Origin of the sequence: Butyrivibrio sp. VCB2001, from assembly GCF_000423965.1 — a bacterium.
Classification (GTDB): domain Bacteria; phylum Bacillota; class Clostridia; order Lachnospirales; family Lachnospiraceae; genus Butyrivibrio.
Genome location: NZ_KE384119.1, coordinates 1 through 57,671 on the forward strand (window position 1 = coordinate 1; position 57,671 = coordinate 57,671).

General features: G+C 43.5%; 47 protein-coding genes (1 of these 47 running past the window's edge). 7 read left to right on the forward strand and 40 right to left on the reverse strand.

Translation table 11 applies throughout. From position 1 onward, the window contains the following. On the forward strand, positions 1-294 hold a 294-nt coding region (locus tag G589_RS20620; RefSeq protein ID WP_035776598.1), incomplete at its 5' end, for an IS3 family transposase. 244 nt (positions 295-538) lie between these two features. Here G589_RS20620 and G589_RS0117590 read toward each other — a convergent pair. The 15 genes from G589_RS0117590 to G589_RS22045 all read right to left on the reverse strand — a co-directional run bounded on the left by G589_RS0117590 (position 539) and on the right by G589_RS22045 (position 19,552). Further along, the gene (locus tag G589_RS0117590; protein WP_026523019.1) at positions 539-2,641 is read right to left on the reverse strand and encodes a glycosyltransferase family 2 protein; all 2,103 of its coding nucleotides are present in this window, start codon (positions 2,639-2,641) and stop codon (positions 539-541) included. Then, positions 2,631-2,879, reverse strand: a complete 249-nt coding sequence (locus tag G589_RS0117595) for a hypothetical protein (RefSeq protein ID WP_026523020.1) — start codon at positions 2,877-2,879, stop codon at positions 2,631-2,633. Before G589_RS0117595 ends, G589_RS0117590 begins: the two co-directional genes overlap by 11 nt. Positions 2,880-2,891: 12 nt before the next feature. Further along, positions 2,892-3,068, reverse strand: a complete 177-nt coding sequence (locus G589_RS0117600) for a hypothetical protein (protein ID WP_155832583.1) — start codon at positions 3,066-3,068, stop codon at positions 2,892-2,894. A 182-nt stretch (positions 3,069-3,250) separates the two neighbouring features. Continuing rightward, complete coding sequence (locus G589_RS0117605; RefSeq protein WP_026523022.1) at positions 3,251-5,374, reverse strand: glycosyltransferase family 2 protein; 2,124 nt, start codon at positions 5,372-5,374, stop codon at positions 3,251-3,253. Between the two features lie 6 nt (positions 5,375-5,380). Continuing rightward, positions 5,381-7,552 (reverse strand): class I SAM-dependent methyltransferase, encoded by a 2,172-nt coding sequence (locus G589_RS21760; RefSeq protein WP_081669112.1) that lies wholly within the window; start codon positions 7,550-7,552, stop codon positions 5,381-5,383. Between the two features lie 5 nt (positions 7,553-7,557). Continuing rightward, positions 7,558-8,913 carry an ABC transporter ATP-binding protein gene (locus tag G589_RS0117615; RefSeq protein ID WP_026523023.1) on the reverse strand — a complete coding sequence of 452 codons (1,356 nt, stop codon included), beginning with the start codon at positions 8,911-8,913 and terminating at the stop codon, positions 7,558-7,560. Positions 8,914-8,926: 13 nt separating this feature from the next. Next, a complete protein-coding gene (locus tag G589_RS0117620) occupies positions 8,927-9,928 on the reverse strand; it encodes an ABC transporter permease (RefSeq protein WP_051192566.1) in 1,002 nt (333 codons plus the stop codon). Then, entirely contained in the window at positions 9,925-10,470 is a 546-nt protein-coding gene (rfbC, locus tag G589_RS0117625; RefSeq protein WP_022768176.1) for a dTDP-4-dehydrorhamnose 3,5-epimerase, read from the reverse strand. The genes G589_RS0117620 and rfbC overlap by 4 nt, the downstream gene beginning before the upstream one ends. A gap of 26 nt (positions 10,471-10,496) precedes the next feature. Then, positions 10,497-11,000: a hypothetical protein gene (locus G589_RS0117630; RefSeq protein WP_026523025.1), complete on the reverse strand. Its 504-nt coding sequence runs from the start codon at positions 10,998-11,000 to the stop codon at positions 10,497-10,499. Positions 11,001-11,034: 34 nt separating this feature from the next. Further along, complete coding sequence (rfbA, locus tag G589_RS0117635) at positions 11,035-11,904, reverse strand: glucose-1-phosphate thymidylyltransferase RfbA (protein ID WP_026523026.1); 870 nt, start codon at positions 11,902-11,904, stop codon at positions 11,035-11,037. 12 nt (positions 11,905-11,916) lie between these two features. Continuing rightward, a complete protein-coding gene (gene rfbB, locus G589_RS0117640; RefSeq protein ID WP_026523027.1) occupies positions 11,917-13,002 on the reverse strand; it encodes a dTDP-glucose 4,6-dehydratase in 1,086 nt (361 codons plus the stop codon). A 34-nt stretch (positions 13,003-13,036) separates the two neighbouring features. After that, complete coding sequence (locus G589_RS0117645) at positions 13,037-14,518, reverse strand: hypothetical protein (RefSeq protein WP_026523028.1); 1,482 nt, start codon at positions 14,516-14,518, stop codon at positions 13,037-13,039. 11 nt (positions 14,519-14,529) lie between these two features. Beyond that, complete coding sequence (locus G589_RS21515) at positions 14,530-18,426, reverse strand: GH25 family lysozyme (RefSeq protein ID WP_051192568.1); 3,897 nt, start codon at positions 18,424-18,426, stop codon at positions 14,530-14,532. Positions 18,427-18,796: 370 nt separating this feature from the next. Next, the gene (locus tag G589_RS0117665; protein WP_026523029.1) at positions 18,797-19,210 is read right to left on the reverse strand and encodes a helix-turn-helix domain-containing protein; all 414 of its coding nucleotides are present in this window, start codon (positions 19,208-19,210) and stop codon (positions 18,797-18,799) included. 198 nt (positions 19,211-19,408) lie between these two features. Beyond that, on the reverse strand, positions 19,409-19,552 hold the full coding sequence (locus G589_RS22045) for a hypothetical protein (RefSeq protein ID WP_155832584.1): 144 nt from the start codon (positions 19,550-19,552) through the stop codon (positions 19,409-19,411). 143 nt (positions 19,553-19,695) lie between these two features. Between G589_RS22045 and G589_RS21520 the strand changes: the two genes are divergently transcribed. Together G589_RS21520 and G589_RS0117680 are read left to right on the forward strand one after the other, a co-directional pair. Then, positions 19,696-20,235, forward strand: coding sequence for a nucleotidyltransferase domain-containing protein (locus G589_RS21520; RefSeq protein WP_051192572.1), 540 nt, complete (start codon positions 19,696-19,698; stop codon positions 20,233-20,235). Then, the gene (locus G589_RS0117680; RefSeq protein WP_026523032.1) at positions 20,220-20,627 is read left to right on the forward strand and encodes a HEPN domain-containing protein; all 408 of its coding nucleotides are present in this window, start codon (positions 20,220-20,222) and stop codon (positions 20,625-20,627) included. Before G589_RS21520 ends, G589_RS0117680 begins: the two co-directional genes overlap by 16 nt. A 231-nt stretch (positions 20,628-20,858) precedes the next feature. On the opposite strand, the gene G589_RS0117685 is transcribed toward G589_RS0117680, so the two are convergent. The 9 genes from G589_RS0117685 to G589_RS0117725 form a co-directional block, all read right to left on the reverse strand. Continuing rightward, the gene (locus G589_RS0117685; RefSeq protein WP_035776600.1) at positions 20,859-22,670 is read right to left on the reverse strand and encodes an AAA family ATPase; all 1,812 of its coding nucleotides are present in this window, start codon (positions 22,668-22,670) and stop codon (positions 20,859-20,861) included. Positions 22,671-22,777: 107 nt separating this feature from the next. Then, positions 22,778-23,854 (reverse strand): hypothetical protein, encoded by a 1,077-nt coding sequence (locus G589_RS0117690; RefSeq protein WP_026523034.1) that lies wholly within the window; start codon positions 23,852-23,854, stop codon positions 22,778-22,780. Positions 23,855-23,874: 20 nt separating this feature from the next. Next, complete coding sequence (locus G589_RS0117695; protein WP_026523035.1) at positions 23,875-25,275, reverse strand: MBOAT family O-acyltransferase; 1,401 nt, start codon at positions 25,273-25,275, stop codon at positions 23,875-23,877. Positions 25,276-25,510: 235 nt separating this feature from the next. Then, positions 25,511-27,160, reverse strand: coding sequence for a ribonuclease J (locus tag G589_RS0117700; protein ID WP_026523036.1), 1,650 nt, complete (start codon positions 27,158-27,160; stop codon positions 25,511-25,513). After that, positions 27,157-27,495, reverse strand: a complete 339-nt coding sequence (locus G589_RS0117705; RefSeq protein ID WP_026523037.1) for a multidrug ABC transporter — start codon at positions 27,493-27,495, stop codon at positions 27,157-27,159. The genes G589_RS0117700 and G589_RS0117705 overlap by 4 nt, the downstream gene beginning before the upstream one ends. Further along, the gene (locus G589_RS0117710) at positions 27,488-27,859 is read right to left on the reverse strand and encodes a transporter (RefSeq protein ID WP_026523038.1); all 372 of its coding nucleotides are present in this window, start codon (positions 27,857-27,859) and stop codon (positions 27,488-27,490) included. The genes G589_RS0117705 and G589_RS0117710 overlap by 8 nt, the downstream gene beginning before the upstream one ends. Continuing rightward, positions 27,846-28,814, reverse strand: a complete 969-nt coding sequence (locus G589_RS0117715) for an SGNH/GDSL hydrolase family protein (RefSeq protein WP_026523039.1) — start codon at positions 28,812-28,814, stop codon at positions 27,846-27,848. Before G589_RS0117715 ends, G589_RS0117710 begins: the two co-directional genes overlap by 14 nt. An 18-nt stretch (positions 28,815-28,832) precedes the next feature. After that, positions 28,833-29,936, reverse strand: coding sequence for a hypothetical protein (locus G589_RS0117720; RefSeq protein ID WP_051192574.1), 1,104 nt, complete (start codon positions 29,934-29,936; stop codon positions 28,833-28,835). A gap of 28 nt (positions 29,937-29,964) precedes the next feature. Continuing rightward, positions 29,965-31,203 carry an MBOAT family O-acyltransferase gene (locus G589_RS0117725; protein ID WP_196811906.1) on the reverse strand — a complete coding sequence of 413 codons (1,239 nt, stop codon included), beginning with the start codon at positions 31,201-31,203 and terminating at the stop codon, positions 29,965-29,967. A gap of 857 nt (positions 31,204-32,060) precedes the next feature. Between G589_RS0117725 and G589_RS0117730 the strand changes: the two genes are divergently transcribed. Both G589_RS0117730 and G589_RS0117735 read left to right on the forward strand, forming a co-directional pair. Continuing rightward, complete coding sequence (locus G589_RS0117730; RefSeq protein ID WP_026523042.1) at positions 32,061-33,377, forward strand: sugar phosphate nucleotidyltransferase; 1,317 nt, start codon at positions 32,061-32,063, stop codon at positions 33,375-33,377. Between the two features lie 14 nt (positions 33,378-33,391). After that, positions 33,392-34,384: a type I phosphomannose isomerase catalytic subunit gene (locus G589_RS0117735; protein WP_026523043.1), complete on the forward strand. Its 993-nt coding sequence runs from the start codon at positions 33,392-33,394 to the stop codon at positions 34,382-34,384. Here G589_RS0117735 and G589_RS0117740 read toward each other — a convergent pair. The 4 genes from G589_RS0117740 to G589_RS0117755 all read right to left on the reverse strand — a co-directional run bounded on the left by G589_RS0117740 (position 34,381) and on the right by G589_RS0117755 (position 38,599). Beyond that, on the reverse strand, positions 34,381-35,160 hold the full coding sequence (locus G589_RS0117740; RefSeq protein ID WP_026523044.1) for a hypothetical protein: 780 nt from the start codon (positions 35,158-35,160) through the stop codon (positions 34,381-34,383). The two genes, G589_RS0117735 and G589_RS0117740, sit on opposite strands and share 4 nt — an antisense overlap. A 14-nt stretch (positions 35,161-35,174) precedes the next feature. Then, positions 35,175-36,311 (reverse strand): DUF6077 domain-containing protein, encoded by a 1,137-nt coding sequence (locus G589_RS0117745; protein WP_026523045.1) that lies wholly within the window; start codon positions 36,309-36,311, stop codon positions 35,175-35,177. A 13-nt stretch (positions 36,312-36,324) separates the two neighbouring features. After that, entirely contained in the window at positions 36,325-36,945 is a 621-nt protein-coding gene (gene udk / locus G589_RS0117750) for a uridine kinase (RefSeq protein WP_026523046.1), read from the reverse strand. 67 nt (positions 36,946-37,012) lie between these two features. After that, a complete protein-coding gene (locus G589_RS0117755) occupies positions 37,013-38,599 on the reverse strand; it encodes an NAD(P)/FAD-dependent oxidoreductase (RefSeq protein WP_026523047.1) in 1,587 nt (528 codons plus the stop codon). Between the two features lie 234 nt (positions 38,600-38,833). Here G589_RS0117755 and G589_RS0117760 point away from each other — a divergent pair, with 234 nt between their 5' ends. Then, on the forward strand, positions 38,834-40,075 hold the full coding sequence (locus G589_RS0117760; RefSeq protein ID WP_026523048.1) for an SGNH/GDSL hydrolase family protein: 1,242 nt from the start codon (positions 38,834-38,836) through the stop codon (positions 40,073-40,075). Next, positions 40,065-41,648, forward strand: a complete 1,584-nt coding sequence (locus tag G589_RS0117765) for an ArnT family glycosyltransferase (protein WP_196811907.1) — start codon at positions 40,065-40,067, stop codon at positions 41,646-41,648. The genes G589_RS0117760 and G589_RS0117765 overlap by 11 nt, the downstream gene beginning before the upstream one ends. A 28-nt stretch (positions 41,649-41,676) precedes the next feature. Here G589_RS0117765 and G589_RS0117770 read toward each other — a convergent pair whose 3' ends face one another. The 12 genes from G589_RS0117770 to G589_RS22310 all read right to left on the reverse strand — a co-directional run. Next, positions 41,677-42,984: an ATP-binding protein gene (locus tag G589_RS0117770; RefSeq protein WP_026523050.1), complete on the reverse strand. Its 1,308-nt coding sequence runs from the start codon at positions 42,982-42,984 to the stop codon at positions 41,677-41,679. Between the two features lie 169 nt (positions 42,985-43,153). Further along, positions 43,154-44,107 carry a glycosyltransferase family 2 protein gene (locus tag G589_RS0117780; protein WP_035776607.1) on the reverse strand — a complete coding sequence of 318 codons (954 nt, stop codon included), beginning with the start codon at positions 44,105-44,107 and terminating at the stop codon, positions 43,154-43,156. A 14-nt stretch (positions 44,108-44,121) separates the two neighbouring features. Continuing rightward, positions 44,122-45,141 (reverse strand): radical SAM/SPASM domain-containing protein, encoded by a 1,020-nt coding sequence (locus tag G589_RS0117785; RefSeq protein ID WP_026523052.1) that lies wholly within the window; start codon positions 45,139-45,141, stop codon positions 44,122-44,124. A gap of 26 nt (positions 45,142-45,167) precedes the next feature. After that, on the reverse strand, positions 45,168-46,829 hold the full coding sequence (locus G589_RS0117790; RefSeq protein ID WP_026523053.1) for a hypothetical protein: 1,662 nt from the start codon (positions 46,827-46,829) through the stop codon (positions 45,168-45,170). Then, entirely contained in the window at positions 46,798-48,324 is a 1,527-nt protein-coding gene (locus tag G589_RS0117795; protein ID WP_026523054.1) for a glycosyltransferase family 39 protein, read from the reverse strand. The genes G589_RS0117790 and G589_RS0117795 overlap by 32 nt, the downstream gene beginning before the upstream one ends. 30 nt (positions 48,325-48,354) lie before the next feature. Then, the gene (locus G589_RS0117800) at positions 48,355-49,893 is read right to left on the reverse strand and encodes a DUF6056 family protein (protein ID WP_026523055.1); all 1,539 of its coding nucleotides are present in this window, start codon (positions 49,891-49,893) and stop codon (positions 48,355-48,357) included. Positions 49,894-49,902: 9 nt separating this feature from the next. Beyond that, on the reverse strand, positions 49,903-50,973 hold the full coding sequence (locus G589_RS0117805; RefSeq protein WP_026523056.1) for a GDP-mannose 4,6-dehydratase: 1,071 nt from the start codon (positions 50,971-50,973) through the stop codon (positions 49,903-49,905). Positions 50,974-51,019: 46 nt separating this feature from the next. Further along, positions 51,020-51,928, reverse strand: coding sequence for a hypothetical protein (locus G589_RS20640; protein WP_196811908.1), 909 nt, complete (start codon positions 51,926-51,928; stop codon positions 51,020-51,022). Positions 51,929-52,149: 221 nt separating this feature from the next. Then, entirely contained in the window at positions 52,150-53,427 is a 1,278-nt protein-coding gene (locus tag G589_RS0117815) for an MBOAT family O-acyltransferase (protein ID WP_196811909.1), read from the reverse strand. Between the two features lie 185 nt (positions 53,428-53,612). Continuing rightward, positions 53,613-55,124: a glucosyltransferase domain-containing protein gene (locus G589_RS0117820; RefSeq protein WP_026523058.1), complete on the reverse strand. Its 1,512-nt coding sequence runs from the start codon at positions 55,122-55,124 to the stop codon at positions 53,613-53,615. A 1-nt stretch (position 55,125) separates the two neighbouring features. Beyond that, the gene (locus G589_RS0117825) at positions 55,126-56,553 is read right to left on the reverse strand and encodes a sugar transferase (protein ID WP_026523059.1); all 1,428 of its coding nucleotides are present in this window, start codon (positions 56,551-56,553) and stop codon (positions 55,126-55,128) included. Between the two features lie 7 nt (positions 56,554-56,560). Beyond that, positions 56,561-57,671: the 3' portion of a WecB/TagA/CpsF family glycosyltransferase gene (locus G589_RS22310; RefSeq protein ID WP_242826480.1), read on the reverse strand. The gene runs 323 nt beyond the window's last position; 1,111 of the gene's 1,434 nt are visible here — the last part of the coding sequence; its start codon lies beyond the right edge, outside the window; it ends in the stop codon at positions 56,561-56,563.

The window sequence follows — 57,671 nt, forward strand, 5'->3', positions numbered from 1 at the left end:
AGAGAACTTATCAAAAACTCACTTCTCAGGCAATCCATGTCCAGAAGAGGAAATTGCTGGGATAATGCTCCACAAGAGAGCTTCTTCGGACATATGAAGGATGAACTTGACCCTTATATAAAGGCCTGGGAGGCATTTGATGATGTCCAGTACAGAATAAATGACTGGATCAATTATTATAATAACGATAGGTATCAGGTGCAGTTGCAAGGAATGGCACCAAATGAATACTATCACTATAAAGTAACCAATCAACTACCATCAGCATTGACAATGAAATACAGCCCAAAATAATTGCGTGTGTCCTTGACATGGGGTTCACTTTAGTGTGATCTCCTACCACTACTACTGTCCGGGAAGGAAATTTGGATCAGGACAGTAATAATTCAGGCTGATTTCATAGATACAAAAATAGATACAAAAAACCCGGATACCAGGGATGCGAATCGCTTTCGCTAATCCCTGAAATCCGGGTTTTTTATCTGTTATATTCGTCCTACCTGAATTGCAATAATTATTTCTATAGCATAACTAGGTTTTACTGTGTTCTCAAACTTGAATACCCCTCAACATTCAGCGAGAAGTCGCTGCGGTCAAGTGAGAAGTTCGGGTTGTAGTAAGGATCGCCCTTGTCGAGAACTTCTTTCCACTTGGTGCGGAAGTGCTCGGACTCGCCTTCGTAGCGAGCGGCGTTCTTGCCCTCGAGGTCAAGGCCACGGGACAATGACTCGTAGTGGTAGAGCTCTGCGAAAGGTGTGAATACGTTGAGGTATCCGGCCTGGCGGAGCTTCAGGCAAAAGTCCACATCGTTGAGGCTCACAGCAAAGCCCTCGTCAAAACCTCCAACTTCGTCGTACTTCTTGCGGCTCACCATGAGGCATGCACCGGTTACGGCGCTGACGTCCTGGGCGTAGCACAGGCGGCCCATGTAACCCAGGTTCATGCCGGCCTGACCGTAGTGGGAGTGCCCAGCGGTCCTGTGGGCGCCGAGCTTAAGTACAACGCCGGCGTGCTGGATCTTGCGATCCGGGAAGTAGAGCTTGGCTCCGACGGCGCCCACGTCCTCACGCTGGGCGTACATCAGAAGCTCTTCCATCCAGTTGACGGTGATAACCTGTGTATCATTGTTTAAAAGAACTATGTACTCACCGGTAGAATTCTTAACACCATAGTTAACAACCGCTGAGTAGTTAAATCCGCTATCCTTGCCATCGCCACCGGCCATAGCTTTGTAAACTGTGTAGTCAACAACCTTGACGATGTCTTTAAGGCCACCGTTTGCCAGTTCCTCATAGTAGCCGCGGATCTCGCTGCCCTTGGAGTTATTCTCAACAACGATTATCTCGTAATTATCGTAAACGGACTTCTCATAGATAGAATCTATGCACCTCTTAAGATCTTCCTTGTGCTCGCAGTTGGGAATTACGATGGAAATCTTAGGTGTTCCCTGAACCTCATAGGTGATCTTGAAGATTGTCTCAAAAGCCCTTGTGCTTGTTATCTTGAAGTGGTCATAGCCATGTCTGCGCAGGTGATCTGCCACAGCGCCCTTGGCTGCGTCAATCGCATAAGGCTTGGCATTAATGTCTGATGCAACGCTGCCGGCGTGACTCCTCCAGTAGTAGAGAAGCTTTGGCACATGCACGATGTGCTCCGCTCTGTCAGTAAGACGCAGGATCATATCGTGGTCCTGGCTTCCATCAAACTTAGGCCTGAAGAGCTCTGTTCCATCAAGCAGTGTTCTCTTGAATACACTGAAATGGCAGATATAGTTGTTAGCCCTGAGGTTATCGATAGCGTAGTCAGGCTTGAAATGCATGGTTATCATCTTGTTGATGTCATCGCCCTTGAAGGTGGTCTCATCACAGTAGATGTAGTCTGCATTCTCCTCGTTAATTGCCTTCACATACCAGTACAGAACCTCCGGATGAAGGATATCATCGTGGTCGAAAAGACCTATATACTCTCCTTCTGCCAGTTCCAGGCAGTGGTTTGTGTTTCCGGAGATGCCTTCATTTTTCTCAAGCTTCTGATATTTGATACGGCAGAAGTTTGCAGCATCAGAATCCGCCCCAGGCGTATTCCATCTAGCATCTGTCCTTGTTGCACGCGGGTCTTTCTGGTATTCTCTAACGATTGCCTCAACCGTTCCGATATGCTCAGCATCTGATCCGTCAGCAAGGCACAGCTGCCAGTTCCCATAGGTCTGTGCCAGCACAGACTCGATCATGTCACGAAGGAACTTCTCAGGCGTATTGTAAAGAGGAACAAGAATTGATATAAGAGGCATCTTCTCAAATACAGCACTCTCCTGCTCTTTCCTTGTCTCCTCGCTCGGGAAACTCTCTGTTCCATAATGAGTCATTGCCTTCTTCTCGATCTGTTTGTACTTGATCTTGGCAATGACTCCGCGAAGTGATCCCTGGTTCCTGATCCTATCCCTCTGTCTGATCACCCAGTGCATTGCATTACGTGCCGGAGTAGAAGCCTTCCAAATCGGATTGTTCTTGATACGATTCAGCTTAAACTCGAGCTCCTGGTTCTTATCCTCAAGCTCAGCTATACGTCCCGCCAGGTCTGCAGTCTTCAGCTTCTCCTTCTCGTATGCAGCTTTATAATCAAAGTTCTTGTTATCTTCCATCAGTACTTCTCCAACTTCTATTTCTTTCAGCTTGTACTACTGTATTTTGCAAGTTTCTTATTTCATACAGTACGGCCCGATCAACAGCCTCTAGCTGCTCGACTGTATTCATCAAATTTTTCTCCCAATACAGTAGAGTCTCATCAACAATCTCTAGCTGCTCGACTGTATTCATCAAGTTTTTCTCCCAATACAGTAGAGTCTCATCAACAGCCTCTATCTGCTCGACTGTATTCATCAAGTTTTTCCCTCAATACAGTAGAGTCTCATCAACAACCTCTATCTGCTCGACTGTATTCATCAAGTTTTTTCCTCGATACAGTAGAGTCTCAGCAACAACCTCTATCTGCTCAACTGTATTCATCAAGTTTTTCCCTCGATACAGTAGAGTCTCAGCGACAGTCTCTATCTGCTCAACTGTATTCATCAAGTTTTTCTCTCGATACAGTAGAACCTCATCAACAGCCCCTGCATTCGCGACTGTATGTATCAAGTTTTTCCCTTGATACAGTAAGCCCTCATCAATAGCAGAAATAATAACAGCAAGCTCTGCCAGAACCTCAGCGCAAACCGCGCATATCTTCCTCGCAAGCGAAGTGCCAACGCAATTTACTTCCTTGCATCCTTTATCTTAATCACATTCGGCACCCAGTTGATGAGCTTAAGCCGACTGGTCTTATCAATGGCCAACATTCCGATCTGATAATATCCCGGAGGCAGCGTATTCTTGTCGATCCTGAGCTTGTATCCTGTCAGGTCCACATTCACCTGGTCACTGAGTCTCACACGGATGTCAGGTCTGTACCAAACATAAGGCACAAAGCTATATACCTTGGGACCTGTAGGTCCGACCGAACCGTCGGGGCTCTTCTGGATCTGCCGAAGCACAAGCTTCTTCTCGAAGCATGCATTATCTGAGCCGATGACAAAGCTGTAGCCCTTGAGGAAATATCCCTCATCATGGCCCTTGGCAGTTACGCCGTAGAGCCAGTTGTCCATGGTGCCGTTGTACTCGCAGCCAACGCGCAGGCACTGGTCCTCTCTTGCGCCGCGGATGCCCTTCTCATGGATGGTTGCAGTCGCGTATGGCAGTTCCTCAACAGGAGTGTAATCCTCGCGAGGAATGATTGCAGAAATAGTCTCATCCTCAGTCAGGTGAGGGCTGTAGAAAGGATCCCAGTTGTAGAGATGCGAATGCCTTGTCATAAGGACATCGCCCTCCACCGCCAGCCTCTCCATCTTCTTGGGATCGAGGTTATCAAGGCCCCTTGTAAGGGACTCGTGGTGATAGAGATAAATATGATTGCAGCAGACATTGTAGTAGCCCTTCTCGTGTATCGAATAGCACAGATCAACATCGTTGAAAGCTACAGCAAGGTCCTCCGGGAATCCGCCTGCATCAAGGAACTTTTTGCGACTTACCAAAAGACATGCAGCCGTAGCGCCTATCATGTTGTGAATTCCTCTGTTATATCCGAAGTAATGACTCTTGTTGTCGTGCATCTTCTGGAGCTTGTGCACCGGACCACGCCTTACATTAGCGATTCCGGCGTGCTGGATCAGATCCGTATCCGGATAAATGAGCTTGGCTCCTACTGCACCGACATGCCTCAGCTGCGCCTGGGACAGCATCTCGCGAAGCCACCCTTCCTTGGCACACTCAATGTCGTCATTCATGAAAAGCAGATATTCTCCGGTGGAGTTCTTAACCCCCTGATTGCACATAACGGAGAAGTTGAAATCCTGGAGTTTGTAGATATAGTTGATCTTCACAAGGCCGTTCTTACGTGGAGCCCTGGAAGCATAAACGCCGTACTTAACCCTGTTTGCTGCATTTGAGCCATTATCAATAATGACAATATCGTACTTGATGTTGTCATCACCTGTGGTCTCGATTATTGAATTAAGGCACTGCTGCAGCACCTCGGGGTGATCTTTGGATGGAATGATGATACTTACAGTTGCAGGCGCAAGGAGCATGTGCCTTGATGAGTGGAAGCTCCTTCCGTAGAACACGTCCTGCTCGGGGCTTCTGTGGAACAGTATCTGCTTGATATGTCCAATCGGAAACTCCAGGCCGGTTCTCTTGGCGAAGGCGTGCTCATGTATCGCCAGCATGCAGAATAGTACGTCTGCAGACAAAAGAGATGCCTCCAGCCCCGCCTGTTCTACACTGCCGCGCTTGTTTGCCGTTCCGCCCAGCATTTTAACTGCGTTGTCGTATTCCTTTGCAGATGCATGCATGGCCTTAGCTCTGCATGCAAAAAAACTGCCTATGTAAAAAGCATTAAGATATGAATCGGGAGACCAGTCAGGCTTGAAGTACGGATGAATGTATTTTCCGTTTGCGGAAGCCTCATCCTCATCTCCGTAAACTACGTTGTGTTCGGGGTGCGCGATAAAGTACTGTCTGACAACCTCAGCAGCTTTCTTGATGAGCTTGCCTTTGGGACTAACAAAGAGGTAGACCACGTTGTCATCGCCCTCGTTGTCCTGAACTTCCCATACTTTACCGTAGGGGATAACCTTGACTGTAGGGTCCGGGAGCTTGTGGGGTACCATCTCCCCGCTCTCACTCTGTTCATACATGACAGGTGCAGTGGCCATGACCACAGGCTCTTTTTCCCGGGCGTGCTGCCACTTGTCATAAGCTGAAGACTTGCCGGCTAATACCTTGTTGTATTTAGTTGTGCTCTTCTTCACAAGCCCTGACTTTACCAGACCTTTAAGCATATCCCCTTAATCCCACTCCTCGTCTTTATACATGCGCTCTTCGCGCTTTTCTATGATCTTCTTGCCGATCTTCTTGATCAGATTCTTACCACCCTTTTTAGGCTGAGGTGCCGGCTCTTCCTCGTGAAGAGAATCGGCGATGGCATCCGCTGCATTTCTTGGAATCAGCGTTGTAAGGAGCGTCAGCTCCAAATGATTCCTGGCCTGCATATTCAGTTTCTGACTCATAAGCCCAAACTCAATATTCGGGTCCTCAGAATTAAAGACAAATGTATCATCGGAAATCCACTGACCATTTACCGGATGAATGTCAATGTCGCATCCGGGATCAGAAATTGCCTTGCCATTCCAAAGCGCATCCTTGATGGTAACAATGCATGGTGCAAATGCAGGATCCACGCGGACAGTTCTGCAATCATCGGAAATGCGAAGGTCCAGAGTGATGATGTTGTTGTCATCATAGACCTCCTCCGGGAAGAAGGAATCATCCTCGGAGTAGCCATTTCCCTCATCGAGATAGACCTGAACGCAGTCATCCGGTCTTGCAGCCTCAGCGCCGCCACGCAGCTCTTTTGGCACGATAGTCTTTCTGCCAAGAGCCTTCCAAAGCTCAACCATGGACTTGCGATTGCCTGTCACATACTTCTGGAACTGATACTCCTCCTCCAAAAGCTCTTTTGCCTCATCCTCGGTGATATCAAGCTTCTTGTAAAGTGGCTTAAGATCGAACTTCTCGCGCTTGCGATCCTCTAATCTGTAGCAGTAGAGCGCCCTCCAGACCTGTTCCTTGGCCGGAATGCACTTACCGTAGGTCCATTCATAATCTATTATAGTCCAGATCGGGCCGTTGACCATAATGTTGGAAAAGATAAGGTCGTAGTCCGAAACGGGATAGTCCTCTTTGTAGCTGATCCTCTTGATGTACTCGCCAACCAGCGCGAAGAACCCGTCGGGGTCGTCCCTGTCAACGCACTCATCCAGGAGCGATGCCAGTGGCACTCCGTTGACAAAAGAGAAAACGGCGCAGCCAAGCTTCTCATCAATCGAGCAGTCGTTGATCTCAAGATCGCCTCCCTGGAACCTCTGGCGGAGCCCTAAGTACGCGTCACGAATGCCGAAAACATGCTCTTTGGCAGCCTCGGTCAGCGGGAACTTGCGGATGACTCTGCGTCCTGTTTTATCAATCGCGATGTCGGTCCTGATCTTGAACTCATCCACGCGGTCATTACTGTACTTGCTGTAGATGGTATCAAACCCGGGTCCGAGTATTACTTCAAAAGAGTTCGCGAACTCCTGATACATGTCCTCACGCACAAGGTCTTCGTAAGCTCTTTTCTCATTAAAGAGCACAAGCCTGTCCTGGTCGTAGTTGCGGACGTTGTCCTGCAGATCCCCGAACTTGGGGGTGTAGGAATCCGAGTGCAAAAGAGACATGAACTTGTAGTCAGGATATGGATAATAGAAATGGTACTCATTCATTCCGCATTTCTTGAAGATGTTGATAAGTCCGTTTCTACTAAATGTTCTTGCAACTGAGTCGGGTGAGTAGCCTTCAATGCCTGTAAAGTAGCTGCCCAGGTGGTCTTCCTTGCAGCCGGCAAAGTACTTAAGTCCCAGCCTGTTCTCGATGGCGATGACGATTCTGCCGCCACGTTTTAAGTGTCTCTTGAGCATGCGAAGGAACTTCTCGTAGGGGCTGTCAGTGCCGATGTAGCCCTGGCCGTACTCGAAGACGCCGATGAGGAAGATGTAGTCAAAGTCCTTGGGAAGGTCGGGCTCGATGTCCCTGAAATTACCCACGTGGATGGTGACATTGTCGCAGTCAGCGTTACGGGTTGCGTTGATCTCTGACCTTCTGCGGGAAAGATCGCAGGCCACAACCTCTTTTGCCTTGGAAGCGAGCATGCCTGTGATGGCGCCACAACCTGAGCCGACTTCCAGGACCTTGGCGCGCTTGTCCATGGGGATCCACTCGACGATGTTTGCACGCTGGTCGGAGAGGTGGTACATGATGGGCCAGTTGTTGCGCTCCTCGATGACCTTCTGGTACTCTTCTTTTTTGTATTTTTTGACAATCTCAAGAAGGTCGTTCTCGATAGCTCCATCGCTGTAGAGATCAACCCCTGAGTAATGTTTGAAATTAAGGCTTACGCCGCCTATTTTAATAACTTCTTGCATTTTGTTTATTCCTTAGCGTCCTGTACAACGCATTTTGATTCCATGTCATAGTAACCAACTGTGTTCTTGTCGGAGACAACAGTGATGTTCAGGGCATCGTAGAGGCGATGGTAGACTGTGAAGTCGTTCTGCTCAAAGCCTGTAACTCCGAAGCTGATCAGGTACTCGCCGCCCTGAAGGGTCATTTTCTGGGTAAAAGAAATTTCTTTTACATCTCCTGCTTCTACCGGGTCAAGGAATGCCTTTTCCACCATGGAGTTGGTTCCTGTGATCTCGATGCCCATGATGTTCTTGAAGGTGAAGGCAAAGATGGGCGCTGCCACTGCCTGCTTAAAGCGGACCTTCATGTGAACTGTGAACTCGCTTCCTTTGATGATGGAATTGGTGCGCGTTCCGCGGTCGTCGGTTACGTAGTATTCTTCTATGCTTGCTGCGCCGTCGCCGTACTCGAGGGTGTCGGGGTTGGCAGCGGGATTGGATGTCTGGGTATCGGCAGATTCAGCTTTTGTCTTCTTGTCTGACTTGATCTTCTTATCAGAATCATCAGAAGCCTTGGCTGCTGCCTCGCGGATCTGCTCATCATCCAGGAGATTCTCCGTATCGCCTGCACTTGGCAGCGGATACTGTCCAACGAGGACCTGCTTGTAAATATCAATCATCTTCTTGGGAGTTCCCTCGCCCAGGAGCACGCCCTGATTAAGGAGCACTGCTCTGTCGCAGTACTTGCTGATGCTGGAGAGGTCGTGGGATACGAAGAGGATGGTCTTGCCCTGCTTCTTGAACTCCTCGAACTTGTGATAACACTTGGCCTGGAAGAACACGTCTCCTACAGAGAGGGCCTCATCGACAATGAGGATCTCCGGGTCAATATTGATAGCTACCGCAAAAGCCAGGCGGACAAACATACCGCTGGAGTAGGTCTTGACCGGCTGATAAACATAGTCGCCGATGTCCGCAAACTCAAGGATCGCGTCAAGGCGCTTGGTGATCTCTTCCTCCGAGAAGCCGATCATCATGCCGTTCAAATATATGTTATCGATTCCGTTGTATTCCATGTTAAAGCCGGCGCCCAGCTCAAGGAGAGCCGAGATATGACCATCAACGTTCACCTCACCGGATGATGGCGAAAGAACTCCTGTAATGATCTTGAGGATGGTACTCTTTCCCGAGCCATTGGTTCCGATGATGCCGACAGTCTCACCCTTCTTGACCGTGAGGTTCACGTTATTGAGGGCCAGGTGCTCCTTGTACCTGTTCTTCTTAACCAGCCCCAGTGAGTCTTTCAGACGGTCAATCGGCTTGTCATATAGTTTGTAAATTTTCGTGAGGTTCTTGACCTCAATCGCTATGTCTTTTTCCATGTATGAATCCTTATCACAGAACGTCTGCGAAGTGAGTCTTACTGCGTTTAAATATCAGTGCTCCGAGGCAGAATGAAGCTACCACAAAGAGCCAGAAATACGTCGATGAATAGAAGTGCTCAAAGAACCATGTGTCTCCGTAGATCGAGTTCCTGAATCCCTCGACAATATAAGTCATAGGATTGAGCTTGACCAGCCACTTGTACTTATCAGGCACGATCTCGATGTTCCAGAGAATAGGTGTTGCCCACTGGAACAGCTGCAGGCCGATGGAAATGATCTGCAAAAGATCTCTGAAGAACACCACGATAGCGCAGGTTGCGTAGCTGATTGAGAGCACCAGAATAAACTCGCAGCCGACATAGTAGATCAGCTGAAGCCAGTAAACATTCGGATAATAGCCGTAAATGCAGGCGATGACCATCATAACTCCGATGAAGAAGATATGGATGAACATTGCTGCGATGATCTTGATGATGGGCAGGATACTAATTTTGAAGAGTACCTTTTTAACAAGATAGTTGTACTCTAAAAGAGACGTTGTTCCGTTGGTCAGAGCCTCGGAGAAATAGAACCAGGGCACAAGACCTGCTGTAAGGAACAGAACGTAAGGGACTTCCACGCCCCCGGAAACCGCCTGGGCCTTAGCTGTAAAGACAACGTCGAACACAATATAATACATACAAACAGTGACCACCGGCTGAGCCAGTGCCCACACTATACCCATGTAGGATCCTGCGTATCTCTTCTTGAAATCGTTGATGGCAAGGCGCTTAATTAGGTTCCTGGAATTCCAGAGCTCAACGGGAAGGACCGTGAGCCTGTCATACCATACAAAGACCAGAATGCTGCCGACAGCGATGAGGATACATCCGCACACTTTTTTAAGTAGCGCAGTCTGCGGATCCTCGAGTGGGTTGTTATGAAAGATAAGTATCAGCGCCAAAGCAAGCGCTAATGTGTAGAAAACCGCCAAAGCTATAGCCTTTGCCGGTTTCTTTTTTGCAGAAATCAAAGTTCCTTAATTCCTCCCCACTTAGTATCCCTCTCGGAAAGATTAAGCTTCATGTCATCAGTGATAGGCCACTCAACGCCAACGTCGGGGTCATCCCACTTTATTCCGCCCTCTCCTTCCGGGTGATAGAAATCTGAGCATTTATATGCGAACTCTGCGTAATCTGAGAGTACCAAAAATCCATGAGCAAATCCCTTAGGGATAAAGAACTGCTTCTTGTTCTCAGCTGTGAGCTTAACTCCGAACCACTTTCCATAGGTCTTTGAACCCTTGCGCAGATCCACTGCCACGTCAAAAACCTCACCGTTTATGCAGCGAACAAGCTTGTCCTGTGGATGCTCTGTCTGGAAATGAAGGCCGCGAAGTACGCCCTTTGTGCTGGCTGACTGGTTGTCCTGAACGAACTCGCAATCGATGCCTGCCTCTACGAAATCATTCTTGTTGTAGGTCTCCATAAAGTATCCTCTGTTATCGCCGAATACCTTAGGTGTGATGACCTTAAGTCCTTCAATTTCGCATGTTTCAACTGTTATCTTACCCATTGCTCTAAAAATCTCCTAAATATATTTTATGGTTGTCCAACCGGAGTTCCGGTTATTGTCTGATCTGCCGGGATGTACTGTCCGTAGCCGCCGTTTGGCGCATCAGGAAGGCTCGTAAGGTATCCCGATGAATCCGCAGCGCCCTCCAGGCTTGGGTTTGTAAGCTCACCCACCACTGCCATTCCTGAGCCGGGTCTGTCCTCTTCTTCGGCAAAAGAGCTCTCGGCGCTCCCCTCATCAGTGCTGGCATCTGATTTCTTGATCACCACTACTGATGGGATCTTCTCGGTCTCATCAAAGAAATCATCATCAAGAAGAAAAGCGTTTAAGCTGTCACCGATCTGGTCGCCGTAGATGACCTCTTCCTCAGTGGCTTCTTCTGTAGCAGCTTCGGTGGCTGTCTGCGTCTTTTGCCCCCAGCCGAACAGGCTGTTGATCTTGTCTGTGTTAGTGGCGTATACGATCACCAGCACCAGAATGAAGGCGCTTAGGATGGTAAGTATCGCCATTCTGAAAACTCTTGTATCCATAACGCTCCCCCAAAAACATTACGCTCTCGCGCTATTACAGCCCATTGGCAACTTCCACTAAGTATTTGCCGTAGTCTGTCTTCATAAGAGGCTCAGCAAGTGCCAAGAGCTGGCTCTTATCAATGAATCCGCGTTTGTAAGCAATCTCCTCGATGCAGGAAATGTAAAGTCCCTGCCTCTTCTGGAAAGCACATACAAAGTCTGACGCATCAAGAAGTGAGTCGTGGTTGCCTGTATCAAGCCATGCAAAGCCGCGTCCCATGGTCTCAACGCGGAGCTCACCTCTTCTTAGGTACTCGTTGTTGATGCTTGTTATCTCTATCTCGCCTCTTGCTGAAGGCTTAACATTCTCGGCGATCTCTACAACCTTGTTGTCGTAGAAGTAAAGTCCGGGAACTGCGTAGTTACTCTTAGGATTCTCAGGTTTCTCCTCGATGCTGATGGCCTTTCCGTTCTCGTCGAACTCAACAACGCCGTAAGCTCTTGGATCTCTTACATAGTAACCAAAGATGGTTGCGCCCTTTTCCCTTGATGCAACCTCTCTAAGAAGTTTAGAGAAACTCTGACCGTAAAAGATATTGTCGCCCAGTACCAGTGCCACAGAGTCTTTTCCTATAAACTCAGCGCCGATGATGAAGGCATCCGCAAGTCCTCTGGGCTTTTCCTGAACTGCGTAGGAGAACTTCATGCCAAGCTGGCTTCCGTCACCAAAGAGCTCCTCAAATGCAGGAAGATCACGTGGTGTCGAGATTATAAGTACTTCTCTGATGCCGGCCAGCATCAGAGTTGAAAGCGGATAATAAATCATGGGCTTGTCATAAACAGGCATCATCTGCTTGCTCATAGCCCTTGTCAAAGGATAAAGACGTGTTCCACTACCACCTGCTAAGATAATTCCCTTCATGAAATAATCTCCTTATCTGTTTGAATACATCTTCTCGTAGTATTTCTCATAGTCACCGGATGTAACGTGCTCCATCCACTCAGAGTTCTCGAAATACCACTTGATAGTCTTCTTGATACCCTCTGCGAACATGGTCTCTGGCTCCCAGCCGATCTCTGCCTTGATCTTGTCAGGTGCGATGGCGTAGCGGCGATCGTGACCCTTTCTGTCTGTTACGTATTTGATGAGGTCGTAAGAAAGATGTGCCTTACGAGGATCTGAGTCATCAAGCTCCTCTCTTAAGGTATCGATGATTGTCTTAACGATCTCGATGTTCTGCTTCTCATTGTGTCCGCCTACGTTGTAGGTCTCGAAGAGTCTGCCCTTTTCCTGAACCATGTCGATGGCCTTGGCGTGATCTTCTACATATAACCAGTCGCGGACGTTCTTACCGTCGCCGTAAACCGGAAGGTCTTTTCCCGCAAGAGCGTTGTTGATGATGAGGGGAATGAGCTTCTCAGGGAACTGGTAAGGTCCGTAGTTGTTGGAGCAGTTGGTTATGTTGGCAGGGAACTTGTAAGTGTCCATGTATGCCTTAACCAGCATGTCTGAGCTGGCTTTACTTGCTGAATATGGGCTGTGAGGTGAGTATGGTGTTGTCTCATAGAAGTATGCGTTTGGATCGTCATCCAGTGAGCCATAAACCTCATCAGTTGAAACGTGGAGGAACTTCTTGCCCTCTTTAAAAGAGCCATCGGGAAGCTCCCAGGCCTTCTTGGCAGCGTTAAGCATTGTTGCTGTTCCAAGAACATTGGTCTGAACAAAGACCTCAGGGTTGACGATTGATCTGTCAACGTGGCTCTCAGCTGCGAAGTGAACAACTCTGTCGATGTCGTTCTCCTCGAAGATCTTGTTGATAGCATCGCGGTCGCAGATATCAGCCCTTACGAATGTATAGTTGTCGCGTCCCTCAACGTCGCGCAGGTTCTCAAGGTTTCCTGCATAAGTAAGCACATCCACGTTGATGATGCGGATCTCGTTGTCGTATTTCTTGAACATGTAATGAATGTAGTTGGAGCCGATGAATCCGGCGCCTCCGGTAACTAAGTAGGTTCTCATATCTTTTCCTTTCCTAGAAAAAAGCATAATTTAACTAAATAAGTATACCACATGCAAGAGCCAAGTAGAAGAGTCCCATTCCGTAACACATATAACGGGGCTGCGGGAATATCATAGAGCCCGTAACCACGCAGTTTATAGCTATTCCAGCAAGAACGATGAACATCATTCGAGCTGCAAGGGCCCTCTGAGAGGTCTTTTTCCTGAGGAAAAGAGCTATAAATGAAGCCAGGTAGATCACATAAATAACGAGCGATGCCTTTACCAGCACGGCCGGTGATATGTTGGCGTTGGAAATCACGAATGCCTTCAGGATATTGGCAGTCAAAACATAGACAGCTCCGCGGTCTTGTCCCTTAACGATGTTTGAAAGCGCATGTCCCAGGAGCTTTCCAAAAAGCAGATTTTCAATCTCATTCTCTTTTATCTGCGCATGAGTCCTGTCAAGCTCCGGATAGTGCTCAGCGACGTATTCATCACAGATCGGGAGCACCACATCAAAACCGATCACATCATAGGCATCGGCGTAGTGCGACGCCATTGCCACCCAGTCCGAGTTGAAAACAGTGGAATTCTCTGCCAGCTCATAGCCGGGTGCGTAATCAATAGTGAGCTGCTGAGCGCGGCACTCATCGTAAATCCTTGTATAAAGAGCTTCCATCTCCGGATACTTCTCGGCATCAACATCGGCAAAAAGCTGCGAATCCTCAGGCAACGCCGTGTAGATGAGTGTATCCAAACCGCCTTTGCTGTTACCGATATGGGAAGTAAAGACACCTCGCATAGCCAGATTATACCCGCGATCTGCAAGAGTTATTACCACGAAAGCCACCACCACAGCTATCACTGTGAGAGAGAAGTTTCTAAGGGAGCGATGTCTTTTAACAAAAAGGTGAAGTATAAATGACGCAAAGCCCCAGGTTATCAGGACTATGAGCATCTGCTTTCTGATGCTGCAGATTATTATGCTCAGGCAAAAGAGCTTTAGGATGGATTTTCGCTCGTACCCATCGAAGCTCTTTATAAGCTCAACCGTGAAGATGACGTAGAGAGGCATCGCAAGGGCTTCGGTCATGAGACTTTCAGAATACATAGAGCCGCGACCCGCGATAAATCTGTTGATTCCGGCAACGCCTGCCTGTCCGAGCATGGCAATCGCAGAGAGGAGCCGGGATTTCTTTTCCCCGAGAGCACTTGTTTCATTCAGGATAAAGAATCCGAGGTGGCAGGAAGATGCTACCCACAAGAGGCTCTGAAGGATGACTGCCAGAGTCAGATAAGCCGGGAGTCCATAGGGCTGCGCCTCTATATGCAGGACTTCGAAAAGCCGGCGCAAGCCCAGCAGAAACAGCGGATATACCGGTTCCCTTGAAAAGTCCATGTCAACATAGCTTGGCGTATCAACACACCAAACCGGCCCGTCAAATAAAGCTATCCCTACGAAATAAATTGTCAATAACGCAAAGGACAGAAGCTTAAAAGCTTCTGTTCCTCTGTTTGATTTATTCTTGAACATCGATCCTCCGATCAGTTGTAAAGAATGTTCATGTCAACATTTCCTGAAATACCGCAAACTGAACCCTTTGATGTGTACTGCCACATGTCGTAGCGAGTTGCTGTGTAGCTTACATTTGCTGCGTACTGAGCAAGCCAGATCTTGTAATTGGTCAGTGATGCAGTATTGATGTTCTTGGTAAACCAGGTCTTGTTGGAGTAAACACCTGCCCTGTAGCCTGCGCTCTGGATGGTTCCGCAGAAAGCCTTGATGTTGGCTGTACGCTGGCTTGCGCTGATGGTATCTCCACGACCGTTACTTCCCTCAACGTCGATGTAGATAGGGAAGCTGAGGCTGTAACCCTTGCAGAGGTTGATGCACATGGAGGCTTCCTCTACAGCTTCAACTTCGTTGACTGCCTGTGAGAAGAAGTAAACACCAACTCTGAGTCCTGCTGCCTGAGCGCCCTTGATGTTTGCTCTGAACTTGGGATCCTCGATGAGCGCACCTGCTGATGATCCTCTGTATCCACAGCGGATGATAACAAAGTTAACACCGTTGTTCTTAACCTTATTCCAGTCGATGTTTCCGTTCCACTTGCTGACGTCGATTCCGAGAGTTCCTGATGATGAGGAAAGCACTCCGTCGCCGCCAAAGGTGTACTTGGCGCCCTTGATGACCTGCTCGCCGGTTACATAGTTACCGTTCTTGTCGTAGTAGTAGGTCTTGCCATCGATGGTCCACCAGCCCTGCTTAACGTCAGGACCGGACTTCTCTTTTCTGAGATAGAAGGTTGAACCCTTGTAATAATCGTCGTAAGTAGCCTCAACATAATCGCCGTTGGCGTTCTTTACGTAAACAACGTTACCGTTCTTGTCCTTAAGGACTGTAGTCTTGCTGATGACGGTTACTTCTACAGTTCCGTCCTTGTAGCCTTCACACTTAACTGTGATTGTTGTGCTGCCTGCTCCGACACCGGTAATTGTTCCGTCGCTTCCGACTGATGCAATATCAGACTTGGCAGATGAGTAGGTCACCTTCTTGTTTGAATCCTTAGGAGCAAGCTTAAAGGTTCTGCCCTGAACGAGAGTAACCTTGGTCGCATTCATATCGACAGCATTTTCACTGTTCTTAGTCACTGTAACTTCTATTGTCGCATCCTTGTAACCTGATGCTGACATTGTGATGGTTGCCTTACCTTCCGCAGCACCCTTTACTGTTCCGTCCTTAGCAACTGTTGCAATCTTTTCATCAGAACTCTTGAATGTAACAGCATTTGCGTCGATTCCGGAAACTGTGAGCTTGCCTGTTGCACCGATCGCGATGCTGAAAGGTGATGGGCTTGATGAGAAGGTGATGAGCTTTTCATCAGCCTTGGCTACTGTTACTTCTGCCTTGGCCTCCTTGTAGCCTTCGGCTGTAACAGTGATTGTAGCCTTACCTTCTGCCTTGGCCTCGATTGTTCCGTCGCTGCCAACAGCTGCAATGTTATCTGCGCTTGACTTAAATGTCACTGATGAAGGACCTGTGGCTGTGAGCTTTGTCTTTTCCCCGACCTTCATGCTTATATTTGTACTGCTGAGTGTCATGTCCTTGAGCACAACTTCAGCCTTCTTAACCGATACTGTTACCTTGCCATCGTTGTAGCCATCAGCCTTAACAGTGATGGTTGCGCTTCCTTCGCCCTTGGCAGTTACTGTACCGTCGTTTGACACTTCAGCTACCGCACTGTCACTTGATGTGCAGGTAAAAGAGCTTGGTCCGGAAACAGAGACATTGGCTGTCTGTCCAACTTCAAGGCTTGAACTTGAAATTGAAACTGTCATATCCTTAGGTGTTTCAACAGGAGGTTCAGTTGATGCGCCATCTCCTGAAGACGCGCCACTACCTGAATCCTGATTTCCACCATCGCCGGAGTTGCCATTTCCACCATCATCAGGATTGGTGTCGTCTCCTGTTCTCTCAGCACCTGCAACAGCCGGATCACCTTCTGTTCTTCCCTTAGAAGCCGAAAGTCTTCTGATGGTTCCTGTAGGGATCATGGAGCTTGTGCTGGGATCAGCGATTGTATCTTTATTTATCTGCTCGTAATTATATTTTCCACTTCCTGAACTTGAGCTGCCCTGGTTTGAATCAACCCACTCAACTGTGTCTGTAAGAGCTGACTCTACAACTTCCTGGACTGCCGTATCCTCTTTTGCCGCATTGACCTGCGACTCTTTCTTGATCTCGTTGCTGACATCGACAACCTTGGTCTCGACCTTGTCCTTGACTGTCAGGGTCTGAGTTCCGAGTTCAAGAGCATAATTGCTGAATTCAGAAGGCAGTGCATTAGGTGTGATCTTGTACTTGCCGGCTGTCAGGTTGTTCTTGTAGATGATTCCATCCTTGTCGTGATCATCGTAGGTTATCTTGGTTCCATCCGGAGTAACAACAGTTATTTCAAATGGCACATTAGCCACAAGCTTGTTGGTCTCTGAATTAATGAACTTGACCTTCATGTCGCTCTTGATGGAGGTGAGAGTCATCTTGATGGTAACTCCCTGTGCATCGTCTGCGACTTCTTCCTCTTCTTCCTCTTCCTCCTCCATGATGATGCCTGCAGTCATGGCCCTTGCACGCTCTGCATCAGCTACTGCAAGAAGTCCTGTTGAACCGATGACATCATTGAACTGCATGTCAGCTCCGATTTCCGCAAAGGAATTGATCTCAGCAGTTCTTCCAAGGGCATCTCTGTAGAATGACATGGTTATAAGACCGCCAACCACAAGCAGAATAGCAACTATTGCCGCTGCGCGCTCTGCAAAAGAAGTGTTCTTCACAAACTCAATTATCTTGGCTCCGGCACCTGCTCCGCCGCGTCTTCTGCGATCTTTGTCTTTTTTGTCGTATCTATCGTGCTTATCACGGCCTGATCTCTTGTCCGCTCTTGATGCACGAGAAGATCTTCCGCTGTCACGACCGCCTCTTGCGCCATGTGCTACTGCAGCTGCTGCGTAGTAATCATCCTCGTCATCGCGGTAGTCTTCATCGTAGCGATCGTAATCTTCTTCGTATCTGTCGTACTCTTCAGCGTCGCGGTAATAGCGTTCGTCATCGTAGCGATCGTCTACTTCGTCCTCATAGCGATCATCTTCTTCGTCTTCGTATCGGCCTTCTTCATCATCTTCGTATCGGCCTTCTTCGTCGTCTTCGTATCGGCCTTCTTCGTCGTCTTCGTCCTCGTAACGAGATTCTACCTGGTCGCCGTAGGCTTCCTCGAACTCTGCGTCGTAGTCTTCATCTTCGTCTTCGTAGTCGGCTTCCTGCTCAACTTCGTCTGTTTCTACTTCATCGCGGTAGTCAGTGTCAGCTTCTACTTCGTCAACTTCGTCTGCTTCTACTTCGTCGCGGTAGTCGGCGTCGTCTTCTGTACCATCAACTTCATCTACTTCATCGCGGTAATCGACGCCCTCTTCTGCATCATCTGCATAGCGAGCATCTTCGTACTTGTCTTCTGCTTCGTAGGATTCCTCTTCCATGTAATCTTCATCGGAGAAGTTATCCTCTGATTCTGCTCTTGACGGGAAAGGAACAACGTTGCGATTAGTATCTACATCGAAGTCATCATCTTCCCTTAATTCCTGATCAAAGTCACCATGCTTCTCTCTGCTGTAAGCTCTCTCCTCAGGATAATCATCTTCAGGATAGTCCTCCTCAGGATAATCCTCTTCAGGATATTCGTCCCCAGCATCTCGATAGTCTTCATCGTCACGGTAGTCTTCATCATCGTCACGGTAATCTTCGTCGCCGTAATCATCCTCGAACTCTTCGTCGTATTCTTCGTCTTCGTAGAAGTCCTCTTCGAACTCCTCGTCGTATTCACGCACGTCGCGTCTGCTGCGTGGTTTCTTGCCCACCTTATTAAATAACTTAAGACTTCTTTTCATACTTTCCTCAAATCCTCCAACAACATATTGTATTTATTGGTTAAAAAACACAATACTTATGACGATTTTACCATTTATTAACCTATCTAACAACCGTGCGTGCAAAAAGCCCACTGTTTATCGGCTCTTCCAAACATCTTTCCCGCTCTGAAAAGCCCTCAATGACTCCATCTTCTTGTGATACAGATCCTGTAGTATCGGAATCCTGCCGTGGCGCTCAGCAGTATCCTGGTAAAAGACATCGAAACTCAAATCTGCTTTATCGACATCAACAACACTTCTGTCCTGCACATACTGAAGGAGCCTTGATTCTCTTTCAACAAATGAGCATGTAGTAACCTTGTCGATTCGCCTCTTGGTCCCATATCAATTACCCTTTCTTGATCCACAAAGCGTCATATTTTCTATCATGGTAAAGATCCCTGTCAAACTGGTTCTGCGCTTGATAAAAAGCCTCAAACAACTCCTCCACATAAACCTTCAGGTTCTCATGCTTAACTCCTTCAAAAGACTCCCTGACAGCAATTCTATTCCCCTTCTGATCCTCAACAGCTCGTCCAACTCTGTCAATGAAGTAGCATTTCCCATCATCACAATCAATTCTCAGAAAGTCCTTATTCCTTCCCGGCAGCTGCCTTGCTATCAGCTCCACCACATAATCCGCCGGCTTGGCATCTCCATGTTCCCACTTCCTAAGCGTACTGAGAGGGATGTTGAAATTCTCAGCAAACTCCCTCTGACTCATACCACTATTTACTCTAAGCTCTCTAACCGACGCACTCATCTATATTTCATCTCCTCAAAACAAGGTGACCAATTTGGCTACTCTTAATTTTACTGTAGCCAATTTGGTCACTGTAGTCAATTTTTATTTTAACCCGGGCCAATATCACATCACATCGCAGTTTTATATGTACGTTGGTTGGAAACTGTATTCCGACCACCCCACAACTCTCTTCCATACAAAAAATAGTTGGAAATTTCAAAAAGAGTTTTTTAGCTTCCTGCTAAAGCTTGCCAAAAGCCACATCACAAAGCCCCTTGTAGCCCATAGTTGTGATGCAGCCACCGCGTTAGGCATGAAGTTTTCAAAAATTCCCTCAGGAAAAAGTTTTGTAATTTCCAACCAAATCCTCTTATACAAATTTTTGTGATGCTTTTCAAAAATCGATTCCAACCAACACCACCATATACTGCCCCTTGTGATGCAGTTTTTGACATTTACACGCCCACGTGTTAATGTCAAATATAGAAAAGGAGATTTCATTCATGAAAGATTACTACACTGTCAGTGAATATGCACAACTAACCGGCAAGGACCCCGGCAATATCAGGAGAATGCTAATATATGGCAAACTGCTCGGAGATAAATTAGGAAATCAATGGATCATTCCAAAAGATGCCAAATATCCGGATGATAAGCGTGTAACAACCGGCGACTACAGAAACTGGCGCCAGAAACAATCTGTTTATCACGCCAATCCTAAGCTCATGAAATCTCTTGCTAAGATGAGCAGAGAACTCCACGGCGTTTATGGCAATTCCATGTGCAAAGTGATTCTATATGGTTCTTATGCCCGTGGCGAGCAGGAACAAGATTCTGACGTAGATATTGCTCTTCTGTTAGACAAGGACTCAGAAGAAATGCATGACCGAATGCTTGATATTGTTGTTGATTATGAACTGGCACTATCTGTTACTTTGTCTGTGGTAACCATAGAAATGAAACAATATCAGGAATGGAGAGCCTCTCTCCCTTTCTACAAGAATTTAGATAAGGACGGAATCATCCTATGGAAGACAGAATGAAGGAATTGGCCAAATATAGATTCGAAACCAGCCTGGAAGACTTAATTGATGCAAAACTAATGCTCAATAACGGAAGATATAAAAATGCTCTAAATCGTGGATATTACTCCATCTTTCATGCAATTAAGGCTATCTGCGCACTTGATGGTTTTGACAGCAGTAGGCATAGTGGAGTAATCTCTCACTTTAATCAAAACTATGTCAAAACAGAAATATTTCCTAAAGAATTATCAAAAATAATCCGTAGCGCTTCCGAGAACAGAGAGAAAGCGGACTACCTTGATTTCTTCATCGCTTCCAAAGAAGAAGCCGAAAAACAAATTGAGCGTGCAGAGCGCTTTTCATCTGCCATCAAAAAATATCTCACTGACAGAAATATCATAGAACAGTAACATATTTCTTTGGTCTTTGCATCGCAACACTTCAATATATCCTTCATAGTTGGAAACGTTATTCCGACCACCCACAACTCTCTTCCATACAAAAAATAGTTGGAAATTTCAAAAAGGGGTTTGGCGCCATCCTATAATACTTACAAAAAGCCACCCTGCCATATCCCGGCAGAGCAGCTCTATTATCGCAACATCCATGTCATCTCACAACATCTAAATCGCAAAACCCAATCACATTCTCCCAGCGCCCAACTCCATCAAATACTCCTCAACATTCTTATAAATCACGCCATCCCTCGATGCACTTTCCCCGCGATACAGAACAGTTTTATTAACAATTGTCCCATATTTGAATTCCACCCGATCACACATCTCATCATTTATAAGATGCCTGTACTGATGGGGATCCACCTGATCAGAATGCTTGATTTCATAAAGCTCACATTCATACTTCCTGTCATCTGCGATCACCATGTCGATCTCGCCGGCCGGAAACTCAAGCTTAAAAGCCCGCTTGCTACCCGGCAGAGCTTTCATAGTCTCTAGCAGTACGATATCCTCCAGCATCCTTCCACGTACATCTTCTAGTATCATATCGCAGATTCTGCCTCTTTCCCTGGCAGGGTAATTCTTAAACAAATCATCCTTCATCAGCGAAAACACCAGCGCCTGAGCCTGACAGTATCTCATTCCCGGCTGAGTGAACAGAACCCTATCCCTGGGCTCATCTGTCTCAATCGCCTCACTATCACATTCGACTATCAGGTCCAGCATTCCAAGATATTCCCTAATCTCCTCAACATGCGCTTGAGTAATCTTAACAACACGCACGTCCTTGTTCCTGATCTCAAGGATGTCCTTAAGCCTTTTCAGGATCATCTCTTCATTCACATGATCCAAAACGCTCTCACTTCCATTCAGCGCAGCCCTCTTCCTCTCCATCTGCTTGGCCGATCCAAAATCATGTGACTTGAAATCCCTCTCCAGCACAGACACAAGGAAGCTGTGATTCATATCTTCAATAATACGATTGATCGCGCCCGTCAGCTCTCCGGCTTCATACAAGCTTATGAGATGCCTGAAATGTCCGCCCTCCCGGTAGCATGCAAGACTATGCTGTATATTTCTGGCTATCGCGGTATCGATATATCTTCTTGCCGACTCATCATCCCTGAAAGACACCCCTTCGTCCATCAGCTCCAAGTCATCATAATCAGTCTCGCCGACTCTGAATGTGCCTCCATATCTGATATATTCATCTATATCATTCTTCCCCAGGAGCCTTGCATACTCTCTGAAAGGAATAAATGTTGTGTGTATGGTAAAAGACCTGTCGTACAACTCATCATCCGTCGAAAGCATAAGCCCCAACGAATCCGTTCCGGACAGCACAACCTTCATCCCCATCATGGCATATACATCTGACAAAAGAGATGCAGAATCAATGAAGTCTTTCATAAGAGTAACTTCATCAACAAACACGTACTTTATACCATCTTCCTTAAGCCTTCTCAGATCTCTGTTCAGCATAGACATATCATCGCTTGAAAGAGCCTTGATATATGCCGTTTCATCAACAGGAAGCTGGGATATTGCCTGCAAAAGAAGTGTCGTCTTCCCTGTCCTTCTAAGCCCATAGATAAGACATACCTTCCCTGAACTGTTCCCATTTAAATAGCGTTCCAGAAGTCCAAAACATTCTCTCTTGCCGAATTTCTGCACGCTGCCATACATATCCGATAGCGCACTCCCGGTTATAACCCTCATGTCATATTGAGGTTTCTCACTTCCTGAAGCATGTAAGACGGCTTCGGTATATCTGCCCAGTCTTAAGTATTTCTCAAGTTCCAAACGCCTCTCTATCTGAGCCTTAACTGCTTCCTCCTCATCCATCTTAACGTAGACACTTTTCTTAATACCGTCTTCACTCCATTGACGATACATCCTTCGCTTTCCACGAATTGTTTTATATGTGATCCTTCCCTTTGGAAGTGATTCGATTTCATCGATGACACTCTGAAGCGATGTCTCAATATATGCCATAACATCTTCCTCCATCTGATTTCATCGTAACACAAAAGCAGCCCCAAAGCAACCCCACGTAGGGTTGCTTTGGGGCTGCCTCAGAGTTGCCAGGCAATCACCAAATCTTATCTCCACTCGAATCCATTCGCCTCAACCACTGTCCTCAACTCCTCGGCATTCGTATCCCATGAAGCATAGTACGGATCTCCGCGATGGTCCGCAATCACATCTGCGCCGTATATATACCTGAGATGCGCGCCAAGATAATGCGCGAACTTCGTGGCGCCATAGTAGTTCAAATGCGAAGAATCATATGTATCCGTCCCACTCTCAAAATCAATTCCGATATCCCAGTTATGAAGCACCGTGTAATCAAAGAACACATGACTGTTGCCTGCATCATTGAGCTGCTGCACATACTGCGCAAGCCAATTGTATCTGAGGTCCTCAGCCTGGATCTTATCCGTAACAAGTTCAGCATTCACATGATACGGCACAACAGTCAGATAAAGCTCAATTCCGCTTGCCGTGGTGAAGTCCACAATCTTCTGCAAGTACTCAACAGACTTATCAGAAGGCGCCAGAACAGTATCCTCATTAATCCTAGGTACAGATGTCGGAGTCATATCAAAATAAGGCGTAAATCCCTTGAAGTTCTCATAATCATACTTCAGATCCTCGAAATCCTCAGCATCCAGCGCATCATACCTGTCATGATATCCGGCAAATCCCGGGAAATACTTGTCCCAAATTTCCTCCCTACCGTCGAAACTCACCCACATCATCTTCATCTTGTTCAGGCCAAACCTGAATCCATTAAGCGAATCCGCCAGATGAGTATATGTGTATTTATGATCTTCCTGAAACGCCGCCGGGGTAAAGAAATCCAGCACCACAACCTTAGGCTTTTGATTCTTGCAAAACTCCTTCAGGTAATAGTACGAAATCCACAACGGTTGCTCCGCCGAAGAAAAATCAAAAGCCGAAATCCCATACTCCTCCCAGAGCTTGGCGGTATTAATACCATAGTGCACATGACTCGACCCCAGCATCAGAACATCCACTGAATTCTTGGGCTGCTCGTACATGGCAATACCCTGCTTCACGCCGTGATCCGTCCTGTCCTTGAGCACGTAATCCGCACCACACAGCGCCACTCCCAGCACAACTATAGAGAGAATTGTCGCTATAACTTTTTTCATAAAAGACCTTTTCCCTCCCCTTAAAAGCTCATATACATGAAGCTTCTGATTGCTTCACCCGAGCCATATTTACCAAATAACAGAACCACAAAAGCAATAACCACCAGGAACACCGACCTCGCCACATCGCCCCAATCCGAAGCGATAACTTCCGGCAGTACACTCTTTCTCATCCATGCATGCATATCCATAACCACCAGCAGCACTACAGAGAAAAGAGCTATCCACCACTCCATAGTTGAAATCCCCAGCATCATCTTGTCTGTGACCACCATTCCTGCCAACGGCGAAAGCCCATTAATACCCGGAATCATGCCTCCGATAAACCTAAACGCCTCAACAATCCCGTTTGCTCTGAAGAATATCCAGGCAAAAGACACGAGACAGAATGTACTTAACTGGCCTGAAATCCCATGTACCGCAAACCTGAGCCTTTTCTTCTTGCACAACCCTGCGCAGATATTGAACAATCCATGAAGCAGTCCCCATACCAAAAATGAAAGCCCGGCTCCGTGCCACAATCCGCATACAATGAAAACCACCAGGGTATTGATCATCTTCCTGTGCTCACCCTTGCGATTTCCGCCCAGCGGAATATAGATATAATCCTTGAGGAAATTACTGAGAGATATATGCCACCTGCGCCAGAACTCAGTTGTAGACTGCGCCAGATAAGGCGTCCTGAAGTTCTGTGTCAACTCAATTCCAAACAGCCCCGAAATGCCTATCATGCTGTTGGTATATCCCGCAAAGTCGCAATAAATCTGAATTGTATAAAGAACTGATGCCAGCATCATAGTAAGGAATCCGCATGATGCCATATCAGCATAAACAGAATCCACCACAACACCGAGTCTGTCAGCAATAACCAGCTTCATGAACAAGCCCCAGATCAGGTAAGACATACAGCGAATGAACCTATCAAGATCAAACCTCTTAGCCTCGCAGCTAACCTGAATCTGCTCAAAGAAAGCTCCCGCTCTCTCGATAGGACCGCTCATCCACTTAGGGAACCACATCATGTAAAGGGCAAACTTAAAGGGATTTCTCTCTGGCTCAGCAAGCCTTCCCATATACAAATCCGCGATATAACTAATAGCCTGGAAAGTATAAAAAGAAAGTCCAATCGGCATAGCTGCAAACTGAACATACTTCCACCCAAATAGAATCAGTGCCAGCACAGCAATACTAACTCCAGCCAGCACTTTCTTACTTCCAGCCAAACGTCCAAGCGCCAGCCCCACAGCCCACGTCAGCGCAGTAATAACCGCCAGCACCACAAGCCCGGCAGCTCCGCCTTCGCTATACACGAACAGCACGCTCCCTGCCAGCAGCACATACGGCCTTATCTTCCCCGGCACCACTTTAAACAGCGCCAACAAAATCACTATAAATCCAACAGTAGAAACATTAAGTAACATTAATCCCCAGGCTCCCCAGCCAAAACAAAGTAAGCAAAACAAATAAAGCAAATAAAAAAGCAGGATATGAAACAAAGACACCCTAAGATGCCTGTTTTCATATCCTGCTACAATCTCACATTTCTTTTCATTATCTGTATCGCTCCGGCTCACAAATCCCTCCGGACGCAGCACTGATAATAAAAGCTTTAACAAAATCTGCTGTGCTTTGTAACAAATTCAATTTACCAAAGAATTATAACATTACCTCTGTAAGAAGGGCAACCACAATCGGGTCCTTGCCGGTTTCATCTGATATCAGCGCCCTGATTGCCTCGCTGATGCCCCTCTCGGCCCGCTCGTCCCGAACTCCCTGATTAACAAACCTTGAGAGCTCCGATAGCGCCACATCCTGAATGCGCCGCTTAAGCTCCGGATTGTTCCTAAGCCCGACGAATCCTTTGCTTGACACATTAACTCCGGAAGCATATCTTCCGCTCTTTTTGTCTATGCAGATCTCAACAACCACAATCCCCGACTCAGAGAGCTTCTGCCTCTCTTCAAGTATCTTATGCGCAACGCTGCTCTTCTCATAACCATCGATCAGAACTTCTTCAAGAGCAATCCTGCCTGTAACCTTGCAGCTGTCAGCCGTAAGCTCAATAACATCACCGTTTCTCACCAGCAAGACATTGCCCGACGAAATCCCAATTCCGCAAGCCACCTTCTTGGCTTCACGCCTGTACCTGTACTCGCCGTGAGCCGGAATCACAAACTTTGGCTGCAGCAGAGAATACAAGAGCTTAAGTTCCCCTGCACAGGCATGCCCCGTCGCATGAATATCGCCAAACTCCACGATAGCCCCATGTTCCTCAAGCATATTCAAAGTCCTGTTAAACTCCGCTTCATCCCCCTGAATAGCCACTGAGCTGAAGAGTACTACATCGTCTTTCTTTATCCTGATTTCCGGATGCTCCCCGGCAGCAATCCTTGAGATAGCCTGCACCGACTCGCCATGATTACCCGTGATCAGATACACAATCTCCTCGTCGCTGTACTTTCCCACATCCTCAGCATCAATCAGCACGTCCTCCGGGATATCCATATATCCCAGTTTCCTTGCCGCGGAAAAGACCCTTAGCATTACCTCACCTTCCATGGCAACCTTTTTGTTGTACTTTTTGCCAAGGTTTAATATCTGTTGAATCCTCTCCATGTTCGATGCAAAAGTAGTGATGATCAGGCGATTCTTATTGTAAATATTAAAGAACCAATCCAGCTGCTGATATACATCCATCTCCGACTTGGACATACCCTTTATCATGGCGTTGGTACTGTCTGAGAAAACTGCCAATACCTCTTTTGCCCCAAGAGCTGAAAGCCTCTGCATATCAGCCTTCTCGCCGATGATGGGTGACATGTCGAACTTGAAGTCTCCGGTGCTTACAATCACCCCTTCAGGCGTATAGAAGGCCAGCATCACCGAATCCGGTATGCTGTGGTTAGTCTTGATAAACTCCACCTTAAAGTCGCCGACAACAATAGTCTTCCCGGCCTGAATAGCCCTGGTCTTAACGCCCTTTATTCCGAAGTCCGAGAGCTTTTCTTCCACCAGCGTTATGGTCAGAGGTGTTCCGTAAATAGGCACAGGAAGTTCCCTGATAATATAAGGGATTGCTCCGATATGGTCCTCGTGACCGTGCGTCAGGACAATCCCTTTAAATTTCGCCGAATTCTCTTTTAAATAAGACACATCCGGAATGGTACCGGAGATTCCCGGCATGTTCGTTGGTGGAAAAGACATTCCGCAGTCCACAGCAACAATAGAATCCCCACACTCTATGAGCGTCATGTTCATTCCGATTTTGTCAAAGCCCCCGAGGGGAATGATCTTAACAGTACTCATAAGTTAAATACTATAATTCCTCCGATAATAAGGCACATTCCGATGATCTTGCTTGTGGTGATCTTCTCACCGAAAACGAGCCTTGATAAAAACATTACAAGGATATATGCAACAGGCTCCAGGATGACCGTGCCCATGTATCCCAGATGCTTGTAGCAGAAAATACCGATTATCATGGAGAGCACTAGCAGTCCGTATCCGCCGATTACCAGGACGTTAAGATACTCCCTGATTCGACTTGGATATTCCTTCTGCGCGCTCTTTTTCAAAAGAACCTGTGACACCGATGCAAGGAGTTCCACAAAGATCATTACAAGAAAGAAAATGTTAAACATCTTTGCCCTCCCCCATATTCATCACAACAACGCCGGCCATAACTATCAGGACTCCGATGATTTTCTTAGGAGTAATCCCCTGGCTGAAGATCAGGAAGTTCCAGACCATTGACCACAGAAGGGTCATGGCCTTATTAGCATACGCTACCGACAATTGAAATCTCTTTATAATCTGCTGCCACAGAATCGCATAGACACCAAGGATGAAGAAATCCAGGCCAAAGAACAGTATGTATCCAAGGCTGAGGAAATCATGCTTTGATGCCATGTTTCCGGCAACGGTTGAGAGTGAATAAACCATTACCGAGAACTGCAGCATTACTATATCAAGTTTTTTGATCTTGCTTTTATTATTCTGCTCCATAGATTACCTTTGCAAAATGCTCTGCCATATGCTTGTTGCATGCAGCATTTACGTGAATGTTATCAAGAAGCCACTCCGAACTGTTGTCCTCGTGGATGGTTCCGTAATAATTGTCGACAAAAGACACTCCGGTTGCCCCTGACACGTCGATCATGAACTGAAGATATGTTGTGAGCCTTCCGTTTCCGAAGTCGTACATATCACCGTTAACCAGCGAGCCGGTATTGTCATAGGCATAGCACATCGGGAAGGACATGCACACGATCCTGATGAAGGGGTATGCTTCCTGGATCGCCTTGATTCCTGCATTGAGTGCGCCACTGTAAGTCAGCGGGTCAGAATCATTATCCGGATTCATTCCGATTCGAAGATTGATGTAATCCTGAGCATCGTAGAAAATAACCAGTGTATCCACAGTGTTCATATCAAGAGCTTTAAGCACATCTGTGTGTTTGTAGTAGTTTGAATCCTCAAATTTCGTCGCTGCGGAATCCATCTGTGAATAGTCCCCTGCTGCCATGGCCTTGGACACGTTGTAGAAGCTAAAGGCATCAAGCGGATACTCATCGCTGTAGCTTGCATTCTTGAGTGCAACGGTAGAAGCCGGGAATCCGGCATTGATACAAGTTGCACCGAGCTTACTTGCAATCTGCTCACAAACACCCTCTTCATTGCTGTAGTAAGTCAGGATATCATTTCCCAGGAAAAGAATCGTCTCCTGCCCATCGTCCTCGTGCATAGCCTTCTTGTCCTCAGGCAGCAGGAATATCTGGTCCATGACTTCAACTGAGAAGTCTCCCTCAACTACTCCCTCTGTCTCGGCTGTTCCCTGATTCCAGATCCAGAGCTTAACCACCGAGAATACAATAACTGCAAGGATTACTCCGAGAAGTGCGATAAACGCCCACTTGGGAATTCCCTGATTTTCTTTATTCTGATCTTCTGTCTTATTCATCTTGTTCCGTCCTTTTATTTACCAATCTTGTGAAAAGAGCTCTTCATAATCGAAACTCTCTACGATGCCCCTCATCTTCTGAAGTTCCTGAGTCATTTGCTCAGACGATGTAATCTGACGAGTGCCATCACTAAAACATTCTACCATATATCTGTTGATCTCGGGTTTGTAATGCGAATAATCCGCATAGTTGTTGAGATCTGTCACCTCATCCATGGTTTGGAAGTAGAAGAGATGAACGTTGTCATACTCAAGAAGTCTGTCAGCCACGTACTGATACTGAGCAAAAGCTGCCTCATAGAATCCTTCCTGTTTTAAGTTGTGCCAATACAGAATGCTGTATGGTGGGAAAAAGAAATAGAACTGTGTTTCAGGGTGCTCCTCAACAAAGGGCAGAATATTCTTCTCCAGATTTGCCTGCGTAGCCGGCAAAACGTCATCCTCTGTATAGATCACATCTGACTTCTCCGGCTCTTCATAGGTATGCATAACCCACTGAATATTGTAATAATCCGGTGTCCACCAGCTTGCATAAATCTCTGACAGATCAGAACCTTTACCCTGAATAACAGGCCTGAAGATATATTGGAACAGCACGTCCTTGTTTAGGACATATTTCACATCATTGAAGATATTATCATCATAAAGATGCTCCGGTAATGGATACTTTGTTTCCTCAGTATCAGCTGTCATTGTCGGAATATCCATTGCAAAGAACACCGCTCCCATAGGTCGTGTCTGCCTTGCATAACTTTTCTCATCAAACACAATCGACAGGATATTGTAGTCATCCTTAGGATAAGCGCCACTGTAGCTGAGCTTCACAGTATCATATCCAAGCAATTCTTTGAAATCATCCGTATCAAAGTTAACCGTCATAGACGAGCCAATGATGCAGCCGTTATAATCCATGTTCGTTGCCATTCCGGGATTCTGAGACAGCTGGTTGTCAACGACATACGGAAATCCCTCATCTGGTGTGTGGTAATGAAAGAAAGGATCCACATATATGACCAATGCAGCAATCAACACCAAAGCCAACACCACGACAGCAATCAAAGTCCAGAAGAGCTTAGCATAGCTACTCTTATTTAGTTTTTTCTGATCAACACTATTATTCATAATCTACCAATCAACAAGCATGATATATTCAGAAATTCATATACAGGAATGTGCTGACTCCCGCGAGACTTATAATACTCCACACAAGAAGTATTGCAGTCGCTATAGTGGTCTTCACTCCAACCTTACAATTCTTAGCAATTGTAATCGCATTCTTTGAAAAGAAAATAATGGCCACTGCCACAATCAGGAACAGCCACATACAGCTCTCCCAGGCAAATGGCAATTTCATTATCGGTGTAACCTTAATCACATACCATATCTCATCAAGCTGGAAGCATGCAGATAGCTGCGTTGCAATTCTTTTGTGTCCGCCAACAAACATCCTTCCAATAAGTTCCAGCGCCTCTCTTATACTGCTTGCCCTGAAGAACACCCACGCCAGCGTCACATAAACAAATGTTAAAAGAGTCTTCACAACTCGCACAGCTGCAGAAAGCTTATCTTCTTTCTTGCCACGCACCATTCTCGTGATCACATACAGCACTCCATGCATAGCACCCCAAACAATGAAGTTCCAGCCATTCCCATGCCATAGTCCGCTGACAAGGAAAACTATCATGAGGTTAACATACATCCTTGCCATACCCTTACGATTTCCACCAAGAGGAATATAAACATACTTGGTAAAAAACTTCGTCAGAGTAATATGCCATCTCTTCCAGAAATCGAGGATATTCACAGCTTTGTACGGCGAATCAAAATTCTGAGGAAGTTCAAATCCAATCATCATGCACACAGCAGATGCCATGTCACAATATCCGCTGAAATCAAAATACAACTGGAACGAATAGAACACAGCTACCAGTATAGCCTCTAAGCTTCCAAGTCCTGCTACAGCATCAAAACCAAAATTCACAGCCTGGCCAAATGTATCAGCAAGAATTACCTTCTTGAATAGTCCCATAGAAAAGAGGAACAGAGCTCTGAGTAGCAACTCATAGTCTATAGCCGGGTCTGTATCAATGGCCCCCTCAAGCTCCTTGCTGAACTCACCATACCCCATAAGTGGTCCCTGAAGAATCTTAGGGAAAAACAATATGTAAGCCAGATAATCAAGTAGACTAAACTCCTCAATCTCTCCCCTGTACATATCAACAATGTATGAGATCTGATTGAAAGTATAGAAACTGACTGCTACCGGGAAGAACACTCCAGAGAACTTGAAGAAAAGCAAAGAAACGACATTAGCCAAAACAGCAAAAGCAAGAATCAACTTACTTCTTGCAGCAACTGTGCTAGCTTTTCCATAAGCATCAGATTTCACATCTTTGCACAGACTCCCCTTCGCTATAAACCTTGCCAGCACTCCATTCAAAAAAACACTTACTGCCAGTACCAACAGGTTCCTAATTCCGAAAGGAGCATAGAAAATCAAGGACGCCACAATTATGATCCATTTGCACACGTCCCTATTAGCCGCCTTTCTTGCTACAAGAAATAAAATCACAAATAGCGGCAAAAATATCAAAATAAAAGCATAAGAATTAAATAACATCTAACATCCAATCCCCAACTAATATCACTCACATTAGTTTAAGCTATCTGGAGTTTTCGTGCAAATTCTTGTGAGTCAACGGGGACGTTTCAGTTTGACTCATTTTGAGTCACTGGGGACGTTTCAGTTTGACTCATTTTTGCATCACAAAACCCTTTACAATGGGCTGTTGGTAGGAGTCTGTTTTTGAAAAGCATCACAAAAATTTGTATATAAAAAAATAGTTGGAAATTACAAAAGTTTTTTCATGGCCAAGAATTTAAAATTTCATGTCTAACACTTTGGCTACATCACAGCTACCGGCTCCACGGTACGTTGTGATGTAGTTTGCGTCAGGTATTTCCGGATGAGTCCCATGTAACGCCAAAACCCTTTTCGAAATTTCCAACTATTTTTTATATGGACGAGAGTTGTGGGGTGGTCGATATCACGTTTCCAACCATCGTAGAATATATGGTATCTTGTGATGCAGAATCATGGGGATAGAGTCAAGGGGACGGTTCTATTGACTTCAGGCATATTCTACAGAGTCAAGTGGACGTTTCCAATACAACCCTTCTATTTGTAGAAATAAGCAATTATAGGTATAATAGCTTTGTATTTTCGAAACATAAGGAGAAATCAGAATGAACATAATCTTACTTTCAGGCGGATCAGGAAAAAGACTTTGGCCCTTATCCAACGACATCCGCTCCAAACAGTTTATCAAAATATTTAAGAAGACAAATGAAGATGGCACAGTCGAATATGAGTCAATGGTTCAGAGAATCTTCGGCCAGATAAAGGCTGTAGATCCTGATGCAACTGTAACCATCGCAACCAGTAAGTCCCAGGTATCATCAATCCACAATCAGCTTGGCTACGATGTAGGCATAAGCGTTGAGCCATGCAGACGTGATACATTCGCTGCTATAGCTCTTGCTACAGCATACCTTCATGACGTGCAGAAAGTTCCTGAAACAGAAGCAGTTGTAGTATGCCCTGTAGACCCTTACGTTGATGAGGGATACTTCAAGTGCCTCGAAGATATGTGCAAGGCTGCACAGGAAGGTGACAAGAACCTTGTCCTCATGGGAATCGAGCCTACATATCCATCAGCCAAGTACGGTTACATAATTCCAAATGAAACAGGCTTTGACTTCACCGAGAAACCCGACGAGAAGACAGCTGCTGAATACATTAGCCGTAACGCTCTCTGGAACGGTGGTGTATTTGCCTACAAGCTCTCCTATGTTCTTGAAAAGAGCCGTGCGCTTCTTGGAACTTCAGACTATGAAACACTCTTTAGTTCCTACGATACACTCAGGAAGATAAGCTTTGACTACGCTGTTGTAGAAGCTGAGAAATCCATCGAAGTCCTCAAATACTCAGGCACCTGGAAGGACCTCGGAACCTGGAACACCCTCACCGAAGCAATGTCAGAGAACACAATCGGTGACGTTCGTATGGATACCACTTCAAGCAACGTTCACGCCATCAATGAGCTCGACGTTCCAATTCTTATTATGGGCGGACACGACCTTATAGTATCAGCTTCCGCCGAGGGAATCCTTGTATCTGACAAAGACCAGAGTTCCTACATCAAGCCATTCGTAGACGATATCGATCAGCAGATCATGTTCGCCGAGAAATCCTGGGGTAACTACAGAGTTCTCGACGTAGAAAACGAAAGCCTTACAGTAAAGGTTACTCTTAACCCTGGCCATAAGATGAACTACCACAGCCATGAACACCGCGATGAAGTATGGACTGTTATAAGTGGAGATGGTCGTACCATAGTTGATGGCATGGAGCAGAGCATCCGCCCCGGCGATGTCATAACCATGGCTGCCGGCTGCAAGCACACAGTAATCGCAGGCGATAAAGGTCTTCAGCTTATCGAGGTGCAATTGGGCGAAGCCATAAACGCCAACGATAAAAAGAAGTATGAGATGCCCTATTGAAAGGACAAAGAAACATGACCACTAACGTTCCCTTTCTCCTAAGGCCCAGCAGCAAGGACTACCTGTGGGGAGGAAGCAGACTAAACGACGATTTCAATTTAAATCTGGACTCAGATCCTCTTGCCGAGGCCTGGGTCTGTTCAACGCACCCTGACGGCCCCTCATACACCACTTCCGGAAAAGAGCTTACAGAAGTGCTTAAGGTTCATCCGGAATACCTTGGCACACATTCTCTAAGCCTTACAGATGGCAAAGGTGAACTTCCTATCCTGATAAAGTTTATTGATGCCAAAAATGATCTGTCCGTTCAGGTTCATCCCGATGACGAGTACGCCAAGATCAATGAAAACGGATCTCGCGGTAAGACTGAAGTCTGGTACGTCCTTGATGCAAAAAAAGATTCCAACATCATCTACGGATTTGGCAGAGACGTGGACAAAGAAACCGTCCGCAAAAGCCTTGAAACAAACAAGATTACAAAGCTCCTTAGCAGAGTCCCTGTTCATAAGAACGACATCTACTTGATCAATCCCGGCACAGTTCATGCCATCGGATCAGGATGTCTCATCGCCGAGATACAAGAGAGCAGTAACGTCACCTACAGACTTTACGATTACGATAGAACAGATAAAAACGGAAACAAAAGAGAACTCCATATAGACAAGGCTCTGGATGTCGCAACTTTAAAGTCCTCCGCAACACCCCGTCAGCCCATGAGAGTCATTAAGTATCGCTCCGGTTATGCCACAGAGCTTTTATCAAGATGCAAATATTTCATTGTTGAGAGAATGCTTCTGAATACAGAAAACAGAATTCTTGCAGAATATAAGACCGATTCCAACAGCTTCCACAGCCTTCTTATCACGGACGGATGCGGAAGTATCGGATGGGAAGGATGTGCAGGTGGCAGTCTTAACTTTTTTAAGGGCGACTGCATCTTCATCCCTGCAGATTCCGTGCCCCTGACCCTTCACGGCAGGGCACAGATACTGGATGTAAGCTGTTAAGAGCTCACTTCTGGATCTTCATAAATATAATAATTATCTATTGTCTCAATGAGTTTCAGACCAAGCGTTGTCAGATTTTTATTGATCTTCCTGTCCTTGGCAAGAACAATATATCTGCAGCTGGTCTGCCTTGTGGCATCAAGCAGCTCTTCTGCATCGATCACCTCAGGCTTCTCCATAACCTCATAAACAGGGTTGTAATAATCCCACTGGGTAACTACCATCTCACGTCCATAAGGCATCAGTATATCCGTGTCATATTGACGAACGAAGTGCACAAGTTCAGACGGAAATGCTGCTCTCACTCTGTCCTCACCATCTGCAGGAGCTATCACATCACAAATATCAATAACATGCTGCGGAATATGATACAGGTTCTGTGCCACAGACATGTACTGATTCAAATAAACAAGATGCCCCGACAACACTACCACTACCAGCGCTACAACCAGAGCAATTCGCTGCTTCATCTTGCTTCCGAAACTAAACACCAGCTTGCAGACAGCATAGCCGATAACCACATACATAGGTACCAGCCAGAGCACGCGGTAATAGGTATCACTCTCATCAAAGGCAGCCACATAAGCTATCTTTGTCACAGGGAAAAGAAATCCTGCCAGAATCACAAGTGGCAGAATCCCCAAAAGTATTTTCTTTTTCCAGTCCTTCTCGGTAACGATGATATAGATTGCAGAAGCCACAAGAAGAATTGCCAGCAGCGGATTGCCAAAATAGAGCTTAAGCGCAACCCAGCATTCCATAAAAATACCGTACATACTTAAATCCTCGATCAGAAAGAGAAATAAACTCCAAGGTAAATAATATTAGGAATGATGCAGAGGAACGCTCCCAGTATCACAGTCCATCTCTTAGTCACAACAAGAAGAATCAATGTCAAAAGAGCTATCAGACCGCTTCCAAAAATTACTCCCAAGGAACTGCACACACCGGATAACATGTTAACCAGTCCCAGCATTATCCAAGCAGGCCTGAAACTCGTTCTCTCTTCCATCTTCGAATTCTCAAACATCCACAGGAACAGCCAGATGATCATTGGAAACACCAGGTTCGAAACCAGTGCCTTGCCTTGCCATGTTCTCATGAGAAAGAACGTTGCCGGCGCATAAATCGATACATTTCCGAACATCAACAGAAGCGAAACAACGATCATAAACACAGGTATTATCTGTTGCCTGCTCCTGAACAGGATCCTTCCGATCTCCACATAAACAAGATAAACAAGAGGAATGAAGAACAGCGGAATAATACTGTGAGAAACAATGGTTGCGTGAATACCACTAAGCTTAGCGACAAAAGCGATCCACATGGTTATAACAGCCAATGCATGCCTTATATCCAGTGAAGTCGACATTCCTGTATATGGCAGGATTGTGTTCATTACATCCGCCTGTTGCGCCAATAAAGATTCAACAACATAATAAGCATCATCACCATCGAAGCTCGCCATCACAATGCTCATTATCATCTGAAAAGCCATGATAGCAATAAAGATTCCCCAGTAAACTCTACTCTCAAGCGTGTAGTCAACCTTGTAGGACTTAGGGTCTGTCCTCGGATTTAGAAAATCCCTGATATCCGCATGGGCTTCCCCCGGGAAAAGAGCAAGGAACTTCCCCTCTTCCTCTCTGAGTATCCTGATACTTCTCGCCATACCAAATGCAGCCAAAAGACATGCAGCTATAATAAAGGTCCTTCTACAGTAGGTAAAAGAACTATAAACAACCCTGGTCATACTTGCTATGGCAATAACCTCAAATACAGCCATGTAGATCAGATATCCAAGAAGAAAAGTTATACCCACAGTCCTTCTAAACTCAGGCAATATGAAGTTAAAAAGTAGCCCTATACAAAAGGGCACCACCAGCAGCCACAGGATCAGCTGCAAAGCAGAAATAACAACTCCCACAAAAATCCCCCTATCAGTCAGCCATCATAAGCTTTAAATGTTCACGGAGAATGTTGATACCGGTCAGGTTCTCACCACCACGAGGAATGATGATGTCAGCATATTTCTTGCTGGGCTCAACAAACTGCTCATGCATGGGCTTAACAGTCTCTCTGTACTGACTAAGAATTGACTCTATACTTCTTGCACGCTCGACCATGTCACGTCTTATTCTTCTCATCAGTCTCTCGTCAGCATCGGTATCAACGAACACCTTGATATCCATAAGATCACGAAGCTCTTTGCTCTCAAGGATCAAGATACCCTCAACGATAATAACCTTCTTGGGCACCACATGAACCGTAGCATCAGATCTGTTATGAATTGTATAGTCATAAACAGGCATATCGATTTCCTGATTATTCTTAAGTTTCTTAACATCCTCGATCATAAGGTCTGTATCAAATGACTCAGGATGATCGTAGTTAAGTCTGCTTCTATCCTCATAGGAGAGGTCATTGTGAGCTTTGTAGTAGGAGTCGTGATTGATGACAACAATATCATCGCCAAAGGACTCCTTTATCTTTCTTACGATGGTTGTCTTGCCTGATGCTGTTCCTCCTGCAATTCCAACTATGCAAATCTTATCGCTCATATAATCGCCTCCTGAATAAATCTTTCATAATCAAAACATAAGGCGGCAAAAAATGCCGCCTATATATTTAGTCAATTTCAACTTCATCCTCTTCTGCTGATTTGGATTCGTCAGTTTCATGATACTCTTCCTCAGTGTTAACACTCCAGATATTGGTTCTGTCAGAAACACCTTCAAGGATGTTCTTAACAGTTTCAAAGGAAGTGCACATTGAATGGTCAATATTGTTGTATCTGTGCTGACCGTTACGTCCTACGCAGTACAGGTTATCAATAGTGTTGAGATACTCAACGAGCTTGTCCATCTCATCATAGGTATCGAAGTAAGCAGGATATGCCTTCTTAACCTTCTCCATGTGATAGTCGATGACTTCACCGGCGTTGTTGATAAGTCCAAGAGATACCATCTCGCCGATTGCCATCTTGGCAAACTCTTCCTCAGTCATGGTCCACATTGAATCGCCTTCGAAGCAGAAGTACTCAAGTCCAACCCATACTGTATGCTCAAGGTCCTTAACAAGATATGGTGACCAGTTATTGTAGATCTGGAAACGTCCCATCTTGACTGATCTCTCCTGAACATATACCCAGTTATCAGGAACGATATTTCCAATGGTCTTGATGTTTGTCTTATTCTCAAGATTAAGCTTGGGAACAAGAACGCCAAGAGTCATATAATCACGATATGGAAGTCCTGCTGCGATTCTTGCAGGATCTGCAGGAACATCATTCATGCCTGCAACAAGATCCTTAACAGGCATTGAGCTGATAACTACATCGCCATCAATTTCAATCTCATGTCCATCCTGAAGATAGGTAACGCCCTTGATATGGTTGCCCTCCTTGCGGATCTTGACAACCTTGGCATTCATGATGATGGTTCCGCCAAGTTTCTTGATCTCCTCAGCTGTTACATCCCAGAGCTGTCCGGGACCAAGCTTAGGATATTTGAACTCCTCAATAAGGGATGTGTTAACCTTACGGTTCTTAACCTTAAATACTCTTCCGAGATAATCTCTGATGATACCAAAGATTGATAATCCCTTTGTTCTCTGCTTCCCCCAGGAAGCGTCGATCTCTGATGGATGTCTGCCCCAAAGGTTCTCTGTATAATACTCAAAGAACATAGAGTAAAGTTTCTTACCAAAGTTGTTGATATAGAGGTTCTCAAGATTATCCTCAGGTCTCTTGTGGAATACGGATCCCAGGTATGAGAATCCAACCTTCATGGTTGTTAAGAAACCGAAGTTCTTGAAAGTCTCAGGCTTAAGTGAAATAGGATAATCATAAAACTTGGAGTCGAAAAGGATTCGGGATACACGATGCCTTTTCAGCATTACCCTGTCTTCCTTCTCAGGATCAGGTCCTCCCTGATTCATCTGTATCTGAGTTCCGAGAATCTTGTAGTCGTAAGCATCGGATCCCTGCTGAGGGAGCATGTTCTCCCACCACTCATTAACTTCGGGAACCTTGGAAAAGAATCTGTGGCCACCCATATCCATTCTGTTGCCCTTATACTCAACAGTTCTGGAAATACCACCGAACTTATCTGTCTCTTCAAATACTACAACTTCATAATCCTTGGATTTCTTTAAAAGCTCATAGGCTGCAGTGAGTCCCGCAGGTCCTGCACCTATTACAAGTGCTTTCTTCATAACGTCAACCTTCCTGTTAAAATCTAATCAAACAATAACTAAAGTATACCTTAATGAGGCTATTTCTTCAACTCAAAGCCTAGAACTATATCGCGCTTCATAATATGCTATATTTCGTTAATTTCTTAAGACTTTCTTAAGATTAACAGCAGATTTTCTTAAGATTGCATCAAAAGTCTTTCAAAATTAAAAACAGGTGATAAAATAGCTTTTGGAAAGACGAGGAGACAAATTATGAAAAACAAATACAAAATCCTAATATCATCAGTCATGGCCATCTCTGTTATTTTAGGAGGATGCTCACTTAATAAAGACGAGGCACTTCAGCCGACAGAATATCTGAGTGACACAGAGAACACTGAATCTGTTGAGGCAACTACTAATGACGCAGCTTCTTCAGATCAGTCAATCGTAGTCGTAGAAAATCTGTTTGAGCCCATTCTTGAGGCGCTCAATGAGGAAAATGTACCCGAAGAGGCTACAGAAGCCACCTCAGAAGAAAACACAGACACCAACGAAGACGAAATAGTAAGAATGGTCTTCTTTGGAGACAGCCAGATAGCAAATGGCAGAAATGATGGTTCGGACATTCCCAACATAATGACAACAAGGATTCCAAATTCAGTTGCTTATAACCTTGCAATTGGAGGAACCACCGCCACAGTTGAAGCCACCACATCAGATGTTTCACCTGATAAACTTCAATCTACGAGCTTTCTTGGTATGACCTACTGCTACACCGGCAAAGCAGACAGAAACCAGGTACTTGCCAATCAGCAAAACATTCTTAACATCATGAATTCCATTGACCCGGCAACAGTTGATTATTACTTCATCGAGTATGGAGCAAATGACTTCTTCGAAGGCGCCCCTCTTGACGCTTCAATCTATGCCTCAGATGGTGAGAAAGCTCATGCATTATATAATGCAATGTGCATGGGAATTAATGAACTGAAATCTGTAAGCCCAAATGCGAAATTTATGATCATCACACCTTTTTATGGTATTTATGTTTCAGATGATGGCACATATATCGGTGACTCCTATATTGTTAGTAACGGTGTCGGAACACTTTCAGATTATGCCAAAAAAGTAGTTAATGTTGCAGAAGACACAACCTCTTATTATATTGACACAATGTTCAGGGAGCATACAGATCTTTACCTCGATACAGCAAATGAATATCTTATGGATAATCTTCACCTTACACTAAAAGGACGCCAGATATTCTCGAGGATTTTTGCTCACTATGTCAATTTCGAAGAGCACAACGAGCCCTTTGCCTATCTTGATACTGACTTTATAAAGATAGCAGAATACGATACAGAAGAGTACTACAGATATAATGAAGACTGGATGAAAGCGTATTATCCGGAGTCTTGGGAAAAATACATCAGAGGAGAGTTTCCTCTGGCTCAGCCTTCTCAGGAAGCTCTTGATGCATATAACGCAGAGCAGCAACAAAATGGCGGCTAATTTATGCTATAATGTTCATAGTGGATGCGGCGTGGTTACTTCCACGCCGCTATTATTATGCATCGAAAGGGCTGACCACATTATGAATAGGACCTGTAAAATAGTATGGCTCACAATAATGACTGCATTTGTTCTATTGATCTCATATATGCTGTTTCATAATTTGGGCAAAAGCCACCTAATCCAAACTGATGAGGCTTATCATGCTACCAATGCCTATGAAATGTTCAGGCAAGGCAATTGGATAGTCAATACATACAGAAATGCTGTTGACTATTTCAATTCCAAACCGCCACTTTGTCTGGATTGTATGATTCTCTCCTATAAGCTGTTCGGAGTAAATGCATTTGCAGCAAGATTTCCATCAGCTGTATTTGGCCTTATCACCTGCATTAGCATAATCGTATTCTTTTTTACGGAAAAGAACTTTTTCTCGGCGGTACTTTTCCCTCTTTATTTCGGGGCTTGCTCCGTGCTGTTCACATATCACATGTACAGAGCAGCGGAAATGGATGCCCTGTTCAATCTATTCTTTGTGCTGGCTATGATTTCCCTTTATAAAATGAGCAAAAAGCATAATTATATGTATCTGTATGGCTTATCGCTAGGCCTTGCATTTATGTGCAAAGGTCCTCATGCAGCTCTGATATTTATCATTGGTCTGTTGTATATCCCTAGAATCAGAAGTGCATTTACAATTAAAAGGACTATTATATCAGTGCTACTTGCATTAATTATCCCTGTGATATGGATAGCAGACAGATATAGATTTGATGGGGCAAAGCTGTTTGAAGCCCTTTTTCTGGGGGAAGTTGTCGGCAGAGCATCCAATGGAACCCAGAATGTTCTATCCCCGCTAAAAGATTTCTTTACATCCAATATCGCAATTATTTTTACAGCCTTAGTTGTCATCTTGATTCTACTATCTGTTTTCACAAAGACAAAAGGCAAGATAGATGATGCAAACAATTTAAAAGCATTCCTCAGTGATAACTATCTTTTTGCCATATGGGCAGTAGTTCCTGTACTTTTTTTCTCTGTTTCAAAAGGTTTCAACGACTGGTACATTTACACATCACTAATTGCTTTGTGTATGTTATCTGCTCGCCTGGCGGAGTTTTGTATAACAAAAGCCTCCGCATGCAAGCTCTATGGGCAGATAATTGTAGGCATTTTATCAGTTGCATTGGCTTTGTTTTTTATGATTCCAACAATAAGAACAGACATAAACCTGGCGGGTATGGGAGGTCATCCTGTAGACCAGTTTACTCAGGAAGCTATTGCATTTAAAGAAAAGTGGGGAGAAGAATATTCAGGAGCTAATGCCTATCTTATTAGCTATTTCAGAGTAGATGAATCTGTGGAAGATCATTGGGAACCTGAATATGTAGCTCCTGCTGAGATGTATCTTGATGTGATTCCTGTTGACGGAACTGTCGAGGACTTCTTAAATGATCCTGATGCGATACTATTCATAGATAAGAGAAGATGGGATGAATTTAGTCCCATCCTGGCAGGACATGTAATTCTTTGGGATGATTCATATATTGTTTTCAGCAATGATATGTATTAAAAATTTTTGATCTACAATCCTATAATATCTATTTTATAGTTCTTAACAAAAACTCCGTAATTCCTATAATTAAGAATCCATTCTCATCCAGTGCTTCGCTAATTGGCCTATTTACAACAAGTACCTTTTGTACTTGATCATTCAACTTGAAATAAGGACGTATTTCTCTCTCTCGTGTATCCGCATTAGAAATATCGACTGTTACCTGGATATAAAGAGATCGCAGACCTTTAGTCGCATAGAAATCAACCTCATTATTCTTACGAACCGATTTTCCGTTTTTATCTTTTTCTACAGTATCAAATGCCCCAACATTAACAGAATATCCATTATAACAAAGCTCATTATAGACAATGTTTTCAAGCATTTGCCCCTCGTCTGGAAAAGCAAAATTTAGACGAGCATTTCGTAATCCGGTATCAATAAAATAATACTTTCTAAGTGCGCCTATTTCTTTTCTTCCCTTTAGGTCGTACCGTTTTGCCTCACGTAAAAGGAAAGCATCTTTAAAGTAACCAATATAGTTTTCAACTGTCTGTTTATCTATATTTTCATGTCTAACACTTGCAAACGTATTGGCAATTTTCTCTGAGTTAAGTAGCGAACCTGTTGAAGAACTAATAATATTACATAGTTCGTCCAACGCTTCTCCCTTTTTTAACTGATTTCTTTCAACAATATCAGCGAAGTATGTTGTAGTAAACAAATTCTTTAGATATTCTTTTCGTTCTTCGTCACTTTTTAGTACCGCCAATGGCATTCCACCAAATTGCATATACGAATATATTGCCTCTGTCGCTGAACCTCCGACATATCCGTAGTATTCTTCAAATGACAACGGTGAAAGCTTAATGTTTGTTGCCTTATCTCTAAATTCAGTGACTATGTCTGAAGACAACATCTTGGAATTTGATCCTGTCACATATAAATCTATATTCTTTTCTCTTGATAGTCCAAGAACAACCTCAACGAATGATATTACCTCAGTATCATCAGCATTCGCTAAAACATGTTTTCCGTCAGTGAGATTAGGATTGATTATAGAATATACCTTCTGTATTTCATCTATAAAAACATAATAATTATCTTTTCCTTTGCATTTTCCCCTTATATAAGCTCCTAGTTCTAAAGGATCACGATACTTACTATTTTTATCATCATCTAATTCCAAGACAATTATCCTACTCTCTGGAACATCCTCCGAAAGCAAGTATTCTCTATAGATTTCTTTAAGAAGAAATGATTTCCCACATCTTCTCACACCTGTTATTACCTTCGGAAATCCATTATTTTTAGCATTAATCAGTTGATTTAGATATTTATCTCGTTTTATCATATAATCTCCTAAATTGTAGAATTCTACATTTTTATCAATTACATCTTATCATTTCATTTTTTCATAATCAACAAAGATGTAGAATTCTACATTTTTAACGATTATCAAAATGTTATAAAAAATCCTCAGAAACACTTTGTTTCTGAGGATTGTAAATTTATACCTCTGGTCACTGTTCACCATCTTTGGCATAATCAGTCTCTTTATGCCTCTGCAGCATATTGAGCTGCATCTCAAATTCTCTGCGATTGTTTATAGCAAGTGTCGATAATATAACCCCTGCAAACATACTCTGCACAGCTGCCATCATTACAAAGCAACAAACAATGAGCGTTGGAATCCTTGGAACCAGATGTGTTGCCCAATATTCCTGCAGAATCGGAATAAAGAAAATAATAGAAATGAGGGCAAGCACAGCAGCAATTATGCTGAAGAAACCAAATGGCTTATAACTGCGATACAATCTTGCAATAGTCTTAAGTACCTTAAATCCGTCAGCATAGGTGTTGAGCTTACTAACTGATCCTTCAGGTCTATCTCTGTAATCAATTACTACGTTGTCAATCTGCATATTGTTATAGACTGCATGGATAGTCATCTCTGTCTCAATCTCAAAGCCCTTGGACAATACAGGGAATGTCTTAACAAACTCATAAGAGAATGCTCTGAATCCAGTCATGATATCCCTGACATTACAACCAAAGAGCTTGTTGATACTTCCACGTACAAGATTGTTTCCAAAGTTATGGAAAGGTCTCTTATTCTCTTGGTAATAAGTCGATGAAAGTCTATCTCCCACAACCATATCAGAGTTGTGATTAAGTACCAGATCTACCATCTCAGGAGCTGACTCCATAGGATATGTATCGTCGCCGTCAACCATAACATATACAAGAGCATCTATCTCACGGAACATTCGTCTTATAACGTTGCCCTTGCCCTGCATATATTCATTACGTACTACAGCTCCAGCCTCAGCTGCAATCTCAGCAGTCCTGTCCTTAGAGTTGTTGTTATACACATATACTGTTGCATCAGGAAGAGCTGCCTTGGCATCCCTTACTACCTTCCCTATTGTTTTTTCTTCGTTATAGCATGGAATCAATACCGCTATCTTATCCATGTTGTACCCCGCTTTTATTTAATTCCATCTTCGTCGTTATTTTTATTTCCAATCTTCATTCTCTCATGACCACCGAGCTTGTTGGCAGCGTCCTGATCTCCGCGAAGAATAGCATTTACTATCTGCATTCTGAATCCTGCATCAATAAAGTCACAGTGCTTGCAGAATGGGTAATTCTGACGACCTTCTGCAATCTTTCTTCTAACCTCCTGGAACTTCTCAGATCCCCAGGCTTCCTTAAGAGTCATCTTATTAAGATCACCCAGGTCAGTAACCTCAAAGTTGTCACAGCAGCAAAGTCCCATCTTACCATTAGGCATGATCCACATATCTGTGAAAGGTAAGAGACATGTCTCCTTAATAACCTTCTGTGTCTCCTGCTTGTTAGGAGCACTTCCTGCACGGTTAGTAAGAACTTCCTGAAGATATCTCATCTGAATCTGTATATCAAGATCCTTAAACTCATCAGGATGAGCTTTAACATAATCGTAAATCTCCTGGAGATTCTTATGAAGCTTCATCTCCATGGAATAGTTGTTGATAATAAGCTGATTGATATAGGGCGCAACTTCCTTGACCTTATCAATTGTCAGGATAAGGCCGTTTGTTGACATGAAGATAAAGCTGTCAGGAAGCTTCTCCCTGGCATACTTATGTCTCTCCACAATCTTGGTATCAAGAAGCGGCTCATTATTTCCGTACAGTGTCAGATGTCCCTTGTATCCCCAATCTGCCAACTGGTCAATAATGCTCTTGTAAAGATCATCATCAATCTTGGCAAGAGGTCTCTTCTCTGCATGCACATTAGCTGTACAGAAAGCACAGGTTGAGTTACATCTGTTGATTGTCTCAATATTTACAACATTAGGCATTGGCACTTCCTTGGCATTAAGGAAGTAGTCGCAATAAGCCTTCTGTGATTTACTCCTTGTAACAAACTGCAGCTTAAGATAAGCATTACTTGCAAGCATTGGGAAATGCTTTCTTGCAAACCATCCAAACTTTCCCATGAAACTGTTAACTCTGATTGGCATTTAAATTCTCTCCTTCATAAAACAACTTACTCACCCGTTACCGGATTATCATTCCTCTGATAGAGGTAATAGGTATGATCAAAATCATAGAACTGGCAGCGTTCTTTCATCACAAAGTCATATCTATCTCCAAGACCCTCAGCCTCTCCATTGACACTTACAACAAAATCAGCCTCGCCGTTATGGACGTACTGCTTCTGATAATCAAAGACTTCCTGCATATTCAAGGTCTGCGTCTGGAAGTAATAACAAATCGGCTCCACATCAAGAACTGTATACAGTCCAACATCGAAGGTATACTCAAGAATAATCCCAGGATCCTCAACACCGGACGCTTCAATATAATCCTTGAAATGATATAACCACAAGTCCTCTGCCTTGAGTTTCATCACCTTAACATTCATGGATGTGAAGATTACAACCACAACAGCTGCAGCGAATGATACAAGACTAAACGCAAAGGCCAGACCGGAGTCCAAAATAGCTCCGTCATAGTTTCTACCGTGAGTATTTTTCTCAATTCGTCCCTTAAGGAACCGTTCTATTATATAACAAAATGGAATAAAACCAAACACTACAAACCCATTTATAGGAAATGAGTAGTATGGAAGGCTCACTCCTCCGATAAATATCACTATCATCAGAAATGCAAAAAGCATTCCCATGTTTATCAGCTCAAATATTTCAACATGGATAAAGAATCGGTCTCTTCTCTTTAGAGAATTTCTATCATCAGGAATGAATGACGATATAGTCGATGCTAAAAAGTACAGTATTCCAATAGTAATCAGTAAATATACCGGGAAATTATTCAGTACATGGTTCTTGATGATATCGTAGAACGTCGCAATTCTCTCACCAAATGTCAGTTTCTTGGAATACTCAAAGACATTCTTGTAAATATAAACATATACCCAGTCATCAATTGCACCATGTATTCCAAAGTAAATCACCCATGGCAGTGTTGCTATCCCCATTCCTCCAAGGAATACGAAACAACTGATGACCGCCTTTGCAATTGCCTTCTCTCCCAACAGATCGGCAAAGAAGACCATTGCCATCCAGGCAAAGAATAATCCTAATGAGTTAAACTTTATATTTAATACGCATCCGGCAAGTATGCCTCCTACCAATACCACTTTATAGGGCATAACCTTCGGATAAACTTCTCTGAAATACCTAAGAGACTGATACATCCCCCACATGATAAATGGAAAAAGAAATTCCTCCGCACTTCCACCCCAGTAGAAATTAGCACTTGAGTAAATAACCGCACCGGTTATCGGTGTCAGTATGTAAGGGAAAGTTCTGGGTTCTAAAAACAGCTGATATATTCTAAGAATTGCAAGAAGTGAAAAGAATGCTGCAATTATCTCCATAACGAACACGCCACGGAAAGTTGTAGCTGATATAAGAGAACCTAAACCATAAATGAAATACAGCATTATTCCCTTCTGATCAAAGAGATCTCTATAGGGTACGAAACCTCTGAAAATACATTTACCAACAGTAAAATAGCTATTGGCATCATCCCAAAGATTAAACACATACAGAAAAGAGCTTCTTGAGCAAATAAGCATAGTAACAAATGCGCACAAAGCGCACCACAAAGAGGGCTTTAAAAGCCCATCCTTGTAATCATCACTTAAATCATATTTACCTTTTGACGTGTTTGCAAATAAATCCAAGTAGCACCTTCAATCCGTATGCCCCAAAAGGCAGGTAATAGATATAATATCTCATAATATATCTGGAAGAGCCTTCCCAAAACTCATGGAAAACCATCCCTCCGAAGATCAGAACTAAAAGTAGCATCTCAGATACAGATGCCTTCCGACCTCTTAGTATACCCAACAAATAGATTATAACACCTATGTAACATACAGGCATAAATACATTCATAACCCAGATAAGTACAGGGCAGCCATAAGGAGATCCAAATACAAGATACTGGCAAATAGCCGGCTGATTCTCCACGTGACGGCTAACCAGATCTAAATTATGTGTTGAAATACAGACACTGTCTGCCCATTGTGTCACATACTTTCTAACCAGAAATCTCGCGCCATGAAGAGGTCTATTTGCAAAAGATTGCAACGTCTGCCTTATGTTTTCCTTAGCTGCTTCAGCAGTTGCCTCAGTATCATAGTTATTCTCACCAAACACCTTATAATTGTATCCATTGTACCATCCATCCTCAAGATCACTCTCTTGAAGCCCCATGGCTATATGAGACCAAGATGGACTACCGTCCGGAATCTGATCAAGACCTGTCAGGTTACAAAAGTATGCATCCACTGCTGCCTTTGCCCCAAATACAAGCACCAGCATCACAATTGCAATAGCACAGTTCTGAATAACCTTCTTGTCAAAAGCACTAAAGAAAAGTATCAGCAAAAGAGCTATCAGCGTTATTTCACAGTTAGTCTTAATAAGTATTGCTACAGCTATACTGATAGCCGATATAACCCCATAACGCTTAAGTCCCCTCTTAACATATAACACCATCATATACAGTGCTAATGTCTGTGGTGCCATGCTTAAGATATCGCCATAAATGTATGTTACGTAATTATAGAAAAATAGTGCACCACAAGATAACAATGACACAATCCCACACATTTCCCTGTCTTCAAAAAACTCCCAGGTTAGCTTAAATATCAGGTAAATAGTCACCAGGATACTAAGTAGCTGCATCATATCCCAGGCAAAATAATTACTCTTACCAAAGACGCTAGCCATAAACTGACCAAAGGCTACATAGCCCAGTTGAAATGGCCATATAAAAAGGTATCCACCTTTTTTTGTCAACGATGTAAAATCTCCATCCACAAACTGATTGATAATATCATCCAGCATCTTGGAATCATTAACAGCCTGCGGTTTTATTCCAAGTATTAACAACATGCAATAAGCTGTAACAAAAAGTAATGCTCCTATTGCAAGCATTTTATACTTCTGTTCAAATACGCCTTTTATTTTTAGAAGAAAAAACACACTAATTACAGCCACTACAATAATAATCAAGAGAGGTATATTTTCCTTACCATACTGTGGCCAATCAACATCATATCCCATATCATAATATATAGTTGTCACCGAGCTGACACACAGTACTATAGCAGCAGCTACAAATAGGCAAAGTGCAATTATGTAGTTAAAAATATCTCTGAACTTCTTCACACTCCGGCCTCTCAATCAAATTGTCAACATTTACTTACTAACTCTTACACTGTTCTTGTTATAATAAGTCGCCACAATTGTATTTTCCCATAATGTTGCGTCCTCATACATATCACTCTGAAAGAGAAGTTCCGGTCTTACTGTATGCGGTTTAAATACCACATCCTTAACTGAATCATCTTCAAACACTTCCATTCGGTTTTCTTTCTCTGTCAGATACTGCTTTGCATTACCTTTCACTAAATCTACCATTGCTGAAGTTGTCGAGTAATAATGAGGATTTACAAATATGGACAGCAAAGATCCAAATGTAATAAAAAGAACTATCACAGCCAGTAACGTTGAAGAATTTAAAGAAAATCTGTCTTTCTCTTCTGCAACTGTCTTCTGCAAATTCTGCCTGATCCAGCATGCATAATACACAACGGTCAGTACCAGTAATACCAGAAACTGCATCCACATAGTGGATCTAATTCTTGGCGCATCAACATTACTAACTGCATAAAGCGGAGGTGCCACGCAGCAAGCCATCATGCTAAATGAAAAGAATGCAAATACAACCGGATGATGCAGTTCATACTCCATGCCCTCTGCCATCTTCCATGCGATAACCGCAACTATTACAAGTGTCAAAAGCACTTCCCATCGCATCATATCGTTTACGCAGACATCCAATATGCTGTAGTATGACCTGAGCACAACTTTAATGGGGCTGATATTTCCAATTGCTGTTCCTCTGATTTTGTTGCCAGGAGCAACAGCTGAAACAACAAGTCCAATCAGCTGACACACAAAAGGCACCCAGAGTCCCTTAACATTTCCGTTACCCTTAAGCTCAAACTTTCCAAGCTTAATCATCAGAAGAATGAACAAGCCCAGAACAGAACAAACTGCCATAACAAGGGCAGTCATATAATTGCTTCCGCCCAGAAGAAATCCCAGAACACATATCCATACAAATCTCAGTACTCTCCGTCTTGTACTGAATCTATCCGTTTCATATATGAATCTGAATATCATTCCAATCCATGCAAGGGAGAGTCCAAACATAAATGTATAATTTATGGCTCCGCTCCACCAATAGAAAGCTTCAGCTCTTGTAGTACCATTTTCCATTGACTGCACTACCATGAGAAGTGTCAGCATTGAAAGACCATAAGACATATGTCCTTCCATCTTCCATACTCTGCGAAAGAGTGCATCAAAGAAATACATTACACCATAGGTAAGCATTCCGATTACTATAACAGCATTTAGAGCACTCCATCTCTCACCGAAAATGCTAGGACTAAGGCATGTTAAAAAGCTCGAGAAGAAATACCCAACCCAGTTATTGTAAATATAAATAGTCTTGGTAAATGCACTCCAAACAGTAGCGAAGAAGTTACCTGTCTGAACAAAAGTCTGATGCGGCTGAAGCGCCATGGAGAAGTCATCCACAGAAGGCCAGTTATATATTCCGATAACCAGCATAGGAATGATGCTCAGCACATACAAGAAAGTCAGAACCACGCATAAATTCTTCGTATTTATTTTTTTGATAAAGTTTGGCAGTTTATAGCTAAACATCAATCAACCTCAAACTCTGTAGTATTCCTTGTACCACTTAGCAAAAGCTCTAAGCCCGTCTCTTAACGGCGTATCCGGCTTAAATCCAAAGTCCTCCTGGAGATCAGTAACATCAGCATACGTTGCTTCTACATCTCCTGGCTGCATAGGAACAAGTTCCTTATGTGATTCAAAGTCATAATCCTCAGGAAGCACTCCTGCTGCCACAAGTTCCTGCTGAAGTATATCAACAAAATCAAGCAGATTTACAGGATCATTGTTTCCAATGTTGTAAACCTTGTACTTGGCACCATTCTCATTTTCTGCTGGTGCTACCTGCATAACACTGATAATACCCTCAACGATATCTGTTACAAAAGTGAAATCCCTCTTACAGTTACCATAGTTGAAAATCTTAATTGTCTCACCTTTTATCAGCTTATTGGTGAATCCAAAGTAAGCCATATCCGGACGTCCGGCAGGACCATATACGGTAAAGAATCTGAGTCCTGTAGATGGAATTCCATACAACTTACTATATGCGTGAGCCATCAACTCGTTAGATTTCTTAGTCGCCGCATAAAGCGATACAGGATTATCAACCTTGTCCTCAACACTATAAGGAATCTTCTTATTCGAACCATATACGCTTGAGCTGGAAGCATATACTAAATGCTGAACTCCGGCTTTACCATCATCATAGGAATGACGGCATGCTTCCAGAATGTTATAGAATCCGATCATGTTAGATTCCATATAAGTATCAGGATTCTCAATAGAATATCTGACTCCTGCCTGCGCTGCGAGATTTACCACAACTTCAGGCTGAAACTCAGCAAACACTCTATCTATCAAATCCCTGTCTGCGATGCTTCCACGCACAAGCTCAAACTGCTCACCATACTGAACAGCCTCGGCAATTCTATCCAGTCTGTATTCCTTGATCCAGACATCGTAGTAGTTGTTCATATTGTCGATTCCCAGGATTTTACACTCGGGGAATCTCTTAACCAACTCGCACACCAAATTAGCCCCAATAAATCCAGCTGCTCCGGTCACCAGTATTCTCTTTTTGTTTAAATCAACATTTTTATCAAGCATATTCATCCTCTCCACAAGGTATTGTACCATCTTTTATATGATACATCTAATCCATCAGGACTTCAGCAGCTTGATAGTCATCTTCATAGTCTACCTGTCCATTTAAGCTCTCATAATCAAAGTTTAAATAAAAGTCCTTTTCTTCCTGTATATACTGCTCATAATTCTCCCTAGTAAGCTGATATTTCCCATCATACATACTTCTAAGGATTAGACTGTTAACCCACTCTCCATAGTGGTCAGGATCTTCATAGTTATTGATATCCGTAGTGATATCAGTCCTGTTATTAAGAGAAAAAAGCTTTATGTTATCATGTGGTAGTATTAATTCTGTAACCAGCTTTTCTGCTTCCAGCTGCCTTTCAAGTCGACCTGAGTTATAAAGATCAAGCCACCAAATTGCACTGTAGGGTGTGTAGAAATAGTAAAAATCAACATCCGGATACTCTTCTGCTATACTCACCACATTTTCAGTAATGTTTTTCACTATAACAGCTTTATCTTCGTCATTCAGGTGCTCACTCTCTCCGTTCCAGGTTGTAAAAATCTGCTCCGGATGCACAGCTCCGATTCCAAAAGGATACAAATCCTGCCATCTTGAATATTCGTCAAAAGAAGTTATCCCGGGAGCGAAGCCATTAAAATGGTCCTTAATCATTGGATAAACACGGCCAAAGACCACATCTCTGTTAAACAGATATTTGACATCATTGAATGGATTTTTATCATACAAATATGTGGGATAATCTCCCAAGTCATCCCTCATGTCATCAGATTCCAGATCAAACTTTCCAATATCCAGCCCTCTTACCACTATTTTTATATCCGGGTTTACAAAAAGCGCTGTCCTTACATTGTCGTTGATTTCCTTAAATGTTGCCCCCATAAATGGGATTTTAACAGATTTACACCCAAATATTTCATCCATTTCTGAGGTCTTAAAGTTCTCAATCATGGAAGTTCCTATTATCATCGCATCATAATCAAAATTCCTGATAATGCCATCATTCTGACTTCGCTGATTATTCAGTTGATAGTAATATCTGCCGGTGTCAGGCGCATGGTAATGAAAAAAAGGATCAACCTCATATACAAGAAATCCCGTAAATCCCAATCCACACAAGACTATTATCATCCAGCCAATTAACCAAGTCCTTGCTTTCATCTTTTACTCACTCAAAATCCAAAATATACAAATACCGATTCACTACCAAGACATAAAACTCCCCAAACAAAGCAGACAGATGCTCCTATCATAGAAAATACTCCAAATTTCTCTTTGTTCCTGAAGTTATTTTGAGGAATCAGACATACAACAGCTGCAATCAGCATGAATAACAGCATATTTAATCCCCTTATACTGTTTGATAAAGATCTCATGTGCAAAATATCATAAATGAATGTTCTCTCGACTATGCTGAAGGTATCAATAAGTCCGTCGCTGATGGTAAGACTGCGTATAGATATAGCCTTTCTTAAGATCATCAGCCACTGTGTAACTGATTCTGCACTGAACAGAAGCCATAAAACACTGACCCATATCATAGTCAAAAGCCATCTGACAGGTTTGAATATTTTATCCTCAGCCTTCTCAAATGCCCTATCAAAGCAACTCAGAAGCCCGTGCAACAATCCCCATAGAATAAATGTCCAATTTGCTCCGTGCCATAGTCCACTAATGAGGAACACAATCATTGTGTTTATATAAGTAAAAGCAGTTCCCTTTCTGGAACCACCAAGAGGAATATAGATATACTTGGTAAGAAACTTAGTTAGAGAAATATGCCACCTCTTCCAGAAATCCCTTATTGAAACAGCCTTGTATGGCGAATCAAAATTCATCGGAAGATCAATATTGATCATCGAAGCTACACCAACAGCCATGTCGCTATATCCGCTAAAGTCAAAATAAATCTCAAAAGTATAAAATATAATCAGTAAAATGCAATCTGCAGCTGTTACCGAAGGTAAATTGTTATAAATCCAGTTTGCTCCTCTGGCAAAGGTATCCGCCAGCATTACCTTCTTCATAAGTCCCAGGCTGAATAACTTGGCACCGACAGCCAGATTGGTAGCATTACTCTTCTTCCTGCTATCATCATTTATCTGCGCTATAAAATCTATCGGATCAACAATAGGCCCCATGACCAGTTTGGGGAAGAACAATATATAAACCAGATAATCAAGAAATGAAAGCTTATCTATCTCCCCTCTCCCCACAGATACAATGTATGCTATCTGCTGGAAAGTGTAGAATGAAATCCCAAGTGGAAGAATCATGCTCTTTAACGGAAAAGAACTGCCAAAAAACATATTTACATTTGAGATGACAAAATTGAGGTACTTAAACCACAGCAAAAATCCTACATTTATCACAATAGGTATTACCAGTATGAACCTACTCTTAAAACAAAATCTCTTTAACAGACAGGCGGATAGAAAATTTACTGCCATGCTTACCGCCAAGAATATCAGCATTTCCCATCTTCCAAGAGAATAAAAAACAATGCTGGCGAGAATAAGTACTATTTTCCCCAGCACAGGCTTTATCTTATTTGACAAAAAATAGAGAATTACTGTCATTGGAAATAACAACAGTATAAACTCGTAGCTATTAAACTGCATTAACCCCATCCACCTTAATACACACAAAGATATGCAGTGTCATCAACAATAACCAGCTGCTCATTTACATCGAAATAATCCCAATTCTTGCCTGCAAAGTATTCTTCATAAACATCAGCAGGTACTCCGTCAGCACCTTCAAAACGTCTGCCCCACATAGCTTCTATAAGTGATCTTGTAGACTGACCAATAACACGTTCATTTATTTGGCCATAATGAACCCTGCTCTCCTCATAAAACATAGGCGCATAAGCATCGGTACATGTTCCAAGTTTTGTAACAGTAATACCCGTCTTCTCCTCGTACTTCTCAATTTCCTTAAGAACAATCTGAGAATAGTTCTTATCGAGCGTATTAGAAACATATCTTCCGGAAGTAATAAATGAGCAGCCAAGCATCTGGATCCATACATATCCCATAACTAAATATGTAGTCGCTTTAAAAAGAATTTCGCGTGTATTGTCAGACAGCCCACTAATAGAAGAACCAAGTAAACTCATTATTGTAATAATGATTAATCCCTGAATCAGATATAAGCAGAAAGACATTCTTGGCGGGAAATTAAAACCTGTTCCAAGCATAGGAATAACAAGCATCAATACCAAGCAACCAAGACAAACAACTACAAAGAACAGAACTCCTTGCATACCTTTAGTCTTCATTATCAAATAAATGCATACGCATATTGATGCCAATAGCACAAATGCAGGTATAAATCTACCTGGTAAAAGAGTATAGGAATCTTTCAAGAACATTCCTATACTCTCCATAACTCCTCCAAGCTTATCTATAGCACTTTCATCGCTATAAGGTTTCATGGAAGCAAGATCAGGATGAATCTGTCCCACAATCTTTATTGAGATCATGCATATGATCCCAGTGCTCATGGGTAAAGCAACTCCAAGCAGTTCTTCAATTACTGCCTTTATGCTCCATCTAAAATCATTTATCAGCATATAGTAAAATGCCAAAACAATAGCTGCAAAAACAACTGTATACTGATATGTGCAGGCAGAAAGAACAAACAAGAGATAGGCAATGATTTTACCACTATTGCTGCTAACATAAGAGCGCACTCCAACAGCAGCTACAAAAAAACCTGCTGTATAGAATATTGTAACCTCTGTAAACATGAAGTATTCAGCAAAAAGCACGTTGTAAAACCCGAGCCCAAGAGCAAGCGCAAAGCCTGCTGAAAACAGTATTCTGTCTTTAGCGTTAAACTGGTTAAATATATCCAGTAATACCACTACAGTCACAGCAAGCACAACCATAGATAGAAGGATTGCAATTGGCATGAAGTCAGTGGTCTTAATTCCTAGTCTATAAAAGATTACATCAAACAGAGCAATCACATATCTTCCTGCACGAATTCTGACATCTGCATCATCCTTGGCATAGACCATATATGTGATTGTATCAGCATTAAAAGCTCTTCTTAGCAATCCTCCAAAAAGCGCTGTCAATACAAAAAAACTCTCTATAAAGGCAATCAGTTTCTCTTTATGCTTATTATAAATTTGCATATCATTTTGCACCTTTACTGAAAAGTACAACTCCTACAGTCTGAAGTAATATCTTAAAGTCTTCTGTAAGACTCCAATTATCGATGTATTTAAGATCAAGTTTAACTACTTCGTCAAAATCCTGAATATCACTTCTTCCGCTAACCTGCCAAAGTCCTGTAAGTCCCGGAGTCATTGAAAGGCGCCTTCTGTAATGCTCATTATACTGTTCAAACTCAGCCTCTGTCGGTGGTCTTGTGCCCACAAGGCTCATATCACCCTTCAGAACATTAAGGAACTGTGGAAACTCATCAAGACTGGTCTTTCTTATAAATGCGCCAACTTTGGTAACTCGCGGATCATTCTCCATCTTGAACATGAGACCGCTCATTTCATTCTGAGCCTCAAGTTCTTTCTTACGCTCCTCAGCATCAATATACATTGATCTGAACTTATAGATCTTAAATCTCCTACCGTTCTTACCAACTCTTACCTGTGAAAAGAAAACCGGACCAGGCGAATCAATCTTAATAGCCGGAGCCAAAAACAGTGTTATTATTCCTGTAATGATAAGGCCTACCAAGCCACCAATAATGTCGATAATTCGCTTAATGAACAGCCTCTTATAACTGGTCTTATTCATGTTATAAGACAACACTGAATAGTCAAGGAAATCTCCAACCTCTGTAACTGCCTTTCCAACACTGGGAAGTTCAAGACAGTAATGAGTATTGACACCCATCTCTTCAAATCCAAGAATAATGTCCTGCATTTTACTTTGAGGAATATTTGGAGTATTAATGAATACCTCATCAAAAGGATCTGTAATAAGCCGAGAAGTGATATCCTGAATACCATAATGGACGTGTACATCTCCCACCATCCATTTCTCATTATTTTCCGCATTATCACTATCTGCACAATATGCTCTTACAACTTTGTATCCAACATTAGAGCCTCTGACAACCAGCCTCTCTATTGTCTTCTCCATAAGAGCTTTCTCTGAAATAACTACGACCTTTAATACGTTCTTGTCACTGCTTATATGTCTTCTCAGAAATTCCTTAAACAATACCCTTGCAACAAATGTCAGGAGTATATCCATCCATACGAAATTGCCCACAACAAATCTGGACAAAATATTAGTCCACTGTAGGAAGAATACAACTACCAACGCACTTACTACAGTTACAAAAACAGTCCTCAAAACTGCTAAGAATTCTCGTGCAAATCCTCTGATTATGAAGTCCCTATTCCAGTCTGCAAGGAATGTGTAAATAACGCAGAAAAGGAGAAATACAACGCACACCATATAGTGAAGCGTTTTATCTCCCCAGTCATTCCTCGTATTATATCTAAGCCATGTAGCAATAAGATATGACACCAATATACTTGCCATATCTATGAGCCAAATTGCGTATGTTTGCAGTGTTTTATACTTTTTATTCATACTTTCCTCATACTCTCTTCCCAAACATATAGTCTATAGCAATATACCACATAAACTTAATGTTTGTCACAAAATATCTGCTGATAAGCCTCTTTGGATCCTGTAGCAATCTATACAGCCACTCAAACCCAATCTTCTGAATCCATTTAGGTGCTCTCTTAATTGTCCCGGCATGAAAGTCAAATCCTGCGCCAACCCCCATCATGACGCCGTGCACTTTGCCTTCATGAGCCTTCATCCATTTTTCCTGTTTAGGTGCACCAAGCCCTATCCATACTATATCAGCCCCCGCTGCATTGATCATATCAATATCAGCCTGATCCTCCTCAGGAGTCAAATCCCTAAAAGGTGGTGAATAGAGTCCTTTTATTATTATTCCCGGATACTTTGATTCCAGATTTGCCTTCAATGCATCAAGAGTTTCCTGCTTGGCCCCGTAGAAGAAATGAGATATCTGTCCCTTTCTTGTGTCTCTAAACATGTGCTCCATGAAGTCAGGCCCTGCCACTCTGCTTGCCCCCTTGATACGGCTTTTTCTCTGTAAGGTAGCAATTGGATTTCCGTCAGGGAATGTAAATGCCGATTCATTCAGTATATCCGCATATTCCTTGTTTTCTCTAGCCATTACCGAAGTATGTACATTAGAGAAACAGATATATTTTCCTGATAATTCCTTAATGTGTCTTATTACATGAAGTACAGCTTCCTCTGTCTTGGCTATGGAATAATTCACACCAAATAGCGGAAACTTCTCTTTTCTTACAAAAGCCGGAATTGCTGAATATCCCCTTATATCAGCAATGATGCCGGGCTTCACAGTGTAATTCAAGGCTGAAATACTACAAAAAGCTCTGATTCCCAAATCTTCTGCTTCTTTTATCATCTTCTCAAGATCAGCTTCAGGTACACCTCTTGTCATAATGAGAATTTCATTGTAATCCCCATCTGAAAGCATTTTTTTTAGCTCTTCAGTCTTAGGATAGGGATACTCAACCTTCAGTATCTTCCAGTCATCACTTGTACCATACTTGCGTATATGATGCCTTCTATACAACATTCTAAGCACATACCCTATAAGTACGCTCAGTACGAAAAATGTTGCCATAACTGCTCTGGAA

What these genes read in the sequence shown, in the direction of transcription:
- G589_RS0117590 (WP_026523019.1), bottom strand. Translation starts at nt 2,641, where the DNA reads ATGGAAGATAACAAGAACTTTGATTATAAAGCTGCATACGAGAAGGAG.
- G589_RS0117595 (WP_026523020.1), bottom strand. Translation starts at nt 2,879, where the DNA reads ATGAATACAGTCGAGCAGATAGAGGCTGTTGATGAGACTCTACTGTAT.
- G589_RS0117600 (WP_155832583.1), bottom strand. Translation starts at nt 3,068, where the DNA reads ATGAATACAGTTGAGCAGATAGAGACTGTCGCTGAGACTCTACTGTAT.
- G589_RS0117605 (WP_026523022.1), bottom strand. Translation starts at nt 5,374, where the DNA reads ATGCTTAAAGGTCTGGTAAAGTCAGGGCTTGTGAAGAAGAGCACAACT.
- G589_RS21760 (WP_081669112.1), bottom strand. Translation starts at nt 7,552, where the DNA reads ATGCAAGAAGTTATTAAAATAGGCGGCGTAAGCCTTAATTTCAAACAT.
- G589_RS0117615 (WP_026523023.1), bottom strand. Translation starts at nt 8,913, where the DNA reads ATGGAAAAAGACATAGCGATTGAGGTCAAGAACCTCACGAAAATTTAC.
- rfbC (WP_022768176.1), bottom strand. Translation starts at nt 10,470, where the DNA reads ATGGGTAAGATAACAGTTGAAACATGCGAAATTGAAGGACTTAAGGTC.
- G589_RS0117630 (WP_026523025.1), bottom strand. Translation starts at nt 11,000, where the DNA reads ATGGATACAAGAGTTTTCAGAATGGCGATACTTACCATCCTAAGCGCC.
- rfbA (WP_026523026.1), bottom strand. Translation starts at nt 11,904, where the DNA reads ATGAAGGGAATTATCTTAGCAGGTGGTAGTGGAACACGTCTTTATCCT.
- rfbB (WP_026523027.1), bottom strand. Translation starts at nt 13,002, where the DNA reads ATGAGAACCTACTTAGTTACCGGAGGCGCCGGATTCATCGGCTCCAAC.
- G589_RS0117645 (WP_026523028.1), bottom strand. Translation starts at nt 14,518, where the DNA reads ATGTTCAAGAATAAATCAAACAGAGGAACAGAAGCTTTTAAGCTTCTG.
- G589_RS21515 (WP_051192568.1), bottom strand. Translation starts at nt 18,426, where the DNA reads ATGAAAAGAAGTCTTAAGTTATTTAATAAGGTGGGCAAGAAACCACGC.
- G589_RS0117665 (WP_026523029.1), bottom strand. Translation starts at nt 19,210, where the DNA reads ATGAGTGCGTCGGTTAGAGAGCTTAGAGTAAATAGTGGTATGAGTCAG.
- G589_RS21520 (WP_051192572.1), top strand. Translation starts at nt 19,696, where the DNA reads ATGAAAGATTACTACACTGTCAGTGAATATGCACAACTAACCGGCAAG.
- G589_RS0117680 (WP_026523032.1), top strand. Translation starts at nt 20,220, where the DNA reads ATGGAAGACAGAATGAAGGAATTGGCCAAATATAGATTCGAAACCAGC.
- G589_RS0117685 (WP_035776600.1), bottom strand. Translation starts at nt 22,670, where the DNA reads ATGGCATATATTGAGACATCGCTTCAGAGTGTCATCGATGAAATCGAA.
- G589_RS0117690 (WP_026523034.1), bottom strand. Translation starts at nt 23,854, where the DNA reads ATGAAAAAAGTTATAGCGACAATTCTCTCTATAGTTGTGCTGGGAGTG.
- G589_RS0117695 (WP_026523035.1), bottom strand. Translation starts at nt 25,275, where the DNA reads ATGTTACTTAATGTTTCTACTGTTGGATTTATAGTGATTTTGTTGGCG.
- G589_RS0117700 (WP_026523036.1), bottom strand. Translation starts at nt 27,160, where the DNA reads ATGAGTACTGTTAAGATCATTCCCCTCGGGGGCTTTGACAAAATCGGA.
- G589_RS0117705 (WP_026523037.1), bottom strand. Translation starts at nt 27,495, where the DNA reads ATGTTTAACATTTTCTTTCTTGTAATGATCTTTGTGGAACTCCTTGCA.
- G589_RS0117710 (WP_026523038.1), bottom strand. Translation starts at nt 27,859, where the DNA reads ATGGAGCAGAATAATAAAAGCAAGATCAAAAAACTTGATATAGTAATG.
- G589_RS0117715 (WP_026523039.1), bottom strand. Translation starts at nt 28,814, where the DNA reads ATGAATAAGACAGAAGATCAGAATAAAGAAAATCAGGGAATTCCCAAG.
- G589_RS0117720 (WP_051192574.1), bottom strand. Translation starts at nt 29,936, where the DNA reads ATGAATAATAGTGTTGATCAGAAAAAACTAAATAAGAGTAGCTATGCT.
- G589_RS0117730 (WP_026523042.1), top strand. Translation starts at nt 32,061, where the DNA reads ATGAACATAATCTTACTTTCAGGCGGATCAGGAAAAAGACTTTGGCCC.
- G589_RS0117735 (WP_026523043.1), top strand. Translation starts at nt 33,392, where the DNA reads ATGACCACTAACGTTCCCTTTCTCCTAAGGCCCAGCAGCAAGGACTAC.
- G589_RS0117740 (WP_026523044.1), bottom strand. Translation starts at nt 35,160, where the DNA reads ATGTACGGTATTTTTATGGAATGCTGGGTTGCGCTTAAGCTCTATTTT.
- udk (WP_026523046.1), bottom strand. Translation starts at nt 36,945, where the DNA reads ATGAGCGATAAGATTTGCATAGTTGGAATTGCAGGAGGAACAGCATCA.
- G589_RS0117755 (WP_026523047.1), bottom strand. Translation starts at nt 38,599, where the DNA reads ATGAAGAAAGCACTTGTAATAGGTGCAGGACCTGCGGGACTCACTGCA.
- G589_RS0117760 (WP_026523048.1), top strand. Translation starts at nt 38,834, where the DNA reads ATGAAAAACAAATACAAAATCCTAATATCATCAGTCATGGCCATCTCT.
- G589_RS0117765 (WP_196811907.1), top strand. Translation starts at nt 40,065, where the DNA reads ATGGCGGCTAATTTATGCTATAATGTTCATAGTGGATGCGGCGTGGTT.
- G589_RS0117770 (WP_026523050.1), bottom strand. Translation starts at nt 42,984, where the DNA reads ATGATAAAACGAGATAAATATCTAAATCAACTGATTAATGCTAAAAAT.
- G589_RS0117780 (WP_035776607.1), bottom strand. Translation starts at nt 44,107, where the DNA reads ATGGATAAGATAGCGGTATTGATTCCATGCTATAACGAAGAAAAAACA.
- G589_RS0117785 (WP_026523052.1), bottom strand. Translation starts at nt 45,141, where the DNA reads ATGCCAATCAGAGTTAACAGTTTCATGGGAAAGTTTGGATGGTTTGCA.
- G589_RS0117800 (WP_026523055.1), bottom strand. Translation starts at nt 49,893, where the DNA reads ATGTTTAGCTATAAACTGCCAAACTTTATCAAAAAAATAAATACGAAG.
- G589_RS0117805 (WP_026523056.1), bottom strand. Translation starts at nt 50,973, where the DNA reads ATGCTTGATAAAAATGTTGATTTAAACAAAAAGAGAATACTGGTGACC.
- G589_RS20640 (WP_196811908.1), bottom strand. Translation starts at nt 51,928, where the DNA reads ATGATTGAGAACTTTAAGACCTCAGAAATGGATGAAATATTTGGGTGT.
- G589_RS0117815 (WP_196811909.1), bottom strand. Translation starts at nt 53,427, where the DNA reads ATGGCAGTAAATTTTCTATCCGCCTGTCTGTTAAAGAGATTTTGTTTT.
- G589_RS0117820 (WP_026523058.1), bottom strand. Translation starts at nt 55,124, where the DNA reads ATGCAAATTTATAATAAGCATAAAGAGAAACTGATTGCCTTTATAGAG.
- G589_RS0117825 (WP_026523059.1), bottom strand. Translation starts at nt 56,553, where the DNA reads ATGAATAAAAAGTATAAAACACTGCAAACATACGCAATTTGGCTCATA.